A 55931-nucleotide genomic window follows, 5' to 3' on the forward strand; every position below is an offset into this window, starting at 1 on the left:
CCGCCACCGTGTTTTGGGGGGTGTTTTTGGCGCGCGGGCCCCCCCGGGGGCGGGGCGCGCGCGGCCGGGGGGGGGGGGGGGGGCGGGGTGAGCGCCCGTCGGCCGGCCGGAGGCGGGGAATGTCACGTGGTCGCGCAGGTGGTGCCGTTGAGCGTGAAGGCGGTCGGTGCGGTGTTGGTGGCACCCTTGCTGCCGAGGAAGCCGACGGTGACCGAGCCGCCGGCGGGGATGGTGGAGGTGTACGACGCGGGGGCGACGCTGACCGTGCCGCCGCTCTGGGTGGGGGTCCCGCCCCACATGTTGGTCACGGTCTGCCCGTCGGCGAAGGTGAAGACGAGCTTCCAGCCGTTGATCGCGGCGGTGCCGGGGTTGCGGATCGCGATCTCGCCCTGGAAGCCGCCGGGCCATTCGCCCACGACGCGGTAGCCGACGGAACAGGGCGTGGCGGGTGCGCCGGTCGTGGTGACGGTGACCGTGCCCGAGCGGGCCGAACGGTTGCCGGCGGCGTCCCGGGCGTAGACCGCGAAGGTGTACGCCGTACTGGCGCTGAGGCCGGTCACGGTGACGCCGTTGGTGGTGGACGCGGCGACGGTGGTCTCGGTGCCGCCCGCGACGCGGACGACGTCGTACCCGGCGACGCCGACGTTGTCGGTCGCGGCGGTCCAGGTGAGGGCCGCGCTGGTGGCGGTCACACCGGAGGCGGTCGGGGTGCCGGGGGTGGTCGGCGCCTGGGTGTCGCCCGGGGTGCCGCCGTAGACCGTGGCCTCCTTCGCCGTCTGGGCGATGCCGTTGGCGCCGTTGAAGACGCGCTGGCCCCAGGAGCTGAGCCGCGTGGGGTCGAAGTCGGTCGCCAGGTCGAGGATCGGGTCGGTGTTGCCGCTCCAGGACCAGGCCAGATAGCCCAGGTCGAGCTGCTCGGCGGTGGCCATCATGGTGTCCTCGTCCGGGTCGCCCCACTGGTCGGCCGGACCGCCGAACTCGCCGATCAGGATGGGCAGTTTCGCGGTGACGAAGGCGTTGAGGTAGTCGGTGATCTCCGCCGCGGTGTCGAAGACGCTGTACATGTGGATCGAGAAGATCAGGTTGCCGGTGGTGTCGGCGGCGTAGACGGACTGGGCGTTGGCGCGCATCACGCCCTGCCAGTCCTGGCCCCAGTTGGGCGCGTCCACCATGATCGTGTGCTGGAAGCCGGCGGCGCGCAGCTTCTTGATCGCGGCGATGGTGGGATCGGTCCAGCCTTCGGGGTTCGTGTTGCCCCAGGGCTCGTTGCCGATGTTGATGACGACGTGGTTCTCCTGGCCGGCCAGGACGTCCTTGAGGCCGATCCAGTAGTCGGCGGCCTGGTCGAGGGTGCCGGCCGCGCTGTCCTCTCCGTAGCCGGTGGTGTCGTGCACCTCGAGGACGCAGATGAGGCGGTTGGCCTTGCACTGGGTGATGACGTTCGCCACGTCCGAGGCGCTGTTCGCGCTCCAGCGGTGGCCGTCGGCGAGGACGACGCGGACGGTGTTGGCGCCCAACGCCTTGATGTCGGCCAGCGACTGGAGCTCGCCGGGGTACCAGGTGTGGGCGTGATTGACGCCACGCATGACGAAATCGTTCCCGTTGGCTTCGAGCAACCGGCCGTTGGCGATGTGGAGGCCGGTGGCGGCGAGGTCGTCGGAGCGGGCCTGGGCGGGGGCCGGGGCGAGGACGCCGAGGGCGACCAGGCCGAGGAGGATCGCCAGCCTGGTCAGCAGGGTGGGCAGGGGGCTCTTTCGCGGCGGGCTGCCGGTCGTGCTTCTTGTCGTTCTCACTGCGACTCCAGGAGTGAGGCCAAGAAGGCAGGGGGGATGTTCCGGAGTGTGGGAGCGCTCCCATCAAGCCACTGTGCCAAGTACACGTCAAGAGACCGCGCAGTGCTCCGCTACCGTTTCCGAAGAACCCCGCAACCCCTCTCCCCCCTGCACCCCGCCTCCCGCACCCGCCCGGACGGTCCCCAGTGCTCGCAGACCTCGCCCCGCTCATCGCCGCGACCACCCAGTGGTTGATCCGCGCCTATCCCGCGTCCGGCGGCGCCCTCGCCGCCGCCCTCTGTGAGGCACAGGCCCGCCAGGCGGTCACGGTCGCGGCATGGCTGCGCTATCCGACGGCGACGGACGCGGCGCTGGTCGGGATGGCCGGGCCCGGCGGCTCGGCCGCGCTGGACTGGATGAGCGGCGCCGAGGAGGACCCGGACGACGCCGCCTGGCGCAGCTGGGTCGACGAGGTCGTGGCGAGCTGGGCGGCCGGCCTGCTCGCCGATCCCGACCTGGCCGCACGGGCGGTGGCCGGCCTCACCGGGGGCACCCACACGAGCGGTGCGCCGGTGGAGTTCCGACGTCTGACCACTCCCGACGACCACGACCGCCGAGCGGCGGCCCTCCTGCGCCACCCCGACCTGGTCGCCCCCGTGGCGGCCCTCCACCACGACCGCCTCCTGGACCGGCTGGGGCGGGACGAGGAGCTGGCCGCCTGAGGGGTAGGGGCTTGGTGCGGGGGCCTGAGCGCTGAGCGCCTGAGGGCCGAGGCGCCAGTCGTACGAGGGGCAGGGCAGGTGTCGGGGCTGCTGGGCCGTGGGCCCGCCTGATCGTCAGGGCCGTTCACCGTCAGGGGTGCTCGACTGTCGGGCGGGCTGGGCCTGCTGTCGTCACGCCTGGCAGCCGGTGGGGCCCCTGACAGAGGAGCGCGTGGACGATCTCCCGCATCTCGTACCGGCCCGCCTTCCACGCGGCGATCACCGGCTCGATCAGCGCCCGGCTCGCGCTCGCTCCAGGTGACGCCAAGGCAGTCGTCATCCGACAACACTCGCCCGATTCCCGAGCCGGCTCGACGTATTCCGATATAGGAATATGATGGCTGCCATGGCACGAGCAGCGACGACGTCGGACGCGTTCAACGCGATAGCCGAGCCGCAGCGCCGGGACATCCTGGCGCTGCTGCGGGCGGGCGAGCGGCCGGTGACCGACCTGGCGCAGGAGCTGGGGATGAGCCAGCCGCAGGCGTCCAAGCACCTGCGGGTGCTGCGGGAGGTGGGGCTGGTGCGGGTCCGCGGGGTGGGCAAGCAGCGCCTCTACGGCCTGGACGCCCGCGGGCTGCGGCCGGTCCACGAGTGGGTCGGCGGTTTCGAGCGGTTCTGGAACGAGAGTTTCGACCGGCTGGACACCTACGTGCAGGACCTCAGGCAGTCACGGCAGGAGGAATGACCGATGGCAGGGGCAAGGCGAGAAACGCGGGCGGAGCAGGCGACGGCCGACCGGGAGATCGTGATCTCCCGGGTCATCGACGCCCCGCGGGAGCTGGTGTTCGAGGCGTTCACCGAGGTCCGGCACCTGTCGAGGTGGTGGGGTCCGGAGGGGTTCACCACCACCACGCGGTCCTTCGAGTTCCGCGAGGGCGGGGAGTGGGAGTTCGTGCTGCACGGGCCGGACGGGACGGACTACTCCGAGTGGATCCGCTGGCTGCGGATCGCCCCGCCGGAGCGGATCGAGTTGCTGCACGGTGAGTCCCGCGACGACCCGAACGCCTTCGAGTCGGTCCTGACGTTCACGCCGGACGGCGCGGCGACGCGGATCGTGATGCGCACGGTGTTCCCCACCAAGGAACTGCGCGACGAGGCGGTCGAGAAGTACCACGCGATCGAGGGCGGCCGGCAGACCCTGAGCAGCCTGGCGGACTACGTGACCGACCTCGCGCGGAAGGGGGCGCAGGACTGATGGCCGGGAAGGTGTTCTTCAGCGTGACGATGTCGCTGGACGGCTACGTCGCGCCCGAGTCCCCGCCCGTCGACGGCTTCTTGGCGCCCGACAAGCAGAACCACCCGGACGTTCGGCGCTGGATGGCGCAGTGGGCGGAGCTGCAGCAGTGGGTGTTCCCGCTGCGGTTCTTCCGGGAGAACCTGAAGCTGGGCGAGGGCGGCGAGGAGGGCCGCGACAACGACATCGCGCGGGAGACGTTCGAGCGCACCGGCGCGAGTGTCATGGGCAAGCGCATGTTCGACCTCGGCGAGCAGTCATGGCCCGAGGAGGCCCCCTTCCACACCCCGGTCTTCGTCGTGACGCACACCGAGCGAGACCCGTGGGAGCGGCCCGGCGGCACCACGTTCCACTTCGTCGACGGCATCGAGCACGCCCTCACCCAGGCCCGCGAGGCCGCCGGCGACCGCGATGTCCGCATCGCCGGCGGCGGCGCGACGATCCTGGAGTACCTGAACGCCGGCCTGGTCGACGAGTTCTCGATCGCGCTGTCACCGGTGCTCTTCGGCGCCGGCACCCGCCTGTTCGACGGCGTGGACGCGTCCAGGATCGCACTGGAGCCGGTCCGTTCGGAGCCGTCGTCGCGGGTGACGCACCTGACCTACGCCGCGCACCCACGGTAGCCGCGCCACCACTCCCCATCGGGCCCGCTCGGCCGTCACGCCCGCTTGCCGCGGCCGGACAGGGCGTCGCGCAGGCGGTCGACCATGCCGACGCCCGGTGACAGCATCTTGTTGGCCGGGGGCTTGTCCGGGGCGGCCGGGTGGGGCCGGGTCGGCGCCGTCTTCTTCGCCATCCGGACCTTGTCCCCCAGGCTGTCCAGGGCTTCCGCCGGACACGAGGCACGCAGCCGGGGGAAGAGGTTCTGCTCCTCGTCGGCCACATGCTCGCGGATCTCCCGCATCAGCATCTCCACGAGCCGGTCGAAGTCCTCGTCGTCCGCCGCGCGGCCCTCCAGAACCTTCATGATCCGCTCGGCCTCTGCGTGATCCTTCAGTTCCTTGTCGGCCAGCGCGTCACCGCCGGTGACGTGCTCGCGCACCGCCGGGTAGAGATAGGCCTCCTCGGCCACCGAGTGCCGGACCAGCTCCATCGTGGCCTGGTCCGCGTACAGCTTTCGGTCCTTGTGCCCCGAGGGCAGCCGCTCGATCTTCCCGAAGAACTCCTCGACCTCGCGGTGATCGGTCACCAGCTCGTCGATGACGTTTCCACCATGACCCATGTCGTCCACCTCCAGCCGGACCCGGCGGCTCCCGGACGGACCCGCCACGCCCCGGGTGCCCCGGCCGCCGCCCCTTGAACTTCGGCCCGGCCCGCTCCCGGGAGTCCCGGACACGGGCCGGGGAACCGGCGGCGCCGGGAGGCGTCTGACACAGCACGCCGTTGATGACCTGCCGGTGGTTCCGCCACGGCCGTCCCCGCCCGTCGACTCTCGGCAGCAAGGGCGCTCTCCGCTCCCACGCCGTTTCCGTCAGCTCGCCCCGGCGGACGGCAGGATCCATGCTCGGACACGTCCTCGTCCGCCCGGCGGGCCATGCGTGTGGTCACCGGTCCGTGCGGGCCTACGCGCCGTGTCGTGCGGATACGGGCGCGGGTGTGGCGGCCCGGGTGCCGGGGGCGGTGGGTTCGGGCAGGGCGCGGAAGAGGAGCCAGCTCAGAGCGGGCATGGCGATCAGGGGGGTGAGGGCGGTCTGGAGAGTGGTGGAGTCGGCGAGGTGCCCCAGCAGGGGACTGATGAGGCCGCCGATGCTGACGGTGAGGCCGAGGGTGACGCCGCTGGCGGTGCCGATGCGGGAAGGCAGGTAGTCCTGGCCAAGGGTGACCTGGAGGGAGAAGGGGACGTACAGGCCGGCGGAGGTGAGGGCCACGAAGAGGAACATGGCCGGGCCTGGTGCGTAGATCACTCCGGTGACGGCGGCGATGGAGAGCAGGTAGGACCAGCGCGAGACGCGAACGCGGTCGTAGCGGTTGGCCAGGGATCCGCCCAGGACCGAGCCGACGGCGCCGCCCAGGAACAGCAGGAACAGGGCGACGGTCCCTGCGGTGGTGCTGCCTTGCATGCGCTGCTGGGCGTAGAGGGACATGAAGGTGCTCAGGCCGGTGAACACGATGGAGCGGAAGACGACCGCCAGGGACAGCCTCACGAACGAGGCCACATCGTCCGCGCCGCGGGGCACCTGCGTCTTGGCCGTGCCGGCCTGCGGCCGGGCGAGCATCCGCAGGACGGGCACGCACAGGGCGGCGCCGGCGAGGGCGGGCAGGACGAGGACGGGTGTCCACTGCAGGGAGCCGTGTCCGATCGCGGCCGACACCATGAGTGGGGCGAGCGCGAAGCCGATGTTGCCACCGAGGGAGAACAAGCCCATCGCGCTGTGACTGCCTTCGCTGGCCAGCCGGGCCACACGGGCCGACTCCGGGTGGTAGGCGGCCACGCCGATGCCGGAGACGGCGACGAAGAGCAGGGTGAGCCCGTAGGAGCCGCTCAGGCCGCTGAGCGCGATGCCCACCCCGCCCAGCAGCGTGCTGACTGGCAGCAACCACGGCATCGCCCACCGGTCGGTGAGCACCCCGAACAGCGGCTGGGCCACCGACGACAGCAGGGACGCGGCCAGCACGATGCCGGAGGCGACCGCGTAGGTGTAGTCCCGTTCGGCCACGAAGAACGGGATCAGCGCCGCGACGGCGCCCTGGTAGATGTCGACGCAGGCGTGCCCCACGGCCAGCAGGGAGATCGATGTATTCCTTCGCACCCCTCCCATGCTGGGAGAAGCACCCGGTGTCGCGCTTTCGATAGATTGACAGGTGATGCAGAAAATCCGCCACACCCCTGTCGCGCCGACCCGGACCCAGCGCCTGGCCTCCGGCGGCGAGATCGACGCGCACCGCCACGACGACCACCAGATCGCCTACGCCAGCCGCGGCACCATCGCGGTGACCACCGACGCCGGCTCCTGGATCGCCCCCGCCACCCGCGCGCTCTGGATCCCCGCCGGCACCGTCCACCAGCATCAGGCACACGGCGAACTCGACCTCCACCTTGTCGGCCTGCCCACCACCGACAACCCTCTCGGCCTGGACGAACCGGCAGTCCTTACCGTCAGCCCCCTCCTGCGCGAACTCATCGTCGCCTACACCCGCGACCCCGACAACGACAGCCCACCCCACCACCGCCTGCGCGCCGTCATGCTCGACCAGCTCACCATCTCCCCCGAACAGCCCCTGCACCTGCCGGCCCCCACCGACCCCCTGCTCCGCGAACTGCACGACATCCTGCGCACCGACCCGGCCGACAACCGCTCCCTCGACGACCTCGGGCGCCAGATCGGCGCCAGCGCCCGCACCCTCTCCCGCCGCCTCCGCGACGACCTCGGCCTCACCTACCCCCAGTGGCGCACCCAGATCAGGCTCCACCACGCCCTGATCCTTCTGGCCGACGACACCCCCGTCACCACCGTCGCCCACCACTGCGGCTGGTCCTCCGCCAGCACCTTCATCAACGTCTTCCGCCGCACCTTCGGCCACACCCCCGGCACCCGCCCCACCACCTGACACAGGACCCAGCCAGCGCTCGAGCCATCAAAGGTCCCCCCTCTGGGGGGCGCGTGCCAGGGCCCGCGACCCCGGCAAGATCCACAAGACACCCCCTGGGCCTCGGTGATCACAGGTCACGGAAGTGTTTGAAACCCTGAGCACACGCGGCGACTGGGCTAGCCTCGTTCTCCCCACCCCAGAACGAACTGGCGTACGGCGAACATCACTTCGGGAGTTCCGTGACTGACCAGCGGCCGATCCCACCGAGTGCCCCGGCCGACGAGGCCGCCGCGCTGCGGCAGACCGGCGCCGCACCCCTGCGGGTGGGCGATCCGGACCGTGTCGGTCCCTATGTGCCGCTGGCGCTGCTCGGCAGCGGCGGGATGGGACGGGTCTATCTGGCCCGGGCGGCCGACGACGCCCCGGGGCTGTTCGCGGTGAAGGTGATCCGGCCGGAGTACGCCGAGGACGTCCGCTTCCAGCGCCGTTTCGAGCGCGAGGCGGCCGTGCACGCGCGGCTCGGCCCGCCGTACGCGCCCCGGCTGTGCGGTACGGGGTTCGAGGACGAGTTGCTGTGGATGGCCACCGAGTACGTCCCCGGGCTCGACCTGACGGACGCCGTACGCGGGGACGGCGCCCTGCCCACGGTCACCGTGTGGCGGCTGGCGGCGGACCTGGGGCGGGCGCTCGCCGCCCTGTCCGCCGCGGAGGTCGTGCACCGGGATCTGAAGCCGTCCAACGTCCTGCTGTCCGTCCAGGGCACGCATCTGATCGACTTCGGGATCTCCAAGGCCGCGGACGCGAGTGCGCTCACCGGCACCGGAAACCGGGTGGGCACCCCGGCCTACATGTCGCCGGAGTACCTCAGGACGGGCCACTGCGACAGCGCGTCGGACGTGTTCTCGCTGGCCGGGACCCTGGTCTACGCGGCGACCGGGCGCGCCCCGTTCGGCGACGGCACCGGGGTCGACGTGATGCACCGGGTGGCGTTCGAGGAACCCGATCCCCAGGTGACCGCCGCCGTCTCCGCGGCCGACCCGGAGCTCGCCGCGCTGCTGGCGCAATGTCTGGCCAAGGAGCCCGACCGGCGGCCCACCGCGGCGGACCTGATCGAACTCGCCGGGGCACGGGCCGGAGCGTCCGACTGGCCCGAGCCGCTCCACGCCGAGGTGGTGGCCCGGCAGCGGGCGTACGAGACGCTGCACCGGATCCCCGTGGAGCGGGCGGCCCGGCTGCGCCCCTCGGTGCGCCGCGCCCCGGCCTCCCCGACACCCCCGCCCGCGCCGGTGAGCCGCCCCGCACCCCCGGGCGTCGCCGCCCCGCCCGCTCAGGCCGGTCCCGAAGCCGCGTCGTGGGACGAGGCACCCGTGCCCGCGTCGGCCCACGCATCACAGTCTCCGCTCGCCTCCGCGTCGGCCCACGCATCGGCCTCCGCGTCCGCCTCCGCATCCCCTGAGGCAGCGTCAGAAGCGTTATCCCCCAAGGGATCCCGGCATTGGACCCGCCGGAAGGGTGTCCTGGTCGTCGCGGCGGGTGCCGCCGTCTGCGCGGTCACCGCGGGTGTGCTCGTGCTCGTCCGCCCGGACGGTCCGGCAACCGCCGCCCCTCCGGGGGACGTTGTGACGGCGACCGACAGCGTGTCCGGTGACCTGCCCGGCAACGCCGCCCTGCCGGGAACACCCGGCGTGGCGGACAAGGCCTCCGCGGCGGGCTCGGCCAACGGGCGCGCCGACGTCGACGACGGCAGCGGCTCCGCCGAGCCCGGTGCACCCGGAGCCTCCGGTTCGACAAGCACCGGGAGCGAACCCGGCGCCCCCGCCACGGCGAGCGCCGGCACCGGCACGTCCGCCGATCCCAGCACTGCCCCCACCACCCCCTCGGCCGAGCCCGCCGACCAGCCCTGGAACACCGACTGCACCTACTACAACGGCAACGGACTCACCCGCCAAGGGGACAGCGGCAAGAAGGTGTTGCAGGTGCAGTGCATGCTGACGAAACGCGGGTACGGCGTGGGAAGCGCCGGCGTGAACGGTGAGTTCGGGCCCGACACGGAGAGCGCGGTGCGTGCCTTCCAGGGCGACGAGGGCCTGTCGGCCGACGGTGTCGTGGCCCACGACACCTGGGTCGCGCTGCGCGCCGAGGACTGACCTCCGATTGGCACAGGTCACCCGGAAAGGTAACAATTAAGGAGAAATCTCTCTGCCCGACAGCTGGTGCCGGTGACGGCCCTGCAGGCCAACGGGACTGTCTGCCAGGGCAGTTGTTCACCGGGGATGGCAAGAGGGTCGAGGGGGCTCACCCATGACTACGGAACTCCTCAGCGAGCGCGCATCGGACTACCGGTCCCAGCTGACGAAGGCCGCCCGGCGCTACGCGGAGCGGACCGGGCGGCGCGAACGGAACAAGGCGGTGCTCGCGGCGAACGGTGTGCTGTACGCCGACGACCCCGAGCGCGTCGAGAAGCGGCTGGCCCGGCTGGGCGCCGACTGGTCGCTGGCCCGGGCGATCGAGCGGACGCCATCGGATCCCGCCGCCTCGGCGGGGAGCACCCTGCTGCTGCCGCCGGACAGCTTCGGCAGCGAGGTGCTGGGCCTGGAACGGCTCCTCGGGCGCAACAACCTCACCCCGGTCGCGTTCCTGGAGGAGGGTGCCCTGGCCGCCCGCCCGGTCGGCCGGATCACCATCAGCGGGCCCGGTGGCGGCCACGGCACCGGCTTCCTGGTCTCCCCCGCCCTGCTGCTGACCAATCACCACGTCCTGGGCTCCCCGGAGGAGGCGGCGCGCGGCGAGGTCGCGTTCGCCTTCCAGGACGGGATCGGCGGCGCTCCGCTCGTGCCGGCGGTCTTCCGGCTGGAGCCGCAGCGGTTCTTCGTCACCGACCCGGAACTGGACTTCAGCCTCGTCGCGGTCGCCGAGCGCGGCACGCGGGGCGAGGTCCTGTCGTCGTTCGGGCGGCTGACGCTCAGCGAGGCGCAGGGCAAGGTCGTCATCGGGGAGTTCGTCAACATCGTCCAGCATCCCCGCGGCGAGCCCAAACAGCTCGCGCTGCGCGACAACCAGGTCGTGGACGTCCTGGACGACTTCCTGCACTACGAGTCCGACACCCGACCGGGGTCCTCGGGTTCGCCGGTCTTCAACGACCAGTGGGAGGTCGTGGCGCTGCACCACTCGGCCGTCCCCGAGACCGACGAGCAGGGCCGGCCGCTGAGCGTCGACGGCACGGTCTGGCGGCCCGAGGCGGGTGAGGAGCGGCTGGCGTGGAAGGCCAACGAGGGGGTGCGGATCAGCCGGGTGCTGGGCGCCCTGCACACGATGACCCCGGCAGGCGAGGCCGCCCGGCTGCGGGACGAGGTGTTCACCGCGGGGCCCGCGGTGTCGCCGGTGCGGGCGGCTCCGGCGCCGGGTGAGAGCGCACCGGCGCCCACGGCCTCCGCCGACGGGACCGCCGGGGCCGACGGAACACGGGCGGCGTACGTCACCGACGGCACCGCACAGATCACCGTCCCGCTCTGGATCACGATCGGGCTCGGCCCGTCGGGGTACCCGGTGGCCGGTGTCACCGGGGCGCAGCCCGTCCCCGGGACGCCCTCGGCACCCACGCCCACCGGGCCCCCACCCGCACCGCCCACCGCCCCGCCGCCGGTCCCCACGGCGGGACCGACCGGCTCGGCCCCGCCGGTGACGGCCCCGGCCGACGGGACCGAAGCGGCCTCGGCCGTCGAGAAGGACGTGACCGCCGCCCTGGTCAACCTCCGCCTCGCCCAGGACCGTCCGTACTACGACCCGACCGCCGACCGGGCCGCCCGCGACGCCTACTACGCCGACATCGGCGACACCGGCGGCGACGCGCTGCGCCACGCGCTCACCGACCTGCTGGAGCGGACGCACGCGCCGCGGCCCCGGTACAAGCCGATCCGCCTGGTGTATCCGTGGGTCGACCTGCACGAGGACGGCCGGCTGCACAGCATCTACTCCGGCAGGGACTTCCCGCCGGAGGAGTTCATACGGGCCGACGCCGCCGTCGCGAGGACCCGGCTGGCGCGGGTCAGGGAACTCCTGCTGCGCGAGAGCACGGCGGGCCCGGCCGAGTTCGGGGCCGAGTTCGACGCCCTGGAGGACTCGATGCCGTTCAACTGCGAACACGTCGTGCCGCAGTCGTGGTTCGCCAAGCTGGAGCCCATGCGGGGCGATCTGCACCACCTGTTCGCGTGCGAGACCGGCTGCAACAGCTTCCGCGGCAACTTCCCCTACGTCGACTTCCCCGGCTTCCGGGAAGCGGTTCGCGACGCCTGTGGGATGCGCGAGGAGGAGGGGTTCGAGCCGGAACGGGGCAAGGGGCCGGTCGCCCGGGCCACCCTGTACTTCCTGCTGCGCTACCCGGGGCTGGTCGGCGACGCGCCGGGAGAGTTCCCCGAGGCGCGCCTGCCCACCCTGCTGACCTGGCACGACAACGAACCGGTGAGCGAGTACGAGCTGCACCGCAACGCCGCCGCCGCGGAGATCCAGGGGAATCGCAACCCGCTCGTCGACCACCCGGACTGGGCCCACCGGATCGACTTCTCCGGGGTGTGGCGCCGGTGAGCGCGAGGACCGCGGGAATCAGCCGCGCGTCCCCGTCCCTGTCCCTGTCCCTGTCCCCGTCTCCGTCCCCGTCGCGAGCAGCCCGTTGACGACGATCCCCGCCAGCGTCTCCGCCGTGGCCGTGAGCTGTTCCGGAGAGGCGGCCTCGGGTCGGCCCAGGCGCCGTGCCAGCGGCAGTTCCACCATGCCCGCGACCGGAGGGATGACGGCGAAGAACAGCACGTCCATCGGGACGGGTCCCATCCGCCCGGAGGCCACCAGCCGGTCGATACTGGGCGCCAGGAGCCGCAGGGTCGGCTCGATGAACCGCTCGTAGAGGTAGTCCAGCCGCTCGGTCTCCTGGTTGAGCTCGTTGAGGAGGAGCCGTCCCACGAGCGGTTCGTCCACCGCGGTCCGGTAGAAGCCCGAGATGATCCGCAGCAGCCGCTCGGCGTCGTCGACCGAGGGGTCCACCTCGGGCAGCCGGGCCAGTTGCGCCCCCAGGGCGGCGTCCACCACCGAGCGCCAGAACGCGGCCTTCGACCCGTACCGGTCGTTGATGAAGTTGTGGCTGACGCCCAGACGGCGGGCCAGTTCGCGCGCGGACGCCCGGTCGTAGCCCAGCTCGGCGAAGGCCTCGAGCCCACGCCGCAGGATGCTCGCCTCCTCCGGCACCGCGGGAGTGTCCGCTCCCGGGCGCCCCGGCCGTCGCGCGGATTCGGCTCGTGCTCCCACGCCTGCCTCCATGACTCCTTGTTGATCGTCCCGCGACCATCTTAGGGAGTCCCGGAGGCTTCGCTTGACGCTTGTCAGGTTGGCGGCGGAGGGCCGGACGGAGATCAGTCGAGCCTCGTACGGAGATCAGTCACGCCTGGTCGGGGAGTCAGTCAGTCTCGCGTCGCCGCCGGGGACCCCGCGCGCCCCACGCCCCTGGTGCGGACCGACAGCAGCGCGGCGCCCAGGTCCGCCGCCGTGCGCGGGTCGGAGAGGGAGCGGCCGGTCAGCTCCTCCACGCGGCGCAATCGGTAGCGGACGGTGTTGGGGTGGACGAAGAGGGTCCGGGCCGTGTCCGCGGCGGAGCCGGCGGCGGCGAACCAGTGTTCCAGGGTGGTCAGGAGGCGGGCCCGCTCGACCGCGGGAAGGACGAGCAGTGGCGCGAGGACCACCTCCGTCAGGTGCGCCGCCTCGGCCGGCGCGGCGGCCACGAGCATGGCGAGGGGATTGTCGTCGAACCGTGCGACGCCGGGCCCGGCACCCGGCAGACCGGCCAGGGCCAGCCGTGCGAAGCGCAGGGCTTGCGGGGCGTCCCGCAGCGAGTCGAAGCCCGGGCTGACGCCGACCCGGGCGTGGGCGCGGCGCAGGGTGCGCAGGCAGGTCTGTTCGGCCGCCGGCCCGGGCAGGGCGACCACACCGATCTGCTGGTCGGGCAACAGCCGCCAGGCGGAGGGCAGTTGCGCCTGACGCAGGGCCGCCTCGATGCCCGCGAGGGGCTCCTCGCCGGGGGCGCCCGCCGCCGCCGCGACGACCGCGAAGGGGCCCTGCTCCGGAAGGCCCAGCTCACAGGCGGCCTCCCACAGTGTGGTGCGGTCGGAGATGACGCCGGTGAACAGTGCCTCCACCAGCGCCGAGCGCCGCGACTCGCGCTGCAGGGTCAGCTCGGCGGCGGTCTCCCGGTGGGCCGCCGCCACGGCCTCCGCGTAACGGCCGAACAACGCCCAGATCTCCGCCGACTGGGACACCAGCTGGGCGTCGGACACCTCCGGATGGGTGCGGGACTCCTCGATGATCTCCGACCACAGCAGTTCGAAGCCGATCCGGTACGCGTGCAGGGTGTCGGCCAGCGGCATGCCCTGTTCGGCGCGGATACGGCCGGTCTCGCGGGCCGGACTCGGCTCGGGGGCGCCGGCGCTGTGGAAGTGGCTGAGGACGAGGTCGGCGTTTGCGGTGCAGGAGCGGCGCAACGAGTCGAACGGGATCAGCGACTCGTCCTGGTACGCCTCGACGTCGGAACGGATGCGCTGCGCCATCCGCTCGCCCAGTTCCGGCAGCCGCGCATGCAGTGCCGACGCCACACCCGAGAGATCCATTGCCGCAGCTTAGACACACCTTCTTGTTCGCGGGAACAAGATGTGCGCTGAGACACTGTCCCGCTGCCCATAGGCCGTCGCCGGATACGCCAGCACCATGTCGTGCACGTGAACGGCGTATTTCGACGGTGACATGCGTGGAGGCGGTCATGGCCAATCTGGCGACGTTTCTGGTGGACACGGCGGCGCGGCAGCCGGACCGTCCCGCTCTGCGCCTCGGCGAACAGGTCACCGCGTACGCGGAGCTCGACGAGCGCAGTGCCCGCGCCGCCGCGCTGCTGCGGGCCGAGGGCGTGCGGCCGGGCGACCGGGTGGCCCTGATGCTGCCCAACGTGCCCGAGTTCGTCGTCCTGTACTACGGCGTGCTGCGCGCCGGGGCGATCGTCGTACCGATGAACCCGCTGCTGAAGGCGCGGGAGACCGCGTACCACCTCACCGACTCCGGGGCGGCGCTGCTGTTCGAGTGGCATCAGGCGCCGGGTGAGGGCGCGCAGGGCGCGGCCGCCGCCGGGGTGCGGCACCTGGCCGTGGAGCCGGCCGCCTTCGCCGGTCTGCTGGCCGCGCACGAGCCGCTGCCCGGCGTGGCGGACACGGACGACGAGGACCTGGCCGTGCTGCTGTACACGTCCGGCACCACGGGCCGCCCCAAGGGTGCCTCGCTCACCCATGGCGGGCTGCGGCACAACACCGAGGTCAACACGGTCCATGTGCAGCGGATGACACCGGACGACGTGGTGGTGGGCTGTCTGCCGCTGTTCCACATCTTCGGCCAGATCTGCACCATGAGCGTGGCGGTCCGTGCCGGCGCCTCCCTCACGCTGGTCCCCCGTTTCGAGCCGCAGGCGGTGCTGGACGCGATCGCGCACGACCGTGCCACGGTCTTCGAAGGGGTCCCCACCATGTACGCGGCCCTGCTGCAGCACCCGACGGAGGCGGACGTGTCGACGCTGCGGATGTGCGTCTCCGGCGGTGCCTCGCTGCCGGTGGAGATCCTGCACGGCTTCGAGCGGCGTTTCGGCTGCATGATCCTGGAGGGCTTCGGCATGTCCGAGACCAGCCCGGTGGTGACGTTCAACCACCCGGACCGGCCGCGCAAGGCCGGGTCGATCGGGACCCCGATCCAGGACGTGCGGGTGCGGCTGCTGGACGACAAGGGGCAGGACGTGGCCCTCGGCGAGGTCGGCGAGCTGGTCGTGCGGGGCCCGAACGTCATGAAGGGGTACTGGAACCGCCCGGAGGAGACGGCGGCCGCCGTGCCGGACGGCTGGCTGCGCAGCGGTGACCTCGCCCGGCAGGACGAGGACGGCTATTTCTACATCGTCGACCGCAAGAAGGACATGATCATCCGCGGTGGCTACAACGTGTACCCGCGCGAGATCGAGGAGGTCCTCCACGAGCACCCGGCCGTCGCCCTGGCCGCCGTGGTGGGCGTGGGCCACGCCCACCTGGGCGAGGAGATCGCGGCCGCGGTCGTCCTGCGCCCGGGCGCCCAGGCCACCCCGGACGAGCTGAGGGAGTTCGTCAAGGACCGGGTGGCGGCGTACAAGTACCCCCGCCAGATCTGGCTCATGGACAGACTCCCGACCGGCCCCAGCGGCAAGATCCTCAAGCGGGAGATCACAGCCCCGGCGGGGTGAGCACGGAACGCGCCGCACGGGTCTCGTGCGGCGCGTGAAGCACGGTACCGCGGCGCCCGGTCAAGCCCTAGCTGCGCGGCGCCGCCGTCGATGCCCGTACGACGAGGGCGGGCCGTACCTCGTGGACCACGGGGGTGGTGCGGCCGTCGAGGCGTTCGAGGAGGAGGCGGGCGGCGGCAGACCGCCTACGAGGTCGAACTCGTCGATGTCCGGCTGGGCGGACGAACTGGAGCGGTCACGGAGGGCGGCGGTCTGTGGCGGGCCGACTTCCAGTTCGGCGACTGGCTCGACCCGGCCGCCCCGCCCGAGAACCCGGGAGCGGCGCTGACCGACGGCGATCTGGTGGCCAACGCCTGTACGGCCCACACCGCCGCCGTGATGGCCGAGGTCGCGGCACTGCTGGACGAGCGGGAGCACGCTCGCCGGTACGCGCGGCTCGCCGAACGAGTACGTGCCGCCTTCGCCGACGAGTTCGTCACCCCGGGCGGCCGGCTCGCCTCGGACGCGCAGACGGCCTACACCCTGGCGTTGCGATTCGCCCTCCTGCCCACCGAACGGCAGCGGGAACGAGCCGGTGAGCGGCTGGTGGAGATCGTCCGCCGGGCCGGGTTCCGGATCGGGACCGGCTTCGCGGGCACCCCGCTGATCTGCGACGCGCTCACCCTGGCCGGCGCGCCCGAGATCGCCTACCGGATGCTCCTGGAGACCGGCTGCCCGTCCTGGCTCTACCCCGTGACCATGGGCGCGACGACGGTCTGGGAGCGCTGGGACTCGATGCTGCCGGACGGCACGGTGAACCCGGGCGAGATGACCTCCTTCAACCACTACGCCCTCGGCGCGGTCGCCGACTGGCTGCACCGCACCGTCGCCGGTCTCGGCGAGGCCGCACCCGGCTGGCGGACACTGCGCATCGCCCCGGTGCCCGGCGGCGGCCTCGCCCGCCCGCGCGGTGCACGAGACGCCGTACGGCCGCTGCGAAGCCGGCTGGGAGCGGCACGACGACGTCCTCACGGTCACCGTCGTCGTCCCGCCCAACACCACCGCCGTGGTCGACCTGCCGGACGGCAAACCCGCGTTCGAGGTGGGCTCCGGCACCCACACCTTCACCGTCGAGGGGTTCAGCACGCCGTCCTGGCCGCCAATGGCGATCCGCCATCCGTTCGCGGCTGCGGCGACCGATATTATTTGACTCCAAATGGTACGGGTGGGGGTCACGCCCCTCCCAAGAGCCGGAGGAGCATCCAGGTGCGCGCACTCGTCGTCCAGCACGATCACGTCACGGAGCCGGGCCTGGTGGGCGCCCGGCTCATGGAGCGCGGGTACGACCTCACCGCCGTGACGGTCGTACCCGAAGAGCGCCACCAGGCCCCGGATGTGGCCTTCGACTTCCCCGACGCCGCCGACTGGGATCTGATCGTCTCGCTCGGCGCCCCCTGGTCGGTGTACGACGAGACGGCCGTGGGCCGCTGGATCGGCGGCGAGCTGGCGCTGCTGCGCAAGGCGCACCACCTCGGCGTCCCGGTGCTCGGCGTCTGCTTCGGCGCACAGGCGCTCACCACGGCCCTCGGCGGTTCGGTCGAGGCGTCGCCGCGCCCCGAGATCGGCTGGGTCGAGGTCGACACCGACGATCCGTCCCTGGTCGGCCCCGGGCCCTGGTTCCAGTGGCACTACGACCACTGTGTCCTGCCGCCCGGCGCCGAGGAGGTGGCCCGCAACGCCGTGTGCGCGCAGGCGTTCCGGATCGGGAACAGCCTCGGGGTGCAGTTCCATCCGGAGATCACCACCGGGATGGTGCGCGGCTGGCTCGAACTCGGGGGCGCCGAGCAGTGCGTACGGCAGGGGCTGGACCCCGACGAGCTGCTCGCCCGCAGCCGTGCCATGGAACCGACGGCCCGGGCGAACACGCGCCGCCTGGTCGACGGGTTTCTGGACGGGACGGTGGGGGCGGTGGGGGCGGCAGGCGCGGCAGGCTGAGGGCGCCCCGCCCCGGCTGCGCAATCGTGCGTGCATTCGGGTGGTCCCTCTCCCCCGTCGCCTGCCGAACGGCAGCGTCGTCAGGGCGGACTCGTAACCTCGGCGGAAATGGTGGTCGCCCCTCCGAACCGCCGCGGGCCACACCAAGTGCTGACGCCGCCCGAAATCTCACAGGCCGCCCTCACCGACATCGAGCCACGCAGGGAGCACCAGATGACGTCTACCGCCACCCCGAGGTTCTCCGTCTTCACCCCCAGCCACCGGCCCCGTTTCCTCGACGAGTGCCTGACGACCCTGCAGGCGCAGACCTGCACGGACTGGGAATGGATCGTCCTGCTCAACAACGGGGCCAGATGGCGACCGGAGCACCCCGACGAGCGGGTCCGCGTGGAGATCGCGGACCACGCCGCCGGCGTGGGTGCCACCAAACGCAGGGCCTGCGAGCTGGCCCGCGGCGAGATCCTCGTGGAACTCGACCACGACGACCTGCTGGCGAAGGACTGTCTGGCGGAGGTGGGCAAGGCCTTCGACGAGCACCCTGAAATTGTCCTCGTCTACAGCAACACCGCGCAGATCACCGAGGACGGGAAGCGGGACGAGAGCCGTTTTGACGAGTCGTGCGGCTGGCAGTACGAGGACGTGCTGGTCGACGGCCGCAAGGTACTGCAGGTCCTCTCCCTGGCGCCGACACCGCACAACGTCGCCTACATCTGGTACGCGCCCAACCATGTGCGGGCCTTCCGTCGGGACGCCTACGAGAAGGCAGGCGGGTACGACGCCACCCGTACCGTGCTGGACGACCAGGACCTGATGTGCCGCCTGTTCCACATCGGCGACTTCCACCACATCGACCGCTGCCTGTACCTGCAGCGGATGCACTCCGCGAACACCCAGAGCGACCCGGAGATCAACGCGCACATCCAGCGCGAGACCGTCGCCCTGTACGACAAGTACATCGAGGCCAACGCGCTCGCCTGGACCCATCGGCGCGGACTGCTCGCGCTGGACCTCGGCGCGGCGCACCGGAAGCCGCCGGGCTATCTGGGCGTCGACCAGCGGGCGGGCGCGGGGGTCGACATCGTCGCGACCCTGCCCGGGAAGCTGGACCTGCCCGACGACTCCGTCGGCCTCATGCGCGCGGTGGACTTCCTCGAGCACGTGCCCGCGAAGGTGCCGCTGATCAACGAGCTGTACCGGCTGCTGGCACCCGGCGGCATGCTGCTCACCATGACGCCCAGCTCCGACGGCCGCGGCGCGTACCAGGACCCGACGCATGTCGCCTACTACAACGAGAACTCGTTCTGGTACTACACGGACAACCAGTACCGTGCCTTCGTTCCCGACATCGAGGCCCGTTTCCAGTCGTCGCGCCTGGTCACCTGCTTCCCGAGCGACTGGCACTCCGACAACGGCATCTCCTATGTCATCGCCAACCTCATCGCTATGAAGGAGGGCACGGCGCGCTGCGGGGGGAAGCTCCTGGTCTAGCCCGCGCACAACAGAGGGCGCCCGGTGACCGTGAGGTCACCGGGCGCCCCTTTCTGTCCCTGTCAGACCGCGACGAGCTCCGTCACGCCCAGGTTGTGTCGTGCCAGCTCCAGGTTCTGGATCACACGCTCGCGCTGTTCGTCGGGCAGCTTGTCGCTTTCCAGCAGGCGCTCACAGCAGTCCTTGCACTCCTCGTACTCCCCCACCCAATAGGCGGCGACCGCGAGTTCGTCGAGTGCCTGCCACTCGTACCAGTCGGCTTCGACGAGGAGGTCGTCGGTCGGCATCGGGATCCGTGCCGCTTGGCGCGCGAACATGTGGGCGAGAGGCCAGCGCGGGCCGCTCTGGCGACACACACGCGCGAGTTCGCCGACGGCTTCGGCACGCGAGGGCCGGGTCTCGTAGGCGCGAAGGTAGCGGTCCATCACCTCGGCCGCCGGCCGCTTGAGGTCCGCCGCGAGTCGCGCGGCCCAGAGGCGGGAACAGTAGACCTCCTCCTCCCAGCCTCCCATGGCCGCCCTGCGGTCATAGGCTTCGAGCGCCTTCTCCGGCTCACCCGCGTCGCGCCAACTCTGTGCGAGGTAGTAGGCATAGCGAGCGTTGTCCGGCTCCTTGACCAGGGCCTCCTCGAGTACATGGGCGTCCCGCAGGTACTTCGCTCGCGCACCTTCGTTCCTGAGGCGTCCGCCGCCGCCCACAATGACCATTTCGGCACCTCTGAGAGTGCCGAGGCTGAATCGAGACCCACAATCGATGTACTCGTGCAGGACACCGACGTAACGCCAGGGCAGCCGCGTCGCGACCAGGGCGGGGCGCCAGTAGCGGAAGGACCCGAAGCGGATGTTGACCCTGTACGCCTCGAGAATCAGCTCCGGCATACGAAATCCGGGCTCTACCTCCATCACGTCGTCAGCGTCCATGAAGAACAGGTAGTCCGCGCCGGGACGGGCGAGTTCGATCGCTTCGGTACGGCTCCCGTCGTAGCCCTTCCAGGGCCGCTCGTACAGTTCCCCCGGCAGGTCGCTGTAGACGTCACGGATGACGTCCTGCGTGCCGTCGGTCGAGCCCGTGTCCACGATGACCCATGAGTCGATCAGGGGCCGCACGGATTCGAGACAACGCCGGATCACCGGGGCCTCGTCCTTGACGATCATGTTCAGGCAGACGGTCGGCTTCACTGGTCCTCTCCAGAAAGGGTGTGGCCCTCGGAACGACTGCGACGGCGCCCGCAAGGCCGGAGCCCCGGGGCACCGTCGCTCACTTCAGGGGAGGCGGACGGCTGATGCCACACCGTTCGCTCGTGCGGAAGTTACGGCGTCACATCGGTGCAGACCGCGAAGACAGTGATGCCCTGACCGCCACCTGTCATGGTGGCCGTCCAGCCCTGCGCGCCCTGCGCGCCGGTCGGGTCATTGAGCACTGGCGCGCTCGTACCGGCGGAACCGGTACTCGCCTGGAACCCTCCGCCCGTAGCACGATCACCGGCCGCGCAGGTGACGGTCACCGTGTTGCCGGTGGTTCCCAAGCTCACGACGTAGGTGCTGAGGCCCAGACCCGTGGAGCCCTGAGCACCGGTTGCGCCCTGAGCGCCCGTCGCACCCTGAGCACCGGTATTGCCCTGAGCACCCGTCGCACCCTGAGCACCAGTGTTGCCCTGAGCACCCGTCGCACCCTGAGCACCAGTGTTGCCCTGAGCACCCGTCGCACCCTGAGCACCAGTGTTGCCCTGAGCACCCGTCGCACCCTGAGCACCAGTGTTGCCCTGAGCGCCGGTGGTGCCCTGGGCACCCTGATCGCCCTGGAACCCCTGCTCGCCCTGGAATCCCTGCTCACCCTGGAATCCCTGTTCACCCTGGAATCCCTGCTCGCCCTGGAACCCCTGGTTGCCCTGAGCGCCCTGGCGGCCCTTGTGCCCCTGAGCGCCCTGGCGGCCCTTCTCACCCTTGTCGCCCTGAGCGCCCTGGTGGCCCTGCGGTCCCTGCTTGCCCGGCTTGCCCTGCGGGCCCTGCTTACCGGGCTTGCCCTGCGGACCCTGCTTGCCCGGCTTGCCCTCGTGGCCACGGTGGTGGTGGCCATGGGGGTCGCGGTCCCGGTCGGCGCTGGTCACGGAGCCGTCCGGGGTCAGAGGGGCCACTCCGTTGGAGCCCGCCCTGCGGATCGCGTCGGCGACGGCCGCCTCCGACACGCCCTTCGGGAGCCTTTCGATCACCAGACGACCGGCGTCCGGCTTCTGCAGCGCCTCCGCCGCGGCCACCGTGCCCGGCACGATGCTGAGCGCCACCGCGGCCGCGCTCGACGTCACCAGCGTGACGTACCTGAGGCGCGCGATTCGGATCGTTCTACGGTTCAAGAGAACCTTCCTCACGTTGTGGAGGGATCAGACGGCCGGCGCGCACATCGGTGTGCCTCGTTCCTCTTGGCCGTCATGTCTCCTTGGGCCATGAACGAGGTCATCCCTTCCCGCCGCTATGAAAAAATGACTTACGAACAACCCGCCTCGCGTACGAGGATCACCCGAGCGGCCTCAATTCCAGGACGCTTTCTCATGGTTGCCTTCGGCCTCCATTCTGGGACAATTTCCAATTACCGCCCACGAGACTTCCGCGATACGCGGTGCAGTCCTCGTAGGAAGGCAACAGCCCCTGCCGCTCGGCTTCCTCCAGCGTGGGCGCGGCCGCGTCCTTCTCGGAGAGGAGGGGTGGGAGGCCGGCGGGCCAGGCGATGGCCAGCGCCGGGTCGAGCGGGTTGATCCCGTGTTCCCGCTCGGGTGCGTATCCCTGCGAACAGAGATAGACGACCGTCGAGTCGTCCTCCAGCGCCATGAAGGCGTGTCCCAGCCCTTCGGAGAGGTAGACGCAGCGATGCGTGGTGTCGTCGAGGCGGACCGCCTCCCATTTCCCGAAGTCCGGGGAGCCGACGCGGATGTCCACCACGACATCGAGGACCGCCCCGCCGACACAGGTGACGTATTTCGCCTGACCGGGCGGGACGGTCGCGAAGTGAATGCCGCGGAGCGTGCCGCGCACGGATCGGGAGCAATTGGCCTGCTCGAAGTGGAATCCGTGCCCCACGGCCTCGTGGAAGGCGTCGCTCTTGAACCACTCGTGGAAGCGGCCCCTGTCGTCCGTGAACACCCGGGGCGTGTCCACCCACGCCCCTTCGATGCCGAGCGGTCTCACGTGATCACTTCCTTCTGCCTGGCGGCCCGTGACGTGACGGCGTGCGGGGAGTCCTCCAGCAGACCCAGCAGGTAGTGGCCGTATCCGCTCTTGAGCAGCGGCTCGGCCAGCTCCCGCAGCCGGTCGTCGTCGATCAGGCCGGCCCGCCAGACCGCCTCCTCCACGCACCCGACCTTGAATCCCTGGCGCTCCTCGATGACCCTGACGAATTCCGAGGCCTGGACCATGGAGGTGAAGGTTCCGGTGTCGAGCCACGCGGTACCCCGGTCGAGCCGTGTGACACGCAGTTCCCCGGCTTCGAGATAGACGCGGTTGAGGTCGGTGATCTCCAACTCGCCTCTGGCACTGGGTCGTAGACCACGGGCGATGTCCACGGCACGGTTGTCGTAGAAATAGAGCCCGGGTACGGCGTAGCGGGATCTGGGGCGGGCCGGTTTCTCCTCGATGGAGACGGCCCGGCCCTGTTCGTCGAACTCCACCACGCCATAGGCCGAGGGATTGGCGACCGGATAGGCGAACACCCTGCCGCCCGCCTCGTCGTCGTGGCGGGCCAGCCGGGTGCCGAGGCCGCTTCCGTGGAAGATGTTGTCGCCGAGAATGAGGGCCACGGAATCGTCGCCGATGAATCCGGCGCCGAGCACGAATGCCTGGGCAATGCCCTCGGGGCGCTTCTGCTCCATGTATGCGAGCCGCAGCCCCAGTTGGCTTCCGTCACCCAGCAACCGCCGGAACTGTCCCTGGTCTTCCGGGGTGGTGATGATCAGAATGTCCCGGACACCGGCCATCACGAGAGTGGACAGCGGGTAATAGACCATGGGCTTGTCGAAGACAGGCAGCAACTGCTTCGACACCGAGCGGGTCAACGGCCAAAGTCGCGAGCCGGTACCTCCGGCCAAAAGGATTCCGCGCACGGCATCACCATAGGCCAGTCATTCATGAATACCGCCCTTTAACACGACTTTCAGCGTGTGTACGGAAGTGGCACTGCGGGCCGGGTCAGCAGATCCTCGGCAGTTGCTCCCCGAGCGGCAGGTCCACCACACGGGTGCCGCCCAGCCCGGTGCGCGCCACCACCATGCCGGGATGTGTCTCCACCGCCTCTCCGATGACCACGGCGTCCGCGCCGAGCGGATGGGCGCGCATCGCCTCCAGGACGGCGTCGGCGTACTCGCGCGGGACGAAGGCCACGAGCTTGCCCTCGTTGGCGATGTACAGGGGGTCGAGACCGAGGATGGCGCAGGCGTTGGCCACCGCCGACGGGACCGGGACGTCGCGTTCCCGGAGGACCACCCCGGTGCCGGAGGCCGCCGCGATCTCGTTGAGCGCGGCGGCCAGACCGCCCCGCGTGGGATCGCGCAGTACGTGCAGGTCCGGGGTGACGGCGAGCATGGCCTCGACCAGACCGCCGAGCGGCGCGCAGTCGCTCGCGATCTCCACCCCGAACTCCAGGCCCTCGCGGACGCTCATGATCGCCACCCCGTGGACGCCGATGGCACCGCTGACGATCACGACGTCTCCGGGAACGACCCGCTGCGGACGCAGATCGACGCCCGCCGGGACGACGCCGATGCCCGCCGTGTTGACGAAGATCCCGTCGCCGTGGCCGGCCTCCACCACCTTGGTGTCACCGGTGGCGACCTCCACGCCCGCGGTCCGCGCGGCCGCGCCCAGCGCCTCGGCCACCCGGGTGACCGTGTCCAGCTCGACACCCTCCTCCAGGATGAATCCGCAGGAGAGATAGGCGGCGCGGGCCCCGCTCATGGCGAGGTCGTTGACGGTGCCGTTCACCGCCAGGTCGCCGATGCTGCCGCCCGGGAAGAACAGTGGGCGGACCACATAGGAGTCGGTGGAGAACGCCAGCCGGGCACCGCCCAGGGAGAGGACGGCGGAGTCGCCCAGCTGGGCCAGCACCTCGCCGCCGAAGGCGGGGGCGAAGATCTGCTGGACCAGTTCGGCGGACAGGGCTCCACCGCCGCCGTGGCCCATGACGACGCGGGGCCGGTCGCGCAGGGGCGCCGGGCAGGTCCACCCCTCGATGTCGAGGGCGGGGAGATCGGTGATGTCAGACAACGGGGGTCGCCTCCCGGACCGTCGCGGTGGCGGGTAGGTCCAGCCGCCGGTAGAGGTAGTAGGCCGCGCAGGCGCCCTCGCTGGAGACCATGGTGGCGCCCAGGGGTGTGCGCGGGGTGCACAGCGTGCCGAAGGCGGCGCACTCGTGCGGCTTGAGCAGCCCTTGCAGGACCTCTCCGCTGCGGCACTCGGCCGGTTCCTCGGTGCGGATGCCTTCGACCGAGAAGCGGTGCTCGGCGTCGTGGTCGCGGTACTTCGGGGACAGCCGCCAGCCGCTGTCGGGGATCACCCCGATGCCCCGCCAGGCGCGGTCGGTGACCTCGAAGACGTCCTCCAGCATGGCCCGGGCGGCCGGGTTTCCCTCCGGGCGCACGGCACGGGCGTAGGCGTTGTCGACGGTGTGCTCGCCGCGTTCCAGCTGCCGTACCGTCCGGCGCACGCCTTCGAGGACGTCGAGCGGCTCGAAGCCCGTCACCACGATCGGCACCCGGAAGCGCTCCGCCAGCTCGGGGTACTCCTCCACGCCCATCACACTGCACACGTGCCCGGCGGCGAGGAAGCCCTGCACCCGGCAGCTGGGCGAGGACATGATCGCCTCGATGGCGGGAGGCACGCGGACATGGGACACCAGCATGCTGAAGTTGCGGACGCCCTGTTTGCGGGCCTGATGGACCGTCATGGCGTTGGGCGGCGCCGTCGTCTCGAAGCCGATGCCGAAGAACACCACCTCGCGGTCCGGGTTCTGCTGCGCGATCCGCAGGGCGTCGAGCGGCGAGTAGACGACCCGTACGTCACCGCCCTCGCCACGCACCTGGAACAGGTCGCGGCCGGTGCCCGGTACCCGCAGCATGTCGCCGAAGGAGCAGAAGATCACCCCCGGCCGGGAGGCGATCTCCAGCGCCTTGTCGATGACCTCCAGCGGGGTCACGCACACGGGACAGCCCGGCCCGTGGATCAACTCCACCTCGTCCGGGAGGAGTTGGTCGATGCCGTGCCGGATGATGCTGTGGGTCTGGCCGCCGCAGACCTCCATCAGCGCCCAGGGCCGGGTGACCGTGGCGTGGATGTCGTCGAGGAGCCGGCGGGCCAGCTCCGGGTCCTGGAACTCGTCGATGTACTTCACTGGTTGCGCACCTCTTCCACCGGTTCCACGCCCGCCTCCGCCGCCGCCGTCTCCCAGGCGTCGCCGAACTCCTCCTGCAGCATGCCGAGTTCGGCGAAGAGTTCGAGGGTCTGCTTCGCCGACTCCTCGTCCAGCCGTTGCAGGGCGAACCCGACGTGGACGATGGCGTACTCGCCGACCTGAAGATCGGGCAGGTACTCCAGGCACACCTCCTTGACCACACCGCCGAAGTCGACGGTGGCCATCCTGGTGCCGTCGCGTTCCTCGATGTCCAGCACTCTGCCGGGTACCGCCAGGCACATGGGCCTCTCCTCGCTCTGGGGTCTGCTCAGTCGGTGTTCGTCGTCCGCGCGGCCACCATCAGCTGTCCGAGCGCCAGGCCGCCGTCGTTGGGCGGCACCAGGTGGTGCCGCAGGACCGTGAAGCCGTCCTCGCGCAGGGCTGCGGCACAGGCCGAGGCGAGCAGCGTGTTGGCGAACACGCCCCCCGTCAGGGCGACCGTGTCGAGGCCGTGCCGCTCCCGGGCCGCCGCGCACATCCGGCGCACCAGTCCGGTCACGCCGCGGTGGAAGCGGGCCGCGACCAGGGCCGGTGCGTGACCGGCGCGCAGGTCATGGACGATCGCCGCGAGGACGGGCGCCGGATCGGCTCGTACGGCACCGTCCTCGTCGCCCTCGGGCGGGTGGAGTGTGAAGGCGTACGCGGTGGTGTCGTCGTGGGGCGCGTGCAGGGCGGCCGCCTCCAGTTCGACGGCGGCCTGTGCCTCGTATCCGGCCCGGTGGCGGACACCGGCGAGCGAGGACACCGCGTCGAAGAGCCGGCCCATGCTGGACGTGGGAACGCAGTTCAGGCCCCGCTCCAACTGCCGCTCCAGGAGCGGGAGTTCCTCGGGCGGGCAGGCGGCCGTGCAGGGGAGGTCGGCCGACCAGTCGAGCCCGGCCGCCCGCAGATGGGACAGCGCCATGCGGTACGGCCGGCGCACCGCGGCGTCGCCGCCGGGCAGCGGGACGTACGCCAGGTGCCCGAAGCGGGTGAAGCCGTCGTAGTCCGCGAGCAGGAACTCCCCGCCCCACACGGCGCCGTCGTCCCCGTGCCCCGTGCCGTCGAAGGCGACGCCGATCACCTTCCGGGTGCCATCGAGCCCGTGCTCGGCCATCGCGGCGGCGACATGGGCGTGATGGTGCTGGACCCGCGCCACGGGCCGGCCGGCCGCGCTCCGGTCGGCCCAGCGGGCGGAGCGGTACCCGGGATGCCGGTCGGACACCAGGGTCCCGGGCCGCACCCCGGTGAGGGACTCCAGTTGCGTCGCGGCACGCTCGAAGGCCCGCTGGGTGCCGAGGTCGTCCATGTCGCCGATGTGCGCCGACAGCCACGCCCGACGGCCCTGCCCGAGACAGAAGGCGTTCTTCAGGTCCCCGCCGACGGCGAGCGCCGGCCGGACCGGCAGGGGCAGCGGGACCGGCAGGGGCGCGTAACCGCGTGAACGGCGGATCACCAGGGGCTCCCCGTCGCAGACGCGGACCACGGAGTCGTCGCAGGGAACGTGGATCGGCCGGTCGTGGGCGAGCCAGGCGTCGGCCAGGTGCGCGAGCCGCTCCAGCGCCTCGGCGTCGTCGGTGACGATCGGCTCTCCGGAGACGTTGCCGCTGGTCATGACGAGCAGCCGGGCGCCGTCCGGATCGCCGGGCAGACCGAGCAGCAGATGGTGCAGGGGTGTGTACGGCAGCATCACGCCGAGGTCGGGGCTGCCGGGTGCGACGCCCGCGGCGGGCCGCGGGCCCCCGGGCGCGTACGACGGGTCCGGGCGTCGGCGCAGCAGGACGACGGGCCGGGCGCCGCCTTCGAGCAGGTGCCGTTCCTCGGGGCTCAGCCGGACGAGGTGCTCGATGTCGGCCGTGCCCCGGGCCATGACGGCGAACGGTTTGTCGCCCCGCGCCTTGCGGTGCCGCAGGAGGGAGACGGCCGTGTCGTTCGTGGCGTCGCAGGCCAGGTGGTAGCCGCCCAGGCCCTTCACGGCGAGGATCGCGCCGCTCGCGAGCAGGGCGCGGGCCTCGGCGACGGGGTCCGCTCCGGTGACGTCGTCGCCGCCCGCGACGAGCAGTCGCAGTCGCGGCCCGCAGGCCGGGCAGGCGACCGGCTGTGCGTGGAAGCGCCGGTCGGCCGGATCGCCGTACTCCCGGGCGCAGTCGGGGCACATCGGGAAGCCGGCCATCGTGGTGTTGGCCCGGTCGTACGGGACGCCAGTGACGATCGTGAAGCGCGGGCCGCAGTGGGTGCAGTTGACGAAGGGGTGGCGGTGGCGCCGGTCGGCGGGGTCGGCCAGTTCGGCGAGGCAGTCGGCGCAGGTGGCGGAGTCCGGGGAGACCAGGGTGCGGGCCGGCCCGTCGGTACGGGAGGCCAGGATGGTGAACGCCTCGCCTCCCGTGGCGGGCAGCTCCTGGTGGTGGACGGACTCCACCCGGGCCAGGGGCGGTGCCTGGACGGCGATCCGGTCGCAGAAGCGGGCCACGGCCGAGGCGTTGCCCTCCACCTCCGCGACGACGCCCTCCGGGGTGTTGGTCACATGTCCGACCAGCGCGAGTTCGGTGGCGAGGCCGTACAGGTACGGCCGGAAGCCGACGCCCTGGACCACTCCCCGGACGACGACCCGGCGGCGCAGCGGCGGGTCGCCGGCGACGGTCGACGGCGGAGCGCTCACGAGCGGGTGGGGGCCAGGGCACCCGCGTCGGCAGCCTCCGTATGCGGATGCGCGTGGCTGTGGGTGTGGGTGTGACCGTGGTGCGTGTGCGGCTGCCGGGCCATGACCGGTGTGTGGACGGGTGTGCCGGCCGCGGCGGCCGTCGCCCTGTCCAGCAGCGCGCCGACGCCCTTCCCGCGGCGGGCCGAGGTCATGATCACCTCGACGCCCGGGTTGACCTGCTCCACGTTCGTGCGGAAGGCGAGCCCGTCGAACTCGACGGCTTCGGCGAGGTCGGTCTTGGTGACCACGACCAGATGGGCGAGGCCGAAGGCGGTGGGGTACTTGAGCGGCTTGTCCTCGCCCTCCGTCACGGAGGCGAGGACGACCCTGAGGGTCTCCCCCAGGTCGTAGGAGGCCGGGCAGACCAGGTTGCCGACGTTCTCCACGAACAGCAGCCGGGTGTCCTCGGGCAGCCAGCCGTCCAGGTGCCCGGCGAGCATCCCCGCCTCCAGGTGGCAGAGACCGTCGGTGAGTACCTGCTTGACGGGGACACCGGCGCGGGCCAGGCGTGTGGCGTCGTTCTCGGTGGCGAGATCGGCGGTCAGCGCCGCAACGGACACGGACCGCTCACGGGCCCGCAGCAACTCCTGCTCCAGCAGGGCGGTCTTGCCACTGCCGGGGCTGGAGAGCAGATTGACGACCGTGGTGCCGCGAGCGGCGAGGCGGTCGCGCAGGGTGTGGGCGCTCGCGTCGTTCTTCGCGAGTACGGCCTGCCGCAGGTCGACTTCACGACACATGGTTCAGCACTCCTCGGAGATCGTTTCGCCGGTCGGCGCGGGCGCGGTGTCGCCGTCCTCCCACTGCACGCCGGTGATCTGCAGTTCCCGTCCGGCCAGCAGGTCGGTACGGGTGCCGCCGCACCCGGGGCAGGTCAGCCGGGGTGGCATGCCGACGGCCCAGGCGTGTGCGCAGGACATGCAGCGGGCCTGCCCCGGCACCGTCTCGGTGACCAGTTCGGCGCCTTCCAGCAGGGTTCCGGCGCAGGCCAGTTCGAAGCAGAAGGCGAGCGAGTCGGGTACGACACCGGCCAGTTCGCCCACCTGGAGTCGTACCGAGCGCACGGCCGTGACATCGCCGGCCCGCGTGGCGGCCTCGGTCACCTGGTCGACGACGGCCAGCGCGACGGACATCTCGTGCATCGGTCCTGGACCTCCCGGGGCGTGGGCCTCCCACCGGCCTTCATTAGAGGCGGGCGCACCCGGGCCGCACGGCCCGGCGCGCCGTCACCGGCCGGCGGGTACGCCGTTCGACGCAACCGCGCGGCCCACGTGGTGCGACCCCGGCTTCACATGCGCCGGATCCGCAGGTAGCGCCTGAGGTCGGGGAACAACTCGGCGAAGACGACGGCCATGCCGGCGAGGGCCGCTCCACCAATGACGATCTTCTTCATCCGTCTCTCCTCATCTAGGGGCCTCAGCGGTTGAGGCCTGCGCCACGGACGGATCGCCGTCCAGGAGCAGCTCTTCGATCAGCCGTACGGCCCGGGGTACGGCCTCGGACACCGGCGGGCTGAGGCCGATGCCCTCCTCAATGGAGGCCGGTTCGCAGCCGACGATCAGGACGCGCCGCGGCGGTTGTCCGTCGGTGCCGGCGCAGAGGGTGTCCAGCAGCGCCAGGACGGTGTCGGGGGTCATCCGGTGGCCGTCGATCGGGGGGACCGCGCCGGTGTCGCCGCCGGGGCCGTCGTACTCGATCACGTAGAGCGTGCCGGGTGCCTCGCCGCGGGCCGTGGCGTCGACGAGGACGAGGGTGTCGTAGCCGTCCAGGAGTTGGTAGGCGAGGTGCACCCCACGCACGCCGATGTCCACGACCTCGACGGCACCTGGCAGGTCGCGCCCGGCGAGCCGGCGCGCGGTCTCCACGCCGAAGCCGTCGTCGCCGAGGAAGATGTTGCCGATGCCGGCGACGAGGGTGCGGTTCATGACGGGTCCTGGAGAGGTGCGACCTCGTCGGGCTGGAAGTACAGGTAGCGGCCCTGCGCACGGCGGATGTCCGCGCCCGGGTCGCCCTCGACCGTGACGGCCAGGTGCACCATGCCGTCGACGTCGTGCAGGACCGCCTCGACCGTCGCGGTGCGGCCGTGCAGGAACAGGTCCTGGGCGTCCGTGTGCCGCTTGCCCGGGCGCAGGACGACGCGGCTGCCCTTGGCCACCGGCCGCCCGTCCACGACCACGCTGTCCCGCTCCGGGTCGAAGCCGGCGTCGCTCGCCGGGTCCCACCAGGGGGTGTCGGGGCGCCGCACTCCGTGTTCGTCGGCGAAGCCCCCGCCGGGGTCACTGGTGATCTCCCGCAGGCCGCGCACTGCCCCGTGGAGCCGTTCCAGCACCTCCGCCGGCAGGGAGTCCGCGAGGTCGATCACGGCGGCGGCCCGTTCGTCGGTGCCCCGGGCCTCGCGTTTCTCCTCGTCCGTGAGGGCGGCGGTGCGCAGCGCGAGGATCTCGTCGATCTCGGTGGCGTCGTAGAGCGCGCCGGGGCTCTCCGGTGCGATGGCCGGGTGGTCCTCCAGAATGATCGGGGAGGACAGCACGAGGTCGGCGCGGCCGGGTTCGCCGGCGAGTACGGGCCAGGTGTGCAGGTTGCGGCAGGCGGCCGTCGCGCCCTTCGCCCACTCGGGGGGATCCGTCATCGACAGGAACGATCCGGCGCTGAGGGCCATGAGGAGGTGGGTGGCCACGAGGGCGTGCGGCAGCGCCGCGTCCCGGTCGGCGCCCCGGCCCCCGGGCGGTGTCCAGTCGCTGGTGTTCTCCACGACGGCGGTCAGCCGCATGGTCCGGTAGGGGCCGTCGAGTTCGCGGGCGGAGAGCCTGAGCGTCCCGTTGATCTCCTCGCACCGCCGCACGAGTCGGCCCACGGGGTGGCCGGCCGCGTCCAGGACGGGTTCGGTGTCGTCGCGGGCGGGGCGGTGGAAGGGGTGCGTGACGCCGTCGCCGAGCAACTCCTCGACGGGCACGACCAGTTCGACGCGCTCCTCGCCACCCTCGTCCCAGGGCACCAGCACCCGGTCTTCGAGGCGGAGTTCGGCGACCGTCTCGAACCCGCCGTCCGGACAGGCCCGTTGCACGGTGCGCCGCCGGGCGTGCAGGAAGCGCACCTCGACGGAGAGGGTCGCGCCCTTCCTCGGTTCCATCAGGCATTCGGTGTGCTGGAAGTCGTACTCCTCGCACTCGGCGCCCCAGGCGGGCGGCACGAGCACCCCGAACTGCCAGCGCAGCCGGTTCTTGGCGGACGAGGCGCGGTACGGGTAGAGCACATAGCCCTCGAAGAGGACGGCGTCGGCCACCTGCCGGGCGAGGGCGAAGCGCTCCTCGGTCTCGGGGGCGAACGCGGTCACGGTCACGGGTCGGTCCTTCCGGTGGTGCCGGTGAGCGCGCGGAACGGGTCCCTGGCGGGCGGGTCCGGATCGCCGCTGTCGGCGAGCAGGGCCCGGACGGTCGCCTCCCAGGAGGGCAGGGCGTGCCGGGAGCGGTAGGCGAGGAGGGCGTCCATGGTGTCGCGGGGCAGCCGGATCCAGCCGCAGCCGGGGAAGTGCTGCTCGACCATCTCCCGCCAGGTGGCGACCGGCATCCGGAAGGCCGCCTCGCGGTCCCACGGGACCGGCTCGACCCGGAAGCCGCCCGCGCCGGTGAAGGCAGTGCCGGAGAAGAGCATCAGCAGGGGGACCTCGCCGTGGCCGAGGGCGTCGAGGTAACGGGTCGCGGCGATGTCCAGGTCGTAGGTGCAGGGCACCACGAGGTCGGTCTCGGTCTCTCCGGTGAAGCCCTGGACCATCAGCGGGACCTGGGCGAACTGCACCGGCTGGAGGGTGCTGCCCCAGCGGGAGCGCTCGCCGAAGAGGTCCGTCAGGCCGTCGGCCTCGGCGGACGCGTAGCCGCGGCGGGCGGGTTCGATGCGGATCTGGCAGCGCAGCGCGAGGGCGTGCACGGGGGTGTCGCCGGACGCGGTGACGCGCAGCCGGAAGACCAGGGTCGGTCCGGCGGCGAAGCGGTCGGCACGGACGCCCGTGCAGGCGAAGGAGAACTCCGTCACGGGCGTCCCGCCTTGTCCGCCGGGCGCCGTGCCGCTTCCCGCGCCTGCGCCGCAGCGTCCGACGGGCGCCGTGCCTCTTCCCGCGGCCGCTCCGCGTCGGCCGACGACCGCTCCGCCCTGTCCGACCGCCGCTTCGCCCTGTCCGACGACCGCTCCGCGCTGTCCCACGGGTGCGTCGCCCTGTCCGACGACCGCTCCGCGCTGTCCCACGGGTGCGTCGCCCTGTCCGACGACCGCTCCGCGCTGTCCCACGGGTGCGTCGCCCTGTCCGACGACCGCTCCGCGCTGTCCGGCGTGTGCCCCGCCTCCCGCGCCCGCCCCGCCGCGTCCGGTGGCCGGTCCGCCTCCTCCACCGGTCGGGCGCGTCGCGCGACGTCCGTGAAGAACGCGTCCAGCGCGGCGCGGGCCTCCGCCCCGCCGTCGAAGCCCTGCCACAACAGGCGCATCCGGCCGACGAGTTCGTAGCAGATGTCGATGGGGACGAGGTGGCACTCGCAGTGGCCGTCGGTGCGGCGCAGCAGCAGTGCTTCGACGTCCGGTTCGAGGAGTCCGGCGAGGCGGCTGCCGCCGAGGACCTCCGTCCAGGTGGCCGGTTCGAGTTCGCTCTCGGTGGCTCCGGCCGGGCTGGGGTAGAGGGCGACCAGCCGGTCGAGTGCCGCGTTGCGGAAGAAGAAGGCGACCCCGACCGGGATCTGCAGCGCCTCCCACGCCCGCTCGTCGAGGCGGTGGCCGGGGTCGGTGAGGTAGCGGGCCGGGACCGCGCGGAAGCGGCCCGCGGCGCCGCCCGGCTGTTCCATCAGCAGCGCGCAGGCCGCGCAGGCGCAGACGAGGGCGCGCTTCTCCGTGTCGACCAGGTGGCGGTGGTCCTCGGGCACCCCGACCGCGCACAGTTCGCACCGCTCCGGCCGCGGCGGACGCTCGGTGAGGAACCTCCGCAGGCCGACGGTGGTCGCGCTCATCGGGCCCCCGTCGGTGCCGTGCCGATCTGCAGGAGCGTGGGTCCGGCGGGGGCGGTCTGCACGTCGACGGCCCTGACCTCGGGTGCGAAGCAGGCGAGCGCCGCCTCCGCGGCCTGCCGGGCATCGGCGCCGGAACCGCAGCCGCAGCCGCCGCCCGCCCGGGCGCGCACCCTCAGGGTGCCGCTGTGCTCCTCGAAGTCCACCACCTCCATCCGGTGGTCGCGGACGCTGTCCAGGGCCCGGGCGATGCGGGTGTCGCGGTCCTCGGGGTGCAGGTCGTGCAGGACGAGCAGGCTCGCGACGAGTTCGTCGCCGAGCAGCCCGGCCGAGGCTGTGCCGGGAGCCGGGTCCAGCAGTTCGACGATGCGGGCGAGGCCGGCGCCGTAGAAGTCCATGAGGGAGCGGACGAGTTCCTCGGCCGCGGCCGCGGCGGTGGGGTCGCCGCTCGTGGCCAGCCGCTCCAGGACCTCCTCGACACGGCGCCCGGTCCGCTCCGCGTTCGGGGGTCGCGTCGCCGTCGGTGCGCTCATCCGCCCAGTCCGCTCAGGCCGGTGGGGACGTGCATCGACTTCACGGTCTTTCCGCCGCCGACGTACATGTGGACGCCGCAGGGCAGACAGGGGTCGAAGCTGCGGACGGCGCGCATGATGTCGATGCCCTTGAAGTTCTCCGGCGGGTTCTCCTCGAAGATCGGGGTGTTCTGCACGGCGTCCTCGTAGGGCCCGGGGGTGCCGTAGGAGTCGCGGACGCTGGCGTTCCAGGGGGTGGGCGGGTACGGGTGGTAGTTGGCGATCTTGCCGTCGCGGATCACCATGTGGTGGGAGAGGACGCCGCGGACGGCCTCGGTGAAGCCGACGCCGATGCTCTCGTCCGGGACCTCGAACTTCTCCCAGGTCTGGGTGCGTCCGGCGCGGACCTCCTCCAGGCCCTGCTCCGCGAAGTGCAGGGCCAGGGCGGCGGTGTAGGCCTGGAAGTAGGTGCGTGCGCGGTTGCGTTCCAGCGCGTTGCTCCACTTCGGGATCTTCCACTCGAAGGTGGTCTCCGGCTTGGTCAGCGTGCGGGGCAGGTTGATGACCACGCTGTGGCCGGTGGCCTTCACATAGCCGGTGTCGACGAGTCCGGACAGCGCGGTGGACCAGAGGCGGGCGATGGGTCCGCCGCCGGTGTCCAGGGCGAGGTGCTCCTTGCCGTCGAACCAGCGCGGGGACATCACCCAGCTGTACTTGTCGTCGAAGTCCCGCTTCTGCGGGGCGGGGATGGTGTGCTGGTTCCACGGGTGGCGCGGGTCCACCGGGTTGCCCAGCGGGTCGTGGGTGACGAACTGTTCCTGGCCCTGCCAGTCCTCGTAGTAGGAGCTGCCCAGCAGGATGCGGATGCCGAGGTTGATCTCGGTGAGGTCGTTGGTGACGAGCTTGCCGTCGACGATGATGCCGGGCGTGACGAACATCCGCCGGCCCCAGTCCGTCATGTTGGCGTAGGTGAAGTCGCAGTACTCGGGGTCGTTGAGCGCGCCCCAGCAGCCGAGCAGGACACGCCGGCGGCCCACTTCCTCGTAGCCGGGCAGCGCCTCGTAGAAGAAGTCGAACAGGTCGTCGTGCAGGGGCACGACCCGCTTCATGAACTCCACGTAGCGCATCAGCCGGCTGAGGTAGTCCGTGAAGAGCTGGACGGAGGCGATGGTGCCGACGCCGCCCGGGTAGAGCGTGGAGGGGTGGACGTGGCGGCCCTCCATCAGGCAGAACATCTCGCGTGTGTACCGGCTGACCTGGAGGGCCTCGCGGTAGAACTCGCCCTCGAGGGGGTTGAGCGAGCGCATGATGTCGGCGATGGTGCGGTAGCCGTGCTCGGCGGCGTGCGGGGCCTCGGTGCGCTCGGCGAGTTCGAGGACGCCGGGGTTGGTCTCCTTGACCATCTTCTCGCAGTAGTCGACCCCGACCAGGTTCTCCTGGAAGATGTTGTGGTCGAACATGTACTCCGCGGACTCGCCCAGGTTGATGATCCACTCACCGAGGTGCGGGGGCTTCACGCCGTACGCCATGTTCTGCGTGTACACCGAGCAGGTGGCGTGGTTGTCTCCGCAGATGCCGCAGATGCGGCTGGTGATGAAGTGGGCGTCGCGGGGGTCCTTGCCGCGCATGAAGACGCTGTAGCCACGGAAGACCGACGAGGTGCTGTAGCACTCCGCGACCCGCTTCTGCTTGAAGTCGATCTTGGTGTGGATGCCGAGGCTGCCCACGATCCGGGTGATCGGATCCCAGGCCATCTCCACCAGGCCGCTGCCGTCTCCGGCCGCCTTCGTCCTTGCCATCGTCTTTGCCGTGCCCTTCGTTGCGCGGGGTGGGGGTGTGCGGAGTGCACCGAGCAGTAGCGGGTCGGTCGTGAGGGGACGTCACCAGGGGGGCCGGTAGCCGGTGGTGATCTTCTCTCCGGTGCGGCGCCACTTGGGCTCCTTGTCCACCGTCTTCGCCGTGATGGTCCGCAGCCTGCGGACCACCGCGCCGTAGACGTGGCTGCCCGTGCTGGAGACCTTGGCGCCGGGGGGTTCGTCCATGAACGGCATGAACTTGTCGGGGAAGCCGGGCATCGTGCAGGCGATGCAGATGCCGCCGACGTTCGGACAGCCGCCGATGCCGTTCATCCAGCCGCGCTTGGGCACGTTGCACTTGACGACCGGGCCCCAACAGCCGATCTTGACCAGGCACTTCGGCGAGTCGTACGACTCCGCGAACTCGCCCTGCTCGTAGTAGCCCGCCCGGTCGCAGCCCTCGTGGACGGTGGCCCCGAACAGCCAGGCCGGACGCAGCTTGTCGTCCAGCGGGATCATCGGGGCGGCACCGGCCGCCTGGTAGAGCAGATAGGTGAGCGTCTCGGCGAAGTTGTCGGGCTGGATCGGGCAGCCGGGGACGCACACGATGGGGATGCCCGCCTGGGACTTCCAGTCCCAGCCGAGGTAGTCCGGCACGCCCATCGCGCCGGTCGGGTTGCCGGCCATCGCGTGGATGCCGCCGTACGTGGCGCAGGTGCCGATGGCGACCACCGCCAGCGCCTTGGGCGCGAGCCGGTCGATCCACTCGCTGGTGGTGATCGGCTGGCCCGTCTCCGGGTCGTCGCCGAAGCCGCACCAGTAGCCCTCCGGCTTGATCGACTCGTTGGGGACGGAGCCCTCGACGACCAGGACGAACGGGTCGATCTCGCCCCGCTCGCCCTTGAAGAACCACTCGATGAACGTGTCGGCACCGCCGACCGGACCGCACTCGAAGTCGATGAGCGGCCAGTGCACGGCGATCTTCGGCAGCCCCGGGAGCGCGCCGAGCGCGATCTCCTCGATGCTCGGCTGCATGGCCGCCGTCAACGCGACCGAGTCGCCGTCGCAGCTCAGCCCCGCGTTGATCCAGAGGATGTGGATCGTGGGTGTCTCGTCGGCGGGCGCGCCCGCAGCGCCGACCGTGTCCGGCGTCGCCTGAGTCATGGGACCGCCTCCTGGGGAGGTTTGGGATGAAGGCCTGTATTTCGACCATCAGATCTCTTCGTATCAGCGGTTCGGCCCGGGTGAGATCTCATCGAGGGCCATTCCGGTGACACGCGGGGCACGCGGTAGTGGAGCGCTGTGCGCCACCTGGGCCGAAGCGATGTGCGGCGGGGTGCGCTCCGGCCGCTGCTTGTGGACGAACGCCCGGCGCAGGGCGTGGTACGGGGCGTCCGGGTCGTCGAAGGTCCGGCGCATCCGGGCCAGCTCCCGTTCCCGGAAGCCCGCCAGCGGGGTCAGGCTCTGCAGCCGGTCCAGCTCGGTCTTCTTCGCGGTGACGCGGACCGCCGTCCCCGGCAGGGACGCCAGCCGGGCCGCGAGCCCGCCGGTCTCCCGCGCGAACGCGTCGGGAGCGCAGTCGAGCACCCGGTCTACGAGGCCGAGGCGCAGGGCGCCCGCCGCGCTCACCGGGAGCGCCTCGCTCATGAGCCGCTCGGCCACGGCGGGGCCCACGCGGCGCGGGAGGCTGTGGGTCCAGTACTCCGAGCCGTACAGGCCCATCAGCCGGTAGTGGGGGTTCAGGACGACGCCCGAGCGGCACCAGACCTCGTCGGCCGCCAGGGCGAGCATCACGCCGCCCGCCGCGGCGTTGCCCGCGAGGGCCGCGACCACCAGGCGGTCCGTGGTGGTCAGGACCGCTTCGACCAGGTCGTCGATGGCGTTGATGTTGGCCCAGGACTCGGCGGCGGGGTCGTCGGCGGCCTCGATGACGTTGAGGTGGATGCCGTTGGAGAAGAAGTCCCGTGGGCCGCCCAGCACCAGCACCGTCGTGGGCCGCTCGCACGCTTCCCGGTAGGCGTCGAGCAGGCGCCGGCACTGCTCGGTGCTCATGGCGCCGCCGGGGAACGCCCAGGACAGGAAGCCCACGTTCCCGTCCTCCCGGTAGCGGATGTCGGTCCAGGTGCCCTCCCGCGCGTCGGGCAGCCGGGGCGGGGCGTGTTCGGGCAGCGGCGGCAGCCGGTCGCCGAGGGCCCGCACGGCGGGCAGCCGGTACGTGGGCGGCCGCCCGGGCAGCCGCCGCAGCCTCAGTTCGGGGATCCACACGGCGCCGTCCGCGGTGGCCCGGCAGATCGCCCCGGCGCGGGTGGCCAGCAGCGCACCCGGACGGCCGCGCAGCGCGCTCTCGGGGTGACCGCCGTGCAGATACCATTCCTCGCCGCACAGCAGGTCCAGCACGCCGGGCTGCGAGTCGGCCGCCCGCAGCTTGCGCAGCACGGTCCGGGTGGAGTCCCGGTCCCAGTCGATCCGCCGGACGCCCTGGTCGAGATACGGCCGCACCCGCACCGGCCCGTCCTGTCGGCACGGCACGTACCTGCCGTCGGCGAAGCGCTCCACCGCGAGGAGTACGGCGGCCAGCGCGGCGTCGGCGACCTCGCCCCGGTACAGCTCGCTCTTTCCCGTCGCGGGCACCCGGCACGACACGGACGCCCACACGTCACCCGCGTCCATCTCCGCCTCGGCCTGCAGCACCGTCACGCCCCAGTGCTCGGCGCCCTCGTGGATCGCCCAGTCCAGGGAGGAGGGCCCACGGTCGCCCACCGGCCCGGGATGGACGACGAGGCAGGTGTACGCCGTCCAGACCTCCTCGGGGATCGCCGCCTTGAGCATCGGCGCGACGACCAGGTGCGGGTCGTGCCGCCGTACGGCCTCCGCCAGGGAGCCGTGCGGCAGGGCCAGTGCCGCGGCAGGCAACGTTTGCCCGTCAAGGAGCGGCGTCGTGGGGGTACCTCCCGCTCGAGCGAAGCCGAGAGCGGGGGAGCGTGCCGGGCGTCGCGACGGGGCAAACGTTGCCTGCCGCGGCACTAGCTCCACGGCGACGGCGTGGCCGCGGTCGCGCAGCTCGGCGTGGACACGCTGGGTGAGGCTGTTGAACGCGCTGGCTAGGAGCAGGATGTGCACGGCTGTCTCCGGGCGGACGGACGGCAGCCGGGGGTGACCGCCGACAGCGATCGTCGGTCACGTCCGCCGGACCTCTCCGGAGACAGTCGGTGAGGTCATCCGAAAGCAGACGTCGCTGCGCCGTCCGGCCTCACTGCCCCTACGGTCCGTCGACGATGCGCTCCCGGCGGGAGCGGGTGGCTCCGAAGCGGGTCTCGTGGTCCCAGACGTGGGTGCAGGACGGGCACTGCAGATGGAGCAGGCTGCCGGTGTTGGAGAGCAGATAGCGCCAGTGGGTGGAGCAGGTGCGCCCTCGCGCGCAGGGGTCGCACCCCTGCCGGTCGTCGCAGTTGGGGCAGGCCACCCAGGCCCGGCGGCCGAGGTCGGCCTGCGGGTCAAGCGGCAGCACTGCCGCCCCCTCGCGGGGGCAGCACACCGGCCGCGACCAGTTCGTCGTACACGCGCTGCTGCTCGGCGTCGAGACCCGAGTAGAGCAGGGCGTTCGCCTCTTCCTCGCCGCGCAGCGCCTCGACGGGGTCCCAGTCGGGGCCGAGGGCGTCGAGGACGTGCGCCCGCCTGAGCATCTCGTGCGCGCTCAGGTCGACGGACCAGCCCAACGGTTCGCCGGGAGAGGTGGGGCCATGGTGGGACATGCGACCGAACGTAGGGAAGCGCTCCCCGCCCGGGCAAGAGCAGGTGGGAGAAGTCACAGCAGGTCGCAGCGGTTGCGAGGGGGTGAGGGCCCGATTAACATACAACCAAATGGTTGTAGATGAAGGTGCTGCCGGAAGCCTGGACCGGCTCTTCCACGCCCTGGCGGACACGACGCGCCGGGACATACTCCGCCGCTGTGTCCACGGCGATCTGTCGGTGTCGCAGCTGGCCGCCGCCTACCCGATGAGCTTCGCCGCGGTGCAGAAGCACGTCACGGTGCTGGAGCGGGCCGGGCTGGTCACCAAGCAGCGGCGGGGACGGGAGCAGCTCGTCCTCGCGGAGCCCGACGCCGTGGCGCGGGCCCGGCAGGCCCTCGACGACCTGGAGTCCCTGTGGCGCGGCCGGGTGGAGCGGATGTCCGACCTGCTGGCCAGGGGGCCCCGTACGCCAGAGCACCGTCCGAAGGAAGGACCGGACCGATGAGTGTGACCAGCGTGGACAAGGACTTCGACAACCTCACCCTCACCCTGATCGCCGACTTCGCCGCCCCCGTCGACGACGTGTGGCAGCTGTGGGCGGACCCCCGCCGGCTGGAACGCTGGTGGGGACCCCCGACCTACCCGGCGACCGTGGAGGACCACGACCTGAGCCCGGGCGGTGAGGTCACCTACTTCATGACGGGCCCCGAGGGCGACAAGCACCGCGGCTGGTGGCGCGTCACGTCGGTCACCCCGCCCACCGGCCTGGACTTCACCGACGGCTTCGCCGACGAGGAGGGCACCCCGAGTCCCACTATGCCGACCACGACCGTGCGGGTCCGGCTGACCCCGCACGGAGACGGCACCCGCATGGAGATCCGGTCCGCCTTCGGCACCCGGGAGCAGATGGACCAGCTGGTGAAGATGGGCATGGAGGAGGGCCTGAAGGAGGCGGTCGGCCAGATGGACGGCATCCTCACCGGCTGAAGTCCCCGGCCGAACCGGTCGGCCTGTCTCACCGGCTGATCTCCTGCTCGGCCCAGATGATCTTCCCCTCGCCCGTGTACCGGGCTCCCCACCGATGGGAGAGCTGGGCCACCAGGAAGAGACCACGGCCCCCCTCGTCCGTGCTGCGGGCATGCCTCAGCCGGGGGGCCGTGCTGCTGGCGTCGGAGACCTCGAAGGTCAGGCGGTTGTCGCGGAGCAGGCGCAGCCGGATGGGCGGGGCCGCGTGGCGTACGGCGTTGGTGACCAGCTCGCTCACGATGAGCTCCGACGTCATCGCCAGCTCCGCCAGCCCCCAGGCCTCCACCTGGCGGGTCGCCCGGGCGCGGATGTCGGCGACGGCCGCCGGGTCCACGGGCACGTCCCAGGACACGACCCGGTCGGGGCCCAGGCCGTGCGTGCGCGCCAGGAGGAGGGCGATGTCGTCGGGCTGCGGCACGGGCACCAGCCGGCGCACCGCCGACGTGCACAGGGTGGAAAGATCGCCGTCGGACCGGGCCAGCAGCTCGCCGAGCCGGGTCATGCCCAGCTCCATGTCCCGCTCGGTCCCCTCGATCAGGCCGTCGGTGTACAGGCCGATCAGGCTGTTCTCGGCGAGCTCGATCTCGGTCGCCTCGAACGCCATCCCGCCCAGCCCCAGCGGAGGCCCGGCCGGGGGCTCGGGGAAGGACACCTGGCCGTCGGGGGCGACGACGACGGGCGGCGGGTGTCCGGCCCGGGCCATCCTGCACCGCCGGGTGACCGGGTCGTAGACGGCGTACAGGCAGGTGGCCCCGAGGAACGCGGTCGTACCCTGCCGGACCGCGACGTCGTCGGTCCGGTCCGCGCTCAGCCGGAGCACGAGGTCGTCGAGGTGGGCCAGCAGTTCGTCGGGCGGCATCTCCATGTCGGCGAGGGTCTGCACCGCGGTGCGCAGTCGGCCCATGGTCGCCGCGGCGGCGATGCCGTGCCCCACCACGTCGCCGACGACGAGGCCCACCCGGGCCCCGGACAGCGGGATCACGTCGAACCAGTCGCCGCCCACCCCGTCCGTCGGGTCCGCCGGCAGATAGGAGGAGGACACCTCCAGCGCGGTCCCGCCCGTCAGGGCGTGCGGCAGCAGACTGCGCTGCAGGGTGACGGCCGCGGTGTGCTCCCGGGTGTACCGGCGGGCGTTGTCGACGCACAGCGCCGCCCGTGCCACCAGCTCCCGGGCGAGCAGGACGTCGTCGGGCTGGAACGACAAGGGATTGAGCGACCGTACGAACGTCGTCAGGCCCAGGGCGGTGTTCCGTGCCCGCATCGGTACGGAGATGAGTGAGTGCAGTCCGAACTCACGGATGCTCGCCGCCCTGCCGGGCTGTTCGGTCGTCCACAGGGGGTCGGAGGCGTCGAGGACGGGGATGAGGACGGGCTCGCCGTCGATGAGCAGCCGCGCGCCGTGCGGCGGAGGAAGGAAGTCCGTCCTGTCGCCGACCCGGGCCACGGCCTCCGGGCAGCCCTCCCGGACCGAGCTCATCCCGGCGCGGCGCAGCTGGGGGCGGGCGGGCGCCGGTCCCGCGTCGGTCAGCCACGCCCCGTGGCCCTCGGTGCTGAGCACGGGCTCCAGGAGGTCCACGACGACGAAGTCCGCGAAGCGCGGCACGGCGAAGTCGGCGAGCTCCTGGGCCGTCCGCAGCACGTCGAGGGTCGTGCCGATCCCGGCGCCGGCCTCGTTGACCAGGGACAGCAGCCGGCGGGCGGTCCACCGCTCGGTGACGTCCTGGACCATGTAGCAGACCCCGGTGACGGAGCCGTCCGCGTCCACCAAGGGGAAGAAGGACGTGGAGTAGGCGTGCTGCCGGTGCGGATCGGCCCAGCTCCACCCCACGTACTCGTAGTCGGTGACCGGGACGCCGGTGTCCAGGACCTTGCGCATCAACGCCTCGATGGTCTCCGCCTGCAGCCCGGGCAGCAGTTCGCTGAGCCGGCGGCCCAGCCGCTGTGCGCGGGGCACGCCGCCGAAGCGCTCCAGCGTGTCGTTCAGCCACACATAGCGCAGCTGCGGATCCATCACCGCCATCCCGACCGGGGAGCGGGTCAGGAAGCCGTCGAGGACGGACTGGCCGATCGTCCAGTGCCGGTCCGGCCGGCGCGCCGAGATCAGGAAGCACTCGTCCGCGCCGATCGCGAAGGACGCGGAGACCCGCAGGTCGACGTCGAGGGGACGGCCGTCGCGGTGCCGTACCGGGAGCCGGCCGCTCCACCCCATGCCGGCCCGGCACCGCTCGGCGACTGCGGCCACCCGGGCCGGATCCGCGGGTGTCGCCACCAGGTGGGCGGCGGAGCGGCCGACCACCTCCGCCGCCGGACGGTCGAGCAGTGCCTCGGCGCCCCGGGTCCAGCCGATCACGACGCCGTCCGCCGACACGACCGCCGCCGCGTCCGTGGACGCGTCGAGGAGATCGCGCGGCCGGGCGGGTGCCGGGGCGGCGTCCGAAGCTTCTCGCGCAGGGTCCATCGGGCCATCCTTTACACGACCCATCGTCCTGCTTGTCCGCCCGATGCGCACGGCTTCGACGGCATGCCCGGGCGCCGCCGCGTTCCTCGGTCTTTCCGGACGCCCCGGCCGGGGGCAGCATGGAGGGAAGGAGGATGTGGGATGGCAGCCGAACCCTTCCGGTCCGAACCCTTCCGGTCCGAACCCTTCCGGCCCGACGCGGACGCCTACGGCACCGAGGCGGCCGACGCGCCGCCGCCCACCGGTCTGCTGGACGTGCTGAGCGTGTCGGCGATGGTCCTCGACTCCGACGGGCGGATCGTGTTCTGGACGCCGCAGGCGGAGGAACTGTTCGGGTACACCGCGCAGGAGGCGCTCGGCAACTACGCGGCGCGGCTGTTCATCCACTCCGAGCATCTGAAGGCCGTGGTGCGGCTGTTCGCGGAGGTGCTGGAGACCGGCCGGAGCTGGGCCGGCACCTTTCCGATCCGGCACAAGGACGGCAGCAGCCGTCTGATGGAGTTCCGCAACATGCGGCTGCAGGACGACCTCGGGGACGTCTACGCCCTGGGCATCGCGGCCGACCACACCCTGCTGCAACGCGTCGAGACCGATCTGGCCCTGTGCGAACGGCTGATCAACCAGTCACCGATCGGGCTGGCCCTCCTCGACCCCGACCTGCGGTACCTCCTGGTCAATCCGGCGCTGGAGCGCATCGACGGCATCCCCGCCGAGGAGCACATCGGCCGTCGCCTCAGGGAGACGCTGCCGCTGCCCGACGTCGAGACCATCGAGTCCGCGCTGCGTCAGGTGCTCACCACCGGTACGCCGCTGCTCGACCAGTACCACGTGGGCCGTCCGCCGGCCGACCCCGAACGCGAGCACGCCTGGTCGCTCTCCTTCTACCGGCTGGAGGATCCCGGCGGGCGGGTGCTGGGCGCGGCCGCCTCGGTCGTCGACGTCACCGAACGGCACCGCGCGGCGGCGGAGGCCGACCGGGCCCGGCGGCGCCTCGCCCTGATCGCCGAGGCCTCCACCCGGGTCGGCACCACGCTGGAGGTGGAGCAGACCGCCCGCGAGCTGGCCGACATCGCCGTCCCCCAGCTCGCCGACGTGGTCGCCGTGGACGTCCTCGACTCCGCCCTGGCCTGCCGCCGCTCACGCAGACCCGACGAAGGCACGGAGCTCTTCCGCGCCCTGGCGCTCAAGGCGGCCCACCCGACCGTGGCCCTGCGCGCCGCCGACGCGCCCGGTGATGTCACGGCCTACGACGGGGACCGGCTGGTCACCCTGTGCGTGCACACGGGCCGGCCGGTCCTGGTGCGCCATGTCGGCGACGACGACATCCCCCGGATCGCCCGGGACGCCGAGGCCGGCTCGCTGCTGACCCGGGCCGGGGTGCACTCGTATCTCGCCGTGCCGTTGATCGCCCACGGCGAGGTGCTCGGCGCCCTCGACCTCAAGCGCACCCGCAACCCGCTCCCGTTCGACGAGGACGACGTCGTGCTCGCCGGCGAGCTGGCCGGCCGGGCCGCGGTGGCCATCGACAACGCCCGCTGGTTCGAGAGCGTGCGCAACACCGCCCTCACCCTGCAGCGCAGTCTGCTGCCGGACCATCCGCCCCACCACGCGGGTCTCGACCTCGCGTCCCGCTACCAGCCCGCCCAGGCCACCAGTGAGGTCGGCGGCGACTGGTACGACGTCATCCCCCTGTCCGACGACAAGACCGCGCTGGTCGTCGGGGACGTCATGGGAAACGGCATCGACGCGGCCGCCACCATGGGCCGGCTGCGCACCGCCACCTGCGCCTACGCGGACCTGGATCTCGATCCCGGGGCCGTGCTCCAGCACCTCGACAAGATCACCTGCGATCTGGAGCACTACATCGTCACCTGTCTCTACGCGGTGTACGACCCCCGCACCCGGCAGTGCCGGATCGCCAACGCGGGGCACATGCCGCCCGCGCTGGCCGGCCCCGGGCACCCCCCGGTACTGCTCGACCTGCCGCCCGGCGCGCCGCTCGGCGTGGGCGGCATCCCCTTCGAGACCACCACGACCCACCTCGCCCCCGCCGACGTGCTGGTCCTGTACACGGACGGCCTGGTCGAGACCCGGCACCACCCCATCGACGACCGTCTGGCGGTGCTGCTCAACTTCCTGGACGAGCCGGACCGGCCGCTGGAGGAGATCTGCGACCTCCTGCTGTACGGCCTGCGCCACCCCGACGACCACGACGACGTGGCGCTGCTCGTCGCGCGCGCCCTGTAGCCACGACCGCTTCGGACAGCACGAGGGGATCCGCCCCGGCCCCGGCGCGGATCCCCTTCGTTCAGACCTTGACGGACACGTACTCCTTGCCCTTGTCGTTCTCCACCACGATCTTGGTGACGTCGTCCACCGGGACGGCCGCCGAGCCGTCGAGGTTGGCTCCGCTGGCCTCGTCGGCGACGAGCCAGCTGCCGGCCACCTCGCGGCTGCCGTCCTTGGCGACCACGATCAGCCGGCATCTCTCCCCGGCCGGGATGCCCTTGACCGAGGCGTTGACCCGGACCCACTGGGAGGCCGGGGTGACCCGTACAGTCATCTGGCTGCCCGTCGTGGTGCTGGTGCCCGAGCCCACCTTCGTGCCGGCGGGCGGCGTGGGCGCCGCCGAGACCGAGGGCGGCGGGGGATCCGCGACCGTCTCTCCGGCCGTGCCCCGGCCGATCAGGACTCCGCCGCCCAGTACGGCCGCCGCGGCGACCGCCGCGACCGCGGCCAGGACGACCCGGCGGCGCCTTTCCACGCCGTCTCGTTCGCTGCGCGCCCGCCGGAGTGTGCGCTGCAGCAGCAGATCTCCGCCCTCCGGCGGTCCGTCGAGGAACGCCTCCGGCGGCACTTCTCCCAGCGCCGCTTCCATCTCCCGCAATCCGTCCAGTTCTTCGCGGCACCTCTCGCAGGACGCCACGTGTTCGTCGACGGCCCGGATCTCGTTCTCGTCGAGTGCGCCGAGGACATAGGCGCCGAGCAGTGCGCTGTCGTGCTGCTTGATGCTCATACCGCCACCTCCTTCAGCGCGACGAGCTTCGCTGTGCCGGGCTTGTCTCTGTACAGGTCGCGCAGTGCCTTCAGAGCATAGTGCGACCGGGATTTGACCGTCCCCGGCGGTATTCCGAGGGTCTTGGCCGCCTCCGCGACGCTCCTTCCCTGGAAGTAGAGCTCCTCCAGGACGTCCCGGTGGTCCGGTGACAGTTGGTCGAGGGCCTCCATGACGAGCATCGAGTCCACCACGGCGTCCGCGTGGTCCCGCTCGACCGGGGTGGTGCCCACGGACTCGGCGACCTCCGTCGGACGCACGGCCTTGGCCCGGTAGCGGTCCGTGATGATGTTGCGGGCCACCGTGAGCAGCCAACCGCGCACCGAGCCCTTGCCGTTCACCAGCGCGTCCGGATGCTTCCAGGCCCGGATCAGGGTCTCCTGGACCACGTCCTCAGCCGCGGCGTGGTCGCCGGTCAGCCGCTGCGCGTAGGCGAGGAGGGCTCTGCCGTGTTCCTCGTACAAGGACCGGATCAGTACCTCGTCGCTTGTTCTCTGCTTGTCCCTGGATCGGGACCACAGGGCCGCCATCCATCTACTCCCGTCCTCTCCCGAGCTGACGCGCTGAACACGAGCAGCGGCCGCTCTCGGTTCAATGTGGTTCGCGTCACTTGGGCCGACAGTGGCGTCCTTCGTTGACGCACCGCACCAGCTCGTTCATCCGACCGTCCGTCATCACGTCGATGAACATGGCGTGATCGGTCTTCGGGTCGCGCTTCTGCTCGGGGAACGAGTCCACGGCGTAGCGCGTGCCGTGCGGAAGGTCGTAGGTGAGGGTGACGCGCAGTTGCGGCACGGGGAAGGTGGCGCGCGGGCAGACACCGTTGGCCGCGGGGAACACCACGTGCCCGCGGTGGTCGGGGCTGTCGGTGGCCAGGCCGTTCCAGCAGCTCGGGAAGTCGAGCGTGCGGGTCGGTCCGCTGCCCCGCGGGCACAGCGTGTACTTCGTCGTGAAGCGGCCGGGGTGGCCCGCGCAGCCCCACTGGGCCCGTACGTTGGCGTCTCCCGTGACCACGGCCACCGCGTCCCCGGTGATCATCCGCAGGAAGCGGGGCATCGCGACCACCTTGCTCACCGGGTTGCCGCGGAACTCCACCCGGACCGAGGACGGCGTCACGATCTCACCGGTGTTGCCGTCGATCCCGCCGCCCACGACGTGGGCGTCCGCGCCGGTCCGGTCGAGCCGGCGGAGCACCGGCCAGTAGTAGGTGGAGCGGTCGCCGCCGGCGCAGGTGGTCGATGCCTCGACCAGGCTCCTGTTGCTGGAGAAGGCGTCGGTCGACACGTTGCCCACGTACTCGTGCGTGTGGTGGGCCGAACCGGCGACGCCCGGGGAGATCACGACGTTGTCGGCGTTGCGATGGCCGTCGAGGTCGCGCCCGCAGTCCTCGGTGTAGGAGCCGGTGGAGGCGTCTGGTCCGTCGTCCGGTGGCACGGCCTGAACCACCGATGCCAGGTCCGTGTACCGGTCGGCGGTGGGAGCCGTCCGCGGGGAATCCGTACGGCCGGCCGCGAAGACCCCGACTCCCAGAACCGCGAACACCCCGAAGGCCGCAGGCAGAACGACCCGGAGGAAACGGCCTCTTGGGCGCAGGAGTCGGATCCACACGGGAGCAGCGTCCCAGCAACGTCCAGACCAATCAAGATGAGCCTTGAACCATGACGGATTCCTGACCGTCCACCCGTGTCAGTGGAACAGCTGGCCCCGGACCGCGCCGTCGGGGAACTCCTCGGTGTGCAGGTTGGAGTAGAAGTCCGTGGGGCGCCGCTTGATCTGTGCGGTCACCGAGGCGTCCGGGACGGCGACCGTGCCCGAGATCGCGAAGATGTTCTGGGGTACGGCGGTGACGAACAGGGGGATCTTCACGTCGCCGTTGCGGCCCAGGGTCCCCCGGTGGATGTGACCGGCCAGCGGGGCGCCGATGTTCACCCAGGCCAGGGAGTAGCCGACCCGGCCGCCTTGGGGGTAGAGGAACGTGACGCTGTGCCCGTCGGGGTCGCCGACCCGCTTCGGGTCGCCGGTGGGCACCTCCTGGCCTCCGTCGGCGAGCGCCCGCAGCTTGCCTCCGCGGATGATGCTGAGCGGGTTGACGGGCTTGGCCAGCGGCCGCAGCTGTCCGCGGACGGCGCCGCCGGGGAACTCCTTGGTGTGCAGGTTGACGTAGAACTTCGTGGGGTCGGTGCGCAGTTGCTCGGCCAGGGCGGCGTCGGTCACCGAGGTCTGTCCGGCGGCCGACTGCGCGGTGGCCGGCATCGGTGTGGTGAACAGCCCGACCTTCACGTCGCCGTTGGTGCCCGCGACGCCCTGGTGGATGTGGCCGAGCGTCGGCCTGTCGATGCCGTTCCAGGTCAGGGCGAACGTGACGCGGTTCCCCTTGACCTTGACCAGGGCCACGGCGTCGCCGTCCTGGTCGCCGACGGCGGGGCCGCCCTGGGTGGGGACCTCCTGGTCGCCCGAGAGCCGGGCGACCAGGGAGACGGCCGGGGCCTTCGCCGAGACGGCGGTCGGCGGCGCGGCCGAGCCGTCACCGGAGGCACCGCCGGTGGCGGGCGCAGTGTGGCTGCCGTGGGTGCTCGAACCGTCGTCGGCGAGGGCCGGGGACGCGGCGACCAGACCGGTGGCGAGCGCGGCGGCGGTGACCGTGAGCGTGAACTTGCGCATGGTTTCTCATCCTTCGGGAAGTTCGGGTGCCTTGTGCCCCGAGGTGCTGTCCGAGTCACGAGCGGACGGCCAGGACGGTTCACCGCCGATGTCGCCGAATCCCGGAGAGGAAATCGGGCGGGCGGACTGAACCCGGCCCCGCACCGGCACGTGTGGGACGCGGACGGGGACACGCCCCGTCGCACTCGGACGCATGACAGCGAGAGAGGTCACCACAATGCGCGCACGTACGGCTCTGATCGCGATACCGCTGGCTCTGGGGCTCGTCGCCTGCGGTGGTGGGAAGGACTCCGGCGACAAGGCGAAGGACTCCCCCGGCGGGGGCGCCGCCATCGCCCTTGCCGACTCGGACCTCGGTTCCATCCTGGTCGACGGCGAGGGACGCACCCTGTACGCCTTCACCAAGGACAAGGACGGCGCGAGCAACTGCGACGCCGACTGCGTCGCCGTATGGCCCGCGCTGACCAGCAGCACCAAGGCGGCCGCGGGGAACGGTGTGAAGGCGTCCATGATCCACGAGGCCAGGAAGTCCGGAGGTGCCGTGCATCTCACGTACGGGGACTGGCCGCTGTACTACTACGTCGGCGACGCGGCGCCCGGGGACGTCAACGGGCAGGGGCTGGACGGCGAGTGGTTCGTCGTCGGGGCGGACGGCAAGCTCGTCCGCACGGGCGCGTGAGGCGTCCATGGCCGAGATCGACATGCCCGGGGACGAGGTCGAGCGGCTGGGCGCGCTCCTGCGGCGGGTGATGGACATCATCGACACCAGGCCGAGCGGCTTCGACGCCGCCGCCGTCGGACCGCCGCTGGCGCGCTCGGGCGGCAACTTCGACAAGAAGTGGGGCGACGGCCGCACTCAGGTGAAGCGCAACAGCAAGGACCTCAGGGACGCCTGCGAGGCCATCGTCAAGGCCTTCGCGGACGCCGACACCCAGTTGGCCGAGTCGCTCGACGGCGACGACGGGTCGAACGGCGCCAAGTGACCGAGCCGAGGAGCGATGTGCCCATGACGACCAACGGTTCCCAGACCTTCGGGATCGCCGTCCCGGACAACTGGACGGAGTACGACCTCAGCGGCGACACCCTGGCCGAACGCAGGGCCGAACTGCTGCGCCAGACCCCGGACAAGCAGACCCGGGAGGCGGTCAACCATGCCTTCCGCAGCGCGCGGCGGATCATGGACGGCGCCCGGCGGCGCGGCGCCGTGTACGCGGCGGGCACCACGACCATGTACGAGGACGGTCTGCTGATGGCCGGACTCATGGTCTTCAGCGTGACCCCGCCGCCCGGGGAGGACTTCTCGGCGCAGGCCCTGGCCAGGGAGTTCTCCGCCTCCGGGGACCGGCGGGGCGACGGCACCACGCGCACCTTCACCACGCAGACCCTGCCCGCGGTCGGGCAGGTCGGCCGGCTGGTGGGTGTGGAGGAGAGCGAGGTCGCCGAGGGCGTCTCGTACAAGCTGGTGGTGATGCACACGGTGGTGCCGGTCCCCGGCAGCAGGCGGGTGCTCGTCGTGAGCTGCTTCAGCCCCAACATCCCGCTGGCCGACCAGCTCTACGACCTGTTCGACGCCATCACCGCGACCTTCGCCTTCGGCGAGGCGGAACCGGTCACGGCGGGGGCCGCGCGCTGACGCGCCGGCGGGCAGCGCCGAGGGCCCGGCCGTCCGATCGGACGGCCGGGCCCTGTCGTATGCCGTACGAGGGTGCACGGCCCCTTCGTCACCGGGGCACGGTGGTCTCCGGCACCCGGACCGTGAGGAACCGTCCGTCGCCGAGCTGGAGATGGGCGCGGCCCGGTTCGCAGTCCTCGCCCAGCAGGCCGCGGGGGACGCGCGCGCCGACGAGTTCGCCGTCGCTCGCCGAGCGCGGCGCGAGCAGGGCGCCGCAGCGGTTGCGCCGTACAAGGGCCTGCCAGCCGGACAGTCCGCCCAGCAGGACCTCGTTGTTGCCCGCCACCACCAGGCCCCAGCCGTCGCCGGCACTGCCGCGGGCGAGCGCGGCCAGGTCGTTGTCGAGCTCGGAGTTGATCATCATCTCGGCGTCGTCGACGAGGATGGCACCGGCGGGCGAGTCCACCTTGCCGAGCGCGGCGCGGAAGTCGGCGACCTCGACGTCGGAGTCCGTGAAGACGCCGACCACCCCGGGCTGTCCGGCCAGCGCCCGCAGGGGCGAGGTGCGGGGCGCGATCACGACGATCTTCGTGCCCGCGTCGGTGAGCGAGCGGGCCATCGTGAGCAGCACGGTGCTGCGGCCGGAGCGCGGCGGTCCGCCGATCACGAAGGACGGGACGACGGACAGGTCCGTGCCCTGGGCGGAGAGTTCGTCGCCGCCGACGCCCACCAGCGCCCACAGCGGGGACGTCTGCGCGGGCCGGCGTTCCAGGGCCTCCTCGAAGCTCAGGCGGTCGGGCAGCACGTCCACCCGGAACGGCCTGCGTGCCTCGGGCACCCCGGCGTCCCGCCGGCCGGTCCGCTCCGCCAGCGCGGCCAGCGCCCTGGCCTGAGCGGCGCCGCCGGGGTCGTCGCCGTCGATCAGGGCGATCTGCGCGGTGGTGGTGTCCCTGGGCCGCAGGGCGCGCCCCGCCGGCAGGTCCTCGGGGACGGAGCGGGAGCTCAGACCGACCATGGCGTAGTCGCCCCGGTCGTTGAGCCGCAGCACCAGCTTGTCCTCGGTGGTGGAGGAGTACCGGCTCTGGCTGAGTATCCGGTCGCCGGCCGGCACCAGATGGACGCCGACACTGGCGCCCTCGCGCATCAGCAGCGTCATCGCGTCCATCACGCTGCCCTGGTCGTACGCGGCGTAGTCCCGTTCGAACGCCTCGAACCGGTCGACCATCAGGACCACGTGCGGGGGCCGCTCCTCCTCGGGCAGGGTGCGGCGCAGTTCGGTGAGGTCCGCGACGCCCTGCCGGCCGAGCAGCGCGCGCCGCCGCCCGACCTCGCCGGTCAGCCGGGACAGCAGGCGCACCACGCGCTCCGCCTGGCCCCGGTCCACGACGGCTCCGCAGTGCGGCAGCGCGGTGAGGGCCTGGAGCGCCCCGTTGCCGCAGTCGAGACCGTAGAGGTGCAGGTCGGCGCAGCCGTGCGTGCCGGCCAGGGCCGCCGCGAGTGTGCGCAGCGTCTGGGAACGGCCGCTGCGCGGGGAGCCGATGATGTGCAGGTGCCCCATCGTGTCGAGGTCGAAGACGAGGGCGCGCTGCGCCTGCTCGGCGGGGATGTCCACCATGCCGTACGGCACCGGGGCGAGCCGTCCGGGCGGGAGCTCCTCGGGGGCGGGCGGGGTGAGCAGGTCCAGGGTCAGCGAGGCGGGCAGCGGCGGCAGCCAGGGCCGGCGGGCGGGCGGTACGGCGAGCCGGGCCGCGGCGCCGCGCACCGCCTCGACGAGGACGGACAGGTCCGTGACGGGTTGTACGGCACGCTCGGCGACGGCCGGGCGGGGCAACGGGTCGCCCAGGTCCTCCCAGTGGAGTTCGGTGAGGACGGGGGCCGGGCGGTCCTCTTCGGAGGCCGAGGGGTCCGGTCGCCGGCCGCCGATCCGGCCGGTCTGGAACGGCAGCAGGGCCGCGTGGCCGAGCCGGGCGTAGGCGCGGCCGGGGGTGCGCGGGGAGAGCTGTCCGGAGTCGGGGGCGTCGATGATGTCGCGGCTCTCGCCGGTGTCGGTGGTGCGCAGCGCGATCCGCAGGTTGGTGTTGGCGCGTATGTCCGCGGTCACCGCGCCGGACGGGCGCTGGGTGGCCAGGATGAGGTGGATGCCGAGGGATCTGCCGCGCTGTGCGATGTTGACCAGGCCGGAGACGAAGTCCGGGAGTTCCCTGACCATCGAGGCGAACTCGTCGATGACCAGCACCAGCCGGGGCAGGGGCGCGAGTTCGGGGCGCCGGAGGCGTTTTTCGGTGTAGTCGTCGAGGTCCTTGGCGGCGGCCTCGGCGAGGACGTGCTCGCGGCGCCGGAGTTCGGCGCCGAGCGAGGTCAGCGCGCGTTCCACGAGGTGGGTGTCGAGGTCGGTGACCATGCCGACGGTGTGCGGCAGGTCCGCGCACTCGGCGAACGCGCTGCCGCCCTTGTAGTCGACGAGGACGAAGGTGAGCTCGTCGGGCCGGTTGGCGACCGCGAGGCTCGCCACGAGGGTCTGCAGGAGTTCGGACTTGCCGGAGCCGGTGGTGCCGGCGATCAGGGCGTGCGGCCCGTCGGCGGACAGGTCGACGGAGAACGGCCCGTCCACGCCCTCGCCCAGGACGGCCCGGGTGCTGCGGCCGCCGACGACCCATCCGGCGGCGACCGCGTCGGGCGCGGGCGGTTCGTGGCCGAGGACGTCGAGGAGCCGTACGGCGGTGGGCAGCAGGTTCTCCTCGGCGTCGTCGCCCATGTCACGCAGGGGCGCCAGGGCCCGGGCGACGCCCACGGACCAGGCCCGGCTCGGCGCGTCCGTCAGCACCCCGTCCACGGGGTCGGAGCCGGTCCGTTCGACGCGTACGCCGTCCGGTCCGGCCACGGCCACGGCCTGGCACTCCTCGGGCAGCAGCCGTGCCTCGTCGTCGGCGCACAGGGCGTACACGCCGACTGCGGGACCGTCCCGCAGGATCTGGATGACCCCGGGCAGGGCACGCAGCCTGCGGGCGCCGTCCAGCACGACCAGCACATCTGGCTCGCCGGCCGCACCACCGCGGGGTGCGCGGTCCCCGGCGGTCTGCCGGGCGTTGATCAGGGCGCAGATCTCGGCGATCCGGCGGCCCACCGACTCGGCGCCGGTCCCGACCATGCTGAGCGTGTCCTCTCCGAGCGGCGCGCAGTGCGGCATCCAGTGCACCCAGGACCAGCGGTCCCGGCCCGCGCTGCCGGCGAGGACACAGATCCTCAGGTCGGACGGGCTGTGCAGGATCGCGGCCTGGCCCACCAGCCAGCGCACCAGCGGCTCGGCGGCGGCTCCCCCGGCGACGCCCACGACCCCGGCCGCGCGCAGCGGGACGGTCACCGGTACGGCCCGGGTGGTGCGGGAGACCCTGCGGCGGTGCTCGGCCTCGCCGGGGTCCTCCAGTTCGACGTAGGCCGGCCGGTCGGCCACGCCGAGGCGCAGCAGCAGGAAGTCGTCGTCGCGCCAGCGGCGTTCCCACAGCCGCAGCCGCGGGCCGGCGGCGATCAGGAGGGCGGCGGCCGGGTCGGGTGAGGCGGTGCGGCGGGCGCGCTGTTCGGCGAGCACCGCCTCGGTCACCTCCTCCTCCAGTTCCGCCTTCTTCCTCTCGTACTCGGCGACCTGCTCCTCGTGGGTCTCCTTGCCGCGGCGCTTGGTGGAGATCTGGCTGATCAGGGCGATGACCGGGGACAGCAGGCCGAAGACGAGGAAGCGGAGGTTGCCGAAGATCAGGACGGACACGCCGGCCATGAGCAGGGGCGCGAAGATCAGCGGCAGTTGCAGCTTGTTGCGCACCGGCTTGCCCGGCGGCACCGGCAGCTTGAACCGGTTCCGCACGGGCGGAGGCAGCAGTCGTGGCGGGCGGTTGTAGTCCAGTCCGACGCCGTCCTCCGAGGGGACGAGCGCGGCGTCGGGGAAGGAGGGGGCGGCGCGCTCCAGCAGGGTCGGGCCGATCCTGAGGACTCCGCCGGCCGGCCAGTCGGTCCAGTCCGGTACGGCCTTGTCGTCCAGCAGCGCCTCCTCGCCGTCGGCGGCGCGGACGGTCGCGGTGCCGTCGGCGCCGACCTTGAGGCGGGCGGCGGTCTTGGCGAGCCCGTCGGCGGCGAGCCGGATCCGGCAGGCGGCCGAGGTGCCGATGTCGTAGTCGCCCGGCGGCAGCCGGAACACCGCTCCGGCGTCGGCGCCGCCGACCGCGCGCACCTCCGCGATCCCGTCCGGCTCCTGGCCCGGCACCGGTACGGGGCCGTCCAGGGCCAGCAGGCTGCCCGCCCGCAGGCCGGTCGTGCCCACCGGCTGGTCGGCGGGCAGCGGGGTGCGGCCGTGGAAGAGGACGGGCTGAGCGTCGGGTTCGCCGCCCCGCAGCCGCCGGCGGAGCTCCTCGGCGAGTTCGCCGACCGGAACCGATGGGTCGGCCTCGATCATGATGTCCGCGGTCCGGCCCTGCTGCGGGTCGACGGCGGTGACGGTCAGACGCATGGTCGGTGCTCCTTGGGCACGCGGGACGGATCACGGAGGGGGCGTCGTACGCGGGTCGGGCCGGACCCGAGGTCCGGCCCGAGCGGTGCGAGGGGTTGGGGCCTTTCCGGCGGATCAAGTTGGAGGAAATTGGCGGAGCCCCATCAGCGCACGTGAGCGGGGCCTGGTGCGTCCAACTGCAAGGCGGAGGAGGGAGTCGACGCGGAGCGTCGGTGACCGACGACAACGCCGCAGGTGGGCGTGCCAGGCCCCGCGTCTCCGGCATGATCCGCCGGACAGGCCCTACGCCGTGAGGCTGTTGCCCATGTCGGTGTCGAGCTGGGTGAAGCCCTTGCCGACGCCGTCGACGTACTTGGAGATGCCGGTCAGGCCCTCGACGACCGAGCGGTAGCCCTTGGAGAAGTCCTCGACGAAGGGCTTGAACTTGGTCTTGGCGGCGGGGGTGTTGTACCCGTCCTCCGTCAGCGCGTCGAGATCGCGCTTGATCTTCTCCAGCTGCGCCACGGCGATGTCGTACTCGTTCATGGTGCTCGTGGCGGCGGCGTTGGTCTTTTCGTCGTTGACGATGTAGTCGGCCATCTGAATGTCTCCCGTTTCTTGGGTTCCTCGGGTCCGGCGCCTCAGACACGTAGGTGGCGCCGGAGCGGTTCAGAGTTTTACGGGCTGTTCCTCGGGCGGATGCGCGAGTTCGACGTCGGCGTTGGCGTTGAGGCCGCCGAGGGTTTTCGTGGGAATGGAACTGAGGACGACCTCGGGGCCTTTGGTCTTGAAGACGTGGTCGTTCTCGATCTTCTTGCCGGCCAGTGAATTGCCGACCCCGTGCCCGAGCCTGATGGCGGCGTTCTCGAGGGTGGTGAGCGGGTCGGCGCCGTTCTCGTTGATCTGGTAGGCGGCGCTGACGCCCTGGGAGACGACGCCCTTGAGGACGCTGGTGAGGGCCTCGTAGCCGTACTCGCGGAGATCGGTGACCGAGGTGGGGCCGCTGGTGTGGGCGTAGTAGTCGTGGACCGGGGAGTGCTGCTCGTTGAAGGAGCCCGCCGCGTCGAGTTCGGAGACGGTGGTGCCGTCGCCGTCCTTGACCTTGACGGCGCCGCTGTCGCCGAGGCCCACGGTGAAGGTGCTCTGGTTGCCGTCGTCGCCGGTCTTGACGACCGTGCCCTCGACGCCGCCGTTGCCGATGTCGACGGTGGTGTTCTCGCCGCCCGCGTTGCTGGTGAACGTGGCGCCGCCGTTGGGGTTCTGGGTGATCGTCACACCGTCGCCGTCGTGGGTCGTGGTCGCCGTGCCGTTGGTGAAGGTGCTGGTCGGGCCGCCGTTCGGCGCGGTGACGACCGGCACGCCGGTGTCGGTGGTGATGGTGGTGCCGTTGCTGAGCGTGGCGAACGGGGACGCGGCCGGACCCTGCTGCCCCGCGGGGAGCGGCGGTGGCGCGACGACGCCCGGT

At 71.9% G+C, this 55931-nt stretch carries 51 protein-coding genes and 3 pseudogenes (1 of these 54 running past the window's edge); 18 read left to right on the forward strand and 36 right to left on the reverse strand.

The window, feature by feature from the left end; translation table 11 throughout:
* Positions 1–122: 122 nt before the first annotated feature.
* Positions 123–1793, reverse strand: coding sequence for a cellulase family glycosylhydrolase (locus tag ACIRF9_RS36545; protein ID WP_403831300.1), 1671 nt, complete (start codon positions 1791–1793; stop codon positions 123–125).
* 185 nt (positions 1794–1978) lie between these two features.
* On the opposite strand from ACIRF9_RS36545, the gene ACIRF9_RS36550 reads away from it, so the two are divergent.
* A complete protein-coding gene (locus tag ACIRF9_RS36550) occupies positions 1979–2494 on the forward strand; it encodes a hypothetical protein (RefSeq protein ID WP_403831302.1) in 516 nt (171 codons plus the stop codon).
* A 130-nt stretch (positions 2495–2624) separates the two neighbouring features.
* On the opposite strand, the gene ACIRF9_RS36555 is transcribed toward ACIRF9_RS36550, so the two are convergent.
* A complete protein-coding gene (locus ACIRF9_RS36555) occupies positions 2625–2813 on the reverse strand; it encodes a hypothetical protein (protein WP_403831304.1) in 189 nt (62 codons plus the stop codon).
* 66 nt (positions 2814–2879) lie between these two features.
* On the opposite strand from ACIRF9_RS36555, the gene ACIRF9_RS36560 reads away from it, so the two are divergent.
* Genes ACIRF9_RS36560 through ACIRF9_RS36570 form a run of 3 tightly spaced genes read left to right on the forward strand, consistent with a single transcriptional unit; the run spans position 2880 to position 4393 of the window.
* Positions 2880–3221 (forward strand): ArsR/SmtB family transcription factor, encoded by a 342-nt coding sequence (locus ACIRF9_RS36560; RefSeq protein WP_403831307.1) that lies wholly within the window; start codon positions 2880–2882, stop codon positions 3219–3221.
* A 3-nt stretch (positions 3222–3224) separates the two neighbouring features.
* On the forward strand, positions 3225–3731 hold the full coding sequence (locus ACIRF9_RS36565; protein WP_403831310.1) for an SRPBCC family protein: 507 nt from the start codon (positions 3225–3227) through the stop codon (positions 3729–3731).
* Positions 3731–4393, forward strand: coding sequence for a dihydrofolate reductase family protein (locus ACIRF9_RS36570; RefSeq protein WP_403831313.1), 663 nt, complete (start codon positions 3731–3733; stop codon positions 4391–4393). The genes ACIRF9_RS36565 and ACIRF9_RS36570 overlap by 1 nt, the downstream gene beginning before the upstream one ends.
* 35 nt (positions 4394–4428) lie before the next feature.
* Here the strand turns inward: ACIRF9_RS36570 and ACIRF9_RS36575 are convergent, their stop codons facing one another.
* The 3 genes and pseudogenes from ACIRF9_RS36575 to ACIRF9_RS36585 form a co-directional block, all read right to left on the reverse strand.
* Complete coding sequence (locus tag ACIRF9_RS36575; RefSeq protein ID WP_403831316.1) at positions 4429–4992, reverse strand: hemerythrin domain-containing protein; 564 nt, start codon at positions 4990–4992, stop codon at positions 4429–4431.
* 82 nt (positions 4993–5074) lie between these two features.
* Positions 5075–5272: pseudogene (locus tag ACIRF9_RS36580) on the reverse strand (transposase); the annotation flags it as partial.
* A 60-nt stretch (positions 5273–5332) separates the two neighbouring features.
* Positions 5333–6520, reverse strand: coding sequence for an MFS transporter (locus tag ACIRF9_RS36585; RefSeq protein ID WP_403831319.1), 1188 nt, complete (start codon positions 6518–6520; stop codon positions 5333–5335).
* 55 nt (positions 6521–6575) lie between these two features.
* Here ACIRF9_RS36585 and ACIRF9_RS36590 point away from each other — a divergent pair, with 55 nt between their 5' ends.
* The 3 genes from ACIRF9_RS36590 (at position 6576) to ACIRF9_RS36600 (ending at position 11882) form a co-directional block, all read left to right on the forward strand.
* Entirely contained in the window at positions 6576–7319 is a 744-nt protein-coding gene (locus tag ACIRF9_RS36590; RefSeq protein WP_403831322.1) for an AraC family transcriptional regulator, read from the forward strand.
* Positions 7320–7540: 221 nt separating this feature from the next.
* Complete coding sequence (locus tag ACIRF9_RS36595) at positions 7541–9448, forward strand: protein kinase (protein ID WP_403831324.1); 1908 nt, start codon at positions 7541–7543, stop codon at positions 9446–9448.
* A gap of 154 nt (positions 9449–9602) precedes the next feature.
* The gene (locus tag ACIRF9_RS36600; protein WP_403831326.1) at positions 9603–11882 is read left to right on the forward strand and encodes an endonuclease; all 2280 of its coding nucleotides are present in this window, start codon (positions 9603–9605) and stop codon (positions 11880–11882) included.
* Positions 11883–11900: 18 nt separating this feature from the next.
* Here the strand turns inward: ACIRF9_RS36600 and ACIRF9_RS36605 are convergent, their stop codons facing one another.
* Together ACIRF9_RS36605 and ACIRF9_RS36610 are read right to left on the reverse strand one after the other, a co-directional pair.
* On the reverse strand, positions 11901–12536 hold the full coding sequence (locus tag ACIRF9_RS36605; protein ID WP_403831328.1) for a TetR/AcrR family transcriptional regulator: 636 nt from the start codon (positions 12534–12536) through the stop codon (positions 11901–11903).
* A 212-nt stretch (positions 12537–12748) separates the two neighbouring features.
* Positions 12749–13948, reverse strand: a complete 1200-nt coding sequence (locus tag ACIRF9_RS36610; protein WP_403831331.1) for a PucR family transcriptional regulator — start codon at positions 13946–13948, stop codon at positions 12749–12751.
* A gap of 149 nt (positions 13949–14097) precedes the next feature.
* Between ACIRF9_RS36610 and ACIRF9_RS36615 the strand changes: the two genes are divergently transcribed.
* The 5 genes and pseudogenes from ACIRF9_RS36615 to ACIRF9_RS36635 all read left to right on the forward strand — a co-directional run bounded on the left by ACIRF9_RS36615 (position 14098) and on the right by ACIRF9_RS36635 (position 19047).
* Positions 14098–15585: a long-chain fatty acid--CoA ligase gene (locus ACIRF9_RS36615; RefSeq protein WP_403831333.1), complete on the forward strand. Its 1488-nt coding sequence runs from the start codon at positions 14098–14100 to the stop codon at positions 15583–15585.
* 90 nt (positions 15586–15675) lie between these two features.
* A pseudogene (locus tag ACIRF9_RS36620) lies at positions 15676–16392 on the forward strand (hypothetical protein); the annotation flags it as partial.
* 142 nt (positions 16393–16534) lie between these two features.
* The gene (locus ACIRF9_RS36625; RefSeq protein WP_403831649.1) at positions 16535–16774 is read left to right on the forward strand and encodes an alpha-L-rhamnosidase C-terminal domain-containing protein; all 240 of its coding nucleotides are present in this window, start codon (positions 16535–16537) and stop codon (positions 16772–16774) included.
* Positions 16775–16893: 119 nt separating this feature from the next.
* Positions 16894–17559 carry a type 1 glutamine amidotransferase gene (locus tag ACIRF9_RS36630; protein ID WP_403831651.1) on the forward strand — a complete coding sequence of 222 codons (666 nt, stop codon included), beginning with the start codon at positions 16894–16896 and terminating at the stop codon, positions 17557–17559.
* A gap of 213 nt (positions 17560–17772) precedes the next feature.
* Positions 17773–19047, forward strand: coding sequence for a glycosyltransferase (locus tag ACIRF9_RS36635; protein ID WP_403831335.1), 1275 nt, complete (start codon positions 17773–17775; stop codon positions 19045–19047).
* 62 nt (positions 19048–19109) lie between these two features.
* On the opposite strand, the gene ACIRF9_RS36640 is transcribed toward ACIRF9_RS36635, so the two are convergent.
* From ACIRF9_RS36640 to ACIRF9_RS36740, 21 genes and pseudogenes are all read right to left on the reverse strand, one after another.
* Positions 19110–20225, reverse strand: coding sequence for a glycosyltransferase (locus tag ACIRF9_RS36640; RefSeq protein WP_403831337.1), 1116 nt, complete (start codon positions 20223–20225; stop codon positions 19110–19112).
* A gap of 131 nt (positions 20226–20356) precedes the next feature.
* Entirely contained in the window at positions 20357–21412 is a 1056-nt protein-coding gene (locus ACIRF9_RS36645) for a hypothetical protein (RefSeq protein ID WP_403831339.1), read from the reverse strand.
* Between the two features lie 178 nt (positions 21413–21590).
* On the reverse strand, positions 21591–22226 hold the full coding sequence (rfbC, locus tag ACIRF9_RS36650) for a dTDP-4-dehydrorhamnose 3,5-epimerase (protein ID WP_403831342.1): 636 nt from the start codon (positions 22224–22226) through the stop codon (positions 21591–21593).
* On the reverse strand, positions 22223–23137 hold the full coding sequence (gene rfbA, locus ACIRF9_RS36655) for a glucose-1-phosphate thymidylyltransferase RfbA (RefSeq protein WP_403831344.1): 915 nt from the start codon (positions 23135–23137) through the stop codon (positions 22223–22225). The genes rfbC and rfbA overlap by 4 nt, the downstream gene beginning before the upstream one ends.
* Positions 23138–23222: 85 nt before the next feature.
* Positions 23223–24296 (reverse strand): hydrogenase expression/formation protein HypE, encoded by a 1074-nt coding sequence (hypE, locus tag ACIRF9_RS36660; RefSeq protein WP_403831346.1) that lies wholly within the window; start codon positions 24294–24296, stop codon positions 23223–23225.
* Positions 24289–25419 (reverse strand): hydrogenase formation protein HypD, encoded by a 1131-nt coding sequence (hypD, locus tag ACIRF9_RS36665; protein WP_403831349.1) that lies wholly within the window; start codon positions 25417–25419, stop codon positions 24289–24291. Before hypD ends, hypE begins: the two co-directional genes overlap by 8 nt.
* A complete protein-coding gene (locus ACIRF9_RS36670; RefSeq protein ID WP_403831351.1) occupies positions 25416–25721 on the reverse strand; it encodes a HypC/HybG/HupF family hydrogenase formation chaperone in 306 nt (101 codons plus the stop codon). The genes hypD and ACIRF9_RS36670 overlap by 4 nt, the downstream gene beginning before the upstream one ends.
* Positions 25722–25747: 26 nt before the next feature.
* Positions 25748–28117 carry a carbamoyltransferase HypF gene (hypF, locus tag ACIRF9_RS36675; RefSeq protein WP_403831353.1) on the reverse strand — a complete coding sequence of 790 codons (2370 nt, stop codon included), beginning with the start codon at positions 28115–28117 and terminating at the stop codon, positions 25748–25750.
* Positions 28114–28896, reverse strand: a complete 783-nt coding sequence (gene hypB / locus ACIRF9_RS36680) for a hydrogenase nickel incorporation protein HypB (RefSeq protein ID WP_403831356.1) — start codon at positions 28894–28896, stop codon at positions 28114–28116. The genes hypF and hypB overlap by 4 nt, the downstream gene beginning before the upstream one ends.
* 3 nt (positions 28897–28899) lie before the next feature.
* Entirely contained in the window at positions 28900–29298 is a 399-nt protein-coding gene (gene hypA / locus ACIRF9_RS36685) for a hydrogenase maturation nickel metallochaperone HypA (protein ID WP_403831359.1), read from the reverse strand.
* Positions 29299–29444: 146 nt separating this feature from the next.
* The gene (locus tag ACIRF9_RS36690) at positions 29445–29549 is read right to left on the reverse strand and encodes a DUF6893 family small protein (RefSeq protein ID WP_403831361.1); all 105 of its coding nucleotides are present in this window, start codon (positions 29547–29549) and stop codon (positions 29445–29447) included.
* Between the two features lie 10 nt (positions 29550–29559).
* The gene (locus ACIRF9_RS36695) at positions 29560–30081 is read right to left on the reverse strand and encodes a hydrogenase maturation protease (RefSeq protein WP_403831364.1); all 522 of its coding nucleotides are present in this window, start codon (positions 30079–30081) and stop codon (positions 29560–29562) included.
* Entirely contained in the window at positions 30078–31496 is a 1419-nt protein-coding gene (locus tag ACIRF9_RS36700) for a hypothetical protein (protein ID WP_403831366.1), read from the reverse strand. The genes ACIRF9_RS36695 and ACIRF9_RS36700 overlap by 4 nt, the downstream gene beginning before the upstream one ends.
* Positions 31493–32185 carry a DUF6084 family protein gene (locus tag ACIRF9_RS36705; RefSeq protein WP_403831369.1) on the reverse strand — a complete coding sequence of 231 codons (693 nt, stop codon included), beginning with the start codon at positions 32183–32185 and terminating at the stop codon, positions 31493–31495. The genes ACIRF9_RS36700 and ACIRF9_RS36705 overlap by 4 nt, the downstream gene beginning before the upstream one ends.
* Positions 32186–32517: 332 nt before the next feature.
* Positions 32518–33144: pseudogene (locus tag ACIRF9_RS36710) on the reverse strand (DUF5947 family protein); the annotation flags it as partial.
* A complete protein-coding gene (locus ACIRF9_RS36715) occupies positions 33141–33674 on the reverse strand; it encodes a hypothetical protein (protein ID WP_403831371.1) in 534 nt (177 codons plus the stop codon). The pseudogene ACIRF9_RS36710 and the gene ACIRF9_RS36715, both read right to left, overlap by 4 nt.
* Positions 33671–35452: a nickel-dependent hydrogenase large subunit gene (locus tag ACIRF9_RS36720; protein WP_403831374.1), complete on the reverse strand. Its 1782-nt coding sequence runs from the start codon at positions 35450–35452 to the stop codon at positions 33671–33673. The genes ACIRF9_RS36715 and ACIRF9_RS36720 overlap by 4 nt, the downstream gene beginning before the upstream one ends.
* Positions 35453–35533: 81 nt before the next feature.
* Positions 35534–36613 carry a hydrogenase expression protein HypE gene (locus tag ACIRF9_RS36725; protein WP_403831377.1) on the reverse strand — a complete coding sequence of 360 codons (1080 nt, stop codon included), beginning with the start codon at positions 36611–36613 and terminating at the stop codon, positions 35534–35536.
* Positions 36614–36676: 63 nt separating this feature from the next.
* A complete protein-coding gene (locus ACIRF9_RS36730; protein ID WP_403831379.1) occupies positions 36677–38569 on the reverse strand; it encodes an enoyl-CoA hydratase-related protein in 1893 nt (630 codons plus the stop codon).
* A 139-nt stretch (positions 38570–38708) separates the two neighbouring features.
* On the reverse strand, positions 38709–38957 hold the full coding sequence (locus ACIRF9_RS36735; protein WP_403831381.1) for a hypothetical protein: 249 nt from the start codon (positions 38955–38957) through the stop codon (positions 38709–38711).
* Positions 38944–39201 (reverse strand): DUF6400 family protein, encoded by a 258-nt coding sequence (locus ACIRF9_RS36740; protein WP_403831384.1) that lies wholly within the window; start codon positions 39199–39201, stop codon positions 38944–38946. Before ACIRF9_RS36740 ends, ACIRF9_RS36735 begins: the two co-directional genes overlap by 14 nt.
* A 109-nt stretch (positions 39202–39310) precedes the next feature.
* Here ACIRF9_RS36740 and ACIRF9_RS36745 point away from each other — a divergent pair, with 109 nt between their 5' ends.
* Together ACIRF9_RS36745 and ACIRF9_RS36750 are read left to right on the forward strand one after the other, a co-directional pair.
* Positions 39311–39685 (forward strand): ArsR/SmtB family transcription factor, encoded by a 375-nt coding sequence (locus ACIRF9_RS36745; protein ID WP_403831387.1) that lies wholly within the window; start codon positions 39311–39313, stop codon positions 39683–39685.
* The gene (locus tag ACIRF9_RS36750; protein ID WP_403831390.1) at positions 39682–40167 is read left to right on the forward strand and encodes an SRPBCC domain-containing protein; all 486 of its coding nucleotides are present in this window, start codon (positions 39682–39684) and stop codon (positions 40165–40167) included. The genes ACIRF9_RS36745 and ACIRF9_RS36750 overlap by 4 nt, the downstream gene beginning before the upstream one ends.
* A gap of 28 nt (positions 40168–40195) precedes the next feature.
* On the opposite strand, the gene ACIRF9_RS36755 is transcribed toward ACIRF9_RS36750, so the two are convergent.
* A complete protein-coding gene (locus ACIRF9_RS36755) occupies positions 40196–42664 on the reverse strand; it encodes a SpoIIE family protein phosphatase (RefSeq protein WP_403831392.1) in 2469 nt (822 codons plus the stop codon).
* Between the two features lie 141 nt (positions 42665–42805).
* On the opposite strand from ACIRF9_RS36755, the gene ACIRF9_RS36760 reads away from it, so the two are divergent.
* Complete coding sequence (locus ACIRF9_RS36760; RefSeq protein ID WP_403831395.1) at positions 42806–44911, forward strand: SpoIIE family protein phosphatase; 2106 nt, start codon at positions 42806–42808, stop codon at positions 44909–44911.
* A gap of 61 nt (positions 44912–44972) precedes the next feature.
* On the opposite strand, the gene ACIRF9_RS36765 is transcribed toward ACIRF9_RS36760, so the two are convergent.
* The 4 genes from ACIRF9_RS36765 to ACIRF9_RS36780 form a co-directional block, all read right to left on the reverse strand.
* Positions 44973–45680: a zf-HC2 domain-containing protein gene (locus ACIRF9_RS36765; protein WP_403831397.1), complete on the reverse strand. Its 708-nt coding sequence runs from the start codon at positions 45678–45680 to the stop codon at positions 44973–44975.
* On the reverse strand, positions 45677–46249 hold the full coding sequence (locus tag ACIRF9_RS36770) for a sigma-70 family RNA polymerase sigma factor (RefSeq protein ID WP_403831399.1): 573 nt from the start codon (positions 46247–46249) through the stop codon (positions 45677–45679). The genes ACIRF9_RS36765 and ACIRF9_RS36770 overlap by 4 nt, the downstream gene beginning before the upstream one ends.
* Positions 46250–46325: 76 nt before the next feature.
* Positions 46326–47327 (reverse strand): DUF1996 domain-containing protein, encoded by a 1002-nt coding sequence (locus tag ACIRF9_RS36775; RefSeq protein ID WP_403831401.1) that lies wholly within the window; start codon positions 47325–47327, stop codon positions 46326–46328.
* 78 nt (positions 47328–47405) lie between these two features.
* Positions 47406–48380, reverse strand: coding sequence for a CHRD domain-containing protein (locus ACIRF9_RS36780; RefSeq protein ID WP_403831403.1), 975 nt, complete (start codon positions 48378–48380; stop codon positions 47406–47408).
* 217 nt (positions 48381–48597) lie between these two features.
* Here ACIRF9_RS36780 and ACIRF9_RS36785 point away from each other — a divergent pair, with 217 nt between their 5' ends.
* From ACIRF9_RS36785 to ACIRF9_RS36795, 3 genes are read left to right on the forward strand one after another with little or no spacing between them, the layout of a single operon-like run.
* A complete protein-coding gene (locus ACIRF9_RS36785) occupies positions 48598–49059 on the forward strand; it encodes a hypothetical protein (protein WP_403831405.1) in 462 nt (153 codons plus the stop codon).
* Positions 49060–49066: 7 nt separating this feature from the next.
* Complete coding sequence (locus ACIRF9_RS36790; protein ID WP_403831407.1) at positions 49067–49363, forward strand: hypothetical protein; 297 nt, start codon at positions 49067–49069, stop codon at positions 49361–49363.
* Between the two features lie 23 nt (positions 49364–49386).
* On the forward strand, positions 49387–50013 hold the full coding sequence (locus ACIRF9_RS36795) for a hypothetical protein (RefSeq protein ID WP_403831409.1): 627 nt from the start codon (positions 49387–49389) through the stop codon (positions 50011–50013).
* Between the two features lie 88 nt (positions 50014–50101).
* Here the strand turns inward: ACIRF9_RS36795 and ACIRF9_RS36800 are convergent, their stop codons facing one another.
* The 3 genes from ACIRF9_RS36800 to ACIRF9_RS36810 all read right to left on the reverse strand — a co-directional run.
* A complete protein-coding gene (locus ACIRF9_RS36800; RefSeq protein WP_403831411.1) occupies positions 50102–54487 on the reverse strand; it encodes an FtsK/SpoIIIE domain-containing protein in 4386 nt (1461 codons plus the stop codon).
* Between the two features lie 282 nt (positions 54488–54769).
* A complete protein-coding gene (locus ACIRF9_RS36805; protein ID WP_403831413.1) occupies positions 54770–55066 on the reverse strand; it encodes a hypothetical protein in 297 nt (98 codons plus the stop codon).
* A 69-nt stretch (positions 55067–55135) separates the two neighbouring features.
* A protein-coding gene (locus tag ACIRF9_RS36810) for a hypothetical protein (RefSeq protein ID WP_403831417.1) crosses the window boundary here: on the reverse strand, positions 55136–55931 show its 3' portion. Its footprint extends 4592 nt past the window's final position; 796 of the gene's 5388 nt are visible here — the last part of the coding sequence; its start codon lies beyond the right edge, outside the window — the gene reads right to left on this strand; it ends in the stop codon at positions 55136–55138.

The organism is Streptomyces sp. NPDC096132 (assembly GCF_044763345.1).
In the GTDB taxonomy this organism is placed as follows: Bacteria; Actinomycetota; Actinomycetes; order Streptomycetales; family Streptomycetaceae; genus Streptomyces.

Excerpts from the sequence above, each read along its gene's own strand:
- ACIRF9_RS36555 (WP_403831304.1), bottom strand. The coding sequence starts at position 2,813 with ATGACGACTGCCTTGGCGTCACCTGGAGCGAGCGCGAGCCGGGCGCTG.
- ACIRF9_RS36560 (WP_403831307.1), top strand. The coding sequence starts at position 2,880 with ATGGCACGAGCAGCGACGACGTCGGACGCGTTCAACGCGATAGCCGAG.
- ACIRF9_RS36565 (WP_403831310.1), top strand. The coding sequence starts at position 3,225 with ATGGCAGGGGCAAGGCGAGAAACGCGGGCGGAGCAGGCGACGGCCGAC.
- ACIRF9_RS36570 (WP_403831313.1), top strand. The coding sequence starts at position 3,731 with ATGGCCGGGAAGGTGTTCTTCAGCGTGACGATGTCGCTGGACGGCTAC.
- ACIRF9_RS36575 (WP_403831316.1), bottom strand. The coding sequence starts at position 4,992 with ATGGGTCATGGTGGAAACGTCATCGACGAGCTGGTGACCGATCACCGC.
- ACIRF9_RS36590 (WP_403831322.1), top strand. The coding sequence starts at position 6,576 with ATGCAGAAAATCCGCCACACCCCTGTCGCGCCGACCCGGACCCAGCGC.
- ACIRF9_RS36600 (WP_403831326.1), top strand. The coding sequence starts at position 9,603 with ATGACTACGGAACTCCTCAGCGAGCGCGCATCGGACTACCGGTCCCAG.
- ACIRF9_RS36610 (WP_403831331.1), bottom strand. The coding sequence starts at position 13,948 with ATGGATCTCTCGGGTGTGGCGTCGGCACTGCATGCGCGGCTGCCGGAA.
- ACIRF9_RS36615 (WP_403831333.1), top strand. The coding sequence starts at position 14,098 with ATGGCCAATCTGGCGACGTTTCTGGTGGACACGGCGGCGCGGCAGCCG.
- ACIRF9_RS36630 (WP_403831651.1), top strand. The coding sequence starts at position 16,894 with ATGGAGCGCGGGTACGACCTCACCGCCGTGACGGTCGTACCCGAAGAG.
- ACIRF9_RS36635 (WP_403831335.1), top strand. The coding sequence starts at position 17,773 with ATGACGTCTACCGCCACCCCGAGGTTCTCCGTCTTCACCCCCAGCCAC.
- ACIRF9_RS36670 (WP_403831351.1), bottom strand. The coding sequence starts at position 25,721 with ATGTGCCTGGCGGTACCCGGCAGAGTGCTGGACATCGAGGAACGCGAC.
- hypB (WP_403831356.1), bottom strand. The coding sequence starts at position 28,896 with ATGTGTCGTGAAGTCGACCTGCGGCAGGCCGTACTCGCGAAGAACGAC.
- hypA (WP_403831359.1), bottom strand. The coding sequence starts at position 29,298 with ATGCACGAGATGTCCGTCGCGCTGGCCGTCGTCGACCAGGTGACCGAG.
- ACIRF9_RS36690 (WP_403831361.1), bottom strand. The coding sequence starts at position 29,549 with ATGAAGAAGATCGTCATTGGTGGAGCGGCCCTCGCCGGCATGGCCGTC.
- ACIRF9_RS36695 (WP_403831364.1), bottom strand. The coding sequence starts at position 30,081 with ATGAACCGCACCCTCGTCGCCGGCATCGGCAACATCTTCCTCGGCGAC.
- ACIRF9_RS36715 (WP_403831371.1), bottom strand. The coding sequence starts at position 33,674 with ATGAGCGCACCGACGGCGACGCGACCCCCGAACGCGGAGCGGACCGGG.
- ACIRF9_RS36720 (WP_403831374.1), bottom strand. The coding sequence starts at position 35,452 with ATGGCAAGGACGAAGGCGGCCGGAGACGGCAGCGGCCTGGTGGAGATG.
- ACIRF9_RS36725 (WP_403831377.1), bottom strand. The coding sequence starts at position 36,613 with ATGACTCAGGCGACGCCGGACACGGTCGGCGCTGCGGGCGCGCCCGCC.
- ACIRF9_RS36740 (WP_403831384.1), bottom strand. The coding sequence starts at position 39,201 with ATGTCCCACCATGGCCCCACCTCTCCCGGCGAACCGTTGGGCTGGTCC.
- ACIRF9_RS36745 (WP_403831387.1), top strand. The coding sequence starts at position 39,311 with ATGGTTGTAGATGAAGGTGCTGCCGGAAGCCTGGACCGGCTCTTCCAC.
- ACIRF9_RS36750 (WP_403831390.1), top strand. The coding sequence starts at position 39,682 with ATGAGTGTGACCAGCGTGGACAAGGACTTCGACAACCTCACCCTCACC.
- ACIRF9_RS36755 (WP_403831392.1), bottom strand. The coding sequence starts at position 42,664 with ATGGACCCTGCGCGAGAAGCTTCGGACGCCGCCCCGGCACCCGCCCGG.
- ACIRF9_RS36760 (WP_403831395.1), top strand. The coding sequence starts at position 42,806 with ATGGCAGCCGAACCCTTCCGGTCCGAACCCTTCCGGTCCGAACCCTTC.
- ACIRF9_RS36765 (WP_403831397.1), bottom strand. The coding sequence starts at position 45,680 with ATGAGCATCAAGCAGCACGACAGCGCACTGCTCGGCGCCTATGTCCTC.
- ACIRF9_RS36770 (WP_403831399.1), bottom strand. The coding sequence starts at position 46,249 with ATGGCGGCCCTGTGGTCCCGATCCAGGGACAAGCAGAGAACAAGCGAC.
- ACIRF9_RS36780 (WP_403831403.1), bottom strand. The coding sequence starts at position 48,380 with ATGCGCAAGTTCACGCTCACGGTCACCGCCGCCGCGCTCGCCACCGGT.
- ACIRF9_RS36785 (WP_403831405.1), top strand. The coding sequence starts at position 48,598 with ATGCGCGCACGTACGGCTCTGATCGCGATACCGCTGGCTCTGGGGCTC.
- ACIRF9_RS36790 (WP_403831407.1), top strand. The coding sequence starts at position 49,067 with ATGGCCGAGATCGACATGCCCGGGGACGAGGTCGAGCGGCTGGGCGCG.
- ACIRF9_RS36795 (WP_403831409.1), top strand. The coding sequence starts at position 49,387 with ATGACGACCAACGGTTCCCAGACCTTCGGGATCGCCGTCCCGGACAAC.
- ACIRF9_RS36800 (WP_403831411.1), bottom strand. The coding sequence starts at position 54,487 with ATGCGTCTGACCGTCACCGCCGTCGACCCGCAGCAGGGCCGGACCGCG.
- ACIRF9_RS36805 (WP_403831413.1), bottom strand. The coding sequence starts at position 55,066 with ATGGCCGACTACATCGTCAACGACGAAAAGACCAACGCCGCCGCCACG.